Origin of the sequence: cyanobacterium endosymbiont of Rhopalodia gibberula (assembly GCF_003574135.1) — a bacterium.
Lineage (GTDB): Bacteria > Cyanobacteriota > Cyanobacteriia > Cyanobacteriales > Microcystaceae > Rippkaea.
In genome coordinates, this window is sequence record NZ_AP018341.1 from 2,249,189 (window position 1) to 2,306,859 (window position 57,671).

Annotated in this window: 41 protein-coding genes, 2 tRNA genes, 1 other RNA gene and 1 pseudogene (2 of these 45 running past the window's edge); 25 read left to right on the forward strand and 20 right to left on the reverse strand. The window is 33.2% G+C overall.

Features of this window, described 5'->3' with window-relative positions; all coding sequences use genetic code 11:
* The 3 genes from petD to RGRSB_RS07195 form a co-directional block, all read left to right on the forward strand.
* Positions 1-296 carry the 3' portion of a cytochrome b6-f complex subunit IV gene (petD, locus tag RGRSB_RS07185; protein WP_119260458.1) on the forward strand. It extends 187 nt beyond the left edge of the window, so the window shows 296 of its 483 coding nt (coding positions 188-483); the start codon falls outside the window, past its left edge; it ends in the stop codon at positions 294-296.
* Between the two features lie 188 nt (positions 297-484).
* Positions 485-558 (forward strand) — tRNA-Pro (locus tag RGRSB_RS07190).
* 864 nt (positions 559-1,422) lie between these two features.
* Positions 1,423-3,171, forward strand: coding sequence for an Rqc2 family fibronectin-binding protein (locus RGRSB_RS07195; RefSeq protein WP_119260459.1), 1,749 nt, complete (start codon positions 1,423-1,425; stop codon positions 3,169-3,171).
* A 615-nt stretch (positions 3,172-3,786) separates the two neighbouring features.
* Here the strand turns inward: RGRSB_RS07195 and RGRSB_RS07200 are convergent.
* Positions 3,787-4,359 carry a peroxiredoxin gene (locus tag RGRSB_RS07200; RefSeq protein WP_119260460.1) on the reverse strand — a complete coding sequence of 191 codons (573 nt, stop codon included), beginning with the start codon at positions 4,357-4,359 and terminating at the stop codon, positions 3,787-3,789.
* 193 nt (positions 4,360-4,552) lie between these two features.
* Between RGRSB_RS07200 and RGRSB_RS07205 the strand changes: the two genes are divergently transcribed.
* The 5 genes from RGRSB_RS07205 (at position 4,553) to RGRSB_RS07225 (ending at position 11,419) form a co-directional block, all read left to right on the forward strand.
* On the forward strand, positions 4,553-4,969 hold the full coding sequence (locus RGRSB_RS07205) for a Fur family transcriptional regulator (RefSeq protein WP_119260461.1): 417 nt from the start codon (positions 4,553-4,555) through the stop codon (positions 4,967-4,969).
* A gap of 1,285 nt (positions 4,970-6,254) precedes the next feature.
* Entirely contained in the window at positions 6,255-8,087 is a 1,833-nt protein-coding gene (locus RGRSB_RS07210) for an ABC transporter ATP-binding protein (RefSeq protein ID WP_119260462.1), read from the forward strand.
* Between the two features lie 166 nt (positions 8,088-8,253).
* Positions 8,254-8,502, forward strand: coding sequence for a MerR family transcriptional regulator (locus tag RGRSB_RS10305; protein WP_197715882.1), 249 nt, complete (start codon positions 8,254-8,256; stop codon positions 8,500-8,502).
* Between the two features lie 216 nt (positions 8,503-8,718).
* Positions 8,719-10,989, forward strand: coding sequence for a heavy metal translocating P-type ATPase (locus RGRSB_RS07220; RefSeq protein WP_119261003.1), 2,271 nt, complete (start codon positions 8,719-8,721; stop codon positions 10,987-10,989).
* A 184-nt stretch (positions 10,990-11,173) separates the two neighbouring features.
* Complete coding sequence (locus tag RGRSB_RS07225; RefSeq protein WP_119260463.1) at positions 11,174-11,419, forward strand: hypothetical protein; 246 nt, start codon at positions 11,174-11,176, stop codon at positions 11,417-11,419.
* A gap of 381 nt (positions 11,420-11,800) precedes the next feature.
* Here RGRSB_RS07225 and RGRSB_RS07230 read toward each other — a convergent pair whose 3' ends face one another.
* The 9 genes from RGRSB_RS07230 to RGRSB_RS07265 form a co-directional block, all read right to left on the reverse strand.
* Positions 11,801-12,037, reverse strand: coding sequence for an AMP-binding enzyme (locus tag RGRSB_RS07230; RefSeq protein ID WP_119260464.1), 237 nt, complete (start codon positions 12,035-12,037; stop codon positions 11,801-11,803).
* Between the two features lie 118 nt (positions 12,038-12,155).
* Complete coding sequence (locus RGRSB_RS10180; protein ID WP_172582068.1) at positions 12,156-12,308, reverse strand: hypothetical protein; 153 nt, start codon at positions 12,306-12,308, stop codon at positions 12,156-12,158.
* 1,285 nt (positions 12,309-13,593) lie between these two features.
* On the reverse strand, positions 13,594-14,199 hold the full coding sequence (locus RGRSB_RS07235; RefSeq protein ID WP_119260465.1) for a DUF4340 domain-containing protein: 606 nt from the start codon (positions 14,197-14,199) through the stop codon (positions 13,594-13,596).
* A 55-nt stretch (positions 14,200-14,254) separates the two neighbouring features.
* Positions 14,255-16,168: a GldG family protein gene (locus RGRSB_RS07240; protein WP_119260466.1), complete on the reverse strand. Its 1,914-nt coding sequence runs from the start codon at positions 16,166-16,168 to the stop codon at positions 14,255-14,257.
* A gap of 46 nt (positions 16,169-16,214) precedes the next feature.
* A complete protein-coding gene (locus RGRSB_RS07245; RefSeq protein ID WP_119261004.1) occupies positions 16,215-17,000 on the reverse strand; it encodes an ABC transporter permease in 786 nt (261 codons plus the stop codon).
* A 4-nt stretch (positions 17,001-17,004) separates the two neighbouring features.
* A complete protein-coding gene (locus tag RGRSB_RS07250) occupies positions 17,005-17,976 on the reverse strand; it encodes an ABC transporter ATP-binding protein (RefSeq protein ID WP_119260467.1) in 972 nt (323 codons plus the stop codon).
* Between the two features lie 1,380 nt (positions 17,977-19,356).
* Positions 19,357-19,453: signal recognition particle sRNA small type (gene ffs, locus RGRSB_RS07255), an RNA gene on the reverse strand.
* A gap of 47 nt (positions 19,454-19,500) precedes the next feature.
* The gene (gene gatC, locus RGRSB_RS07260; protein ID WP_119260468.1) at positions 19,501-19,797 is read right to left on the reverse strand and encodes an Asp-tRNA(Asn)/Glu-tRNA(Gln) amidotransferase subunit GatC; all 297 of its coding nucleotides are present in this window, start codon (positions 19,795-19,797) and stop codon (positions 19,501-19,503) included.
* A gap of 984 nt (positions 19,798-20,781) precedes the next feature.
* Positions 20,782-21,426: a histidine phosphatase family protein gene (locus RGRSB_RS07265; protein WP_119260469.1), complete on the reverse strand. Its 645-nt coding sequence runs from the start codon at positions 21,424-21,426 to the stop codon at positions 20,782-20,784.
* 974 nt (positions 21,427-22,400) lie between these two features.
* On the opposite strand from RGRSB_RS07265, the gene RGRSB_RS07275 reads away from it, so the two are divergent.
* The 5 genes from RGRSB_RS07275 to cdf31 all read left to right on the forward strand — a co-directional run bounded on the left by RGRSB_RS07275 (position 22,401) and on the right by cdf31 (position 31,354).
* A complete protein-coding gene (locus RGRSB_RS07275) occupies positions 22,401-23,150 on the forward strand; it encodes a TerC family protein (protein ID WP_119260471.1) in 750 nt (249 codons plus the stop codon).
* Between the two features lie 111 nt (positions 23,151-23,261).
* Positions 23,262-25,889 carry a DNA mismatch repair protein MutS gene (gene mutS / locus RGRSB_RS07280; RefSeq protein WP_119260472.1) on the forward strand — a complete coding sequence of 876 codons (2,628 nt, stop codon included), beginning with the start codon at positions 23,262-23,264 and terminating at the stop codon, positions 25,887-25,889.
* A gap of 2,696 nt (positions 25,890-28,585) precedes the next feature.
* Entirely contained in the window at positions 28,586-28,972 is a 387-nt protein-coding gene (locus tag RGRSB_RS07285) for a DUF3110 domain-containing protein (RefSeq protein ID WP_119260473.1), read from the forward strand.
* Between the two features lie 8 nt (positions 28,973-28,980).
* The gene (murQ, locus tag RGRSB_RS07290; RefSeq protein WP_119260474.1) at positions 28,981-29,886 is read left to right on the forward strand and encodes an N-acetylmuramic acid 6-phosphate etherase; all 906 of its coding nucleotides are present in this window, start codon (positions 28,981-28,983) and stop codon (positions 29,884-29,886) included.
* Positions 29,887-30,430: 544 nt separating this feature from the next.
* Positions 30,431-31,354 (forward strand): CDF family zinc efflux transporter Cdf31, encoded by a 924-nt coding sequence (cdf31, locus tag RGRSB_RS07295; RefSeq protein ID WP_119261005.1) that lies wholly within the window; start codon positions 30,431-30,433, stop codon positions 31,352-31,354.
* A gap of 1,272 nt (positions 31,355-32,626) precedes the next feature.
* Here cdf31 and RGRSB_RS07300 read toward each other — a convergent pair.
* Entirely contained in the window at positions 32,627-33,010 is a 384-nt protein-coding gene (locus RGRSB_RS07300) for a hypothetical protein (RefSeq protein WP_145961891.1), read from the reverse strand.
* A 1,143-nt stretch (positions 33,011-34,153) separates the two neighbouring features.
* Between RGRSB_RS07300 and RGRSB_RS07305 the strand changes: the two genes are divergently transcribed.
* Positions 34,154-35,152 (forward strand): phosphoribulokinase, encoded by a 999-nt coding sequence (locus RGRSB_RS07305; protein WP_119261006.1) that lies wholly within the window; start codon positions 34,154-34,156, stop codon positions 35,150-35,152.
* A 198-nt stretch (positions 35,153-35,350) separates the two neighbouring features.
* Here the strand turns inward: RGRSB_RS07305 and RGRSB_RS07310 are convergent, their stop codons facing one another.
* A complete protein-coding gene (locus tag RGRSB_RS07310; protein ID WP_119260476.1) occupies positions 35,351-35,542 on the reverse strand; it encodes a hypothetical protein in 192 nt (63 codons plus the stop codon).
* 492 nt (positions 35,543-36,034) lie between these two features.
* On the opposite strand from RGRSB_RS07310, the gene RGRSB_RS07315 reads away from it, so the two are divergent.
* From RGRSB_RS07315 to RGRSB_RS07335, 6 genes are all read left to right on the forward strand, one after another.
* Positions 36,035-36,106, forward strand: a tRNA-Gly gene (locus RGRSB_RS07315).
* The gene (locus RGRSB_RS10770; RefSeq protein ID WP_269460775.1) at positions 36,077-36,208 is read left to right on the forward strand and encodes a hypothetical protein; all 132 of its coding nucleotides are present in this window, start codon (positions 36,077-36,079) and stop codon (positions 36,206-36,208) included. Before RGRSB_RS07315 ends, RGRSB_RS10770 begins: the two co-directional genes overlap by 30 nt.
* A gap of 5 nt (positions 36,209-36,213) precedes the next feature.
* Positions 36,214-36,603, forward strand: a complete 390-nt coding sequence (locus RGRSB_RS07320) for a hypothetical protein (RefSeq protein WP_232014488.1) — start codon at positions 36,214-36,216, stop codon at positions 36,601-36,603.
* Entirely contained in the window at positions 36,594-37,856 is a 1,263-nt protein-coding gene (locus RGRSB_RS07325; RefSeq protein ID WP_119260477.1) for a glutamate-5-semialdehyde dehydrogenase, read from the forward strand. The genes RGRSB_RS07320 and RGRSB_RS07325 overlap by 10 nt, the downstream gene beginning before the upstream one ends.
* 306 nt (positions 37,857-38,162) lie before the next feature.
* Entirely contained in the window at positions 38,163-39,521 is a 1,359-nt protein-coding gene (gene der, locus RGRSB_RS07330) for a ribosome biogenesis GTPase Der (RefSeq protein ID WP_119260478.1), read from the forward strand.
* A 1,394-nt stretch (positions 39,522-40,915) separates the two neighbouring features.
* On the forward strand, positions 40,916-41,710 hold the full coding sequence (locus RGRSB_RS07335; protein ID WP_119260479.1) for a PD-(D/E)XK nuclease family protein: 795 nt from the start codon (positions 40,916-40,918) through the stop codon (positions 41,708-41,710).
* A 1,139-nt stretch (positions 41,711-42,849) separates the two neighbouring features.
* On the opposite strand, the gene RGRSB_RS11150 is transcribed toward RGRSB_RS07335, so the two are convergent.
* From RGRSB_RS11150 to RGRSB_RS07355, 4 genes are all read right to left on the reverse strand, one after another.
* Positions 42,850-43,005, reverse strand: a complete 156-nt coding sequence (locus RGRSB_RS11150; RefSeq protein ID WP_119261007.1) for a pentapeptide repeat-containing protein — start codon at positions 43,003-43,005, stop codon at positions 42,850-42,852.
* A 79-nt stretch (positions 43,006-43,084) separates the two neighbouring features.
* On the reverse strand, positions 43,085-43,969 hold the full coding sequence (locus RGRSB_RS07345) for a ParA family protein (protein WP_119260480.1): 885 nt from the start codon (positions 43,967-43,969) through the stop codon (positions 43,085-43,087).
* A 1,784-nt stretch (positions 43,970-45,753) separates the two neighbouring features.
* Positions 45,754-46,446 carry a hypothetical protein gene (locus tag RGRSB_RS07350; RefSeq protein WP_119260481.1) on the reverse strand — a complete coding sequence of 231 codons (693 nt, stop codon included), beginning with the start codon at positions 46,444-46,446 and terminating at the stop codon, positions 45,754-45,756.
* 89 nt (positions 46,447-46,535) lie between these two features.
* Positions 46,536-47,717, reverse strand: coding sequence for a histidine kinase (locus RGRSB_RS07355; RefSeq protein WP_119260482.1), 1,182 nt, complete (start codon positions 47,715-47,717; stop codon positions 46,536-46,538).
* 297 nt (positions 47,718-48,014) lie between these two features.
* Between RGRSB_RS07355 and RGRSB_RS07360 the strand changes: the two genes are divergently transcribed.
* A complete protein-coding gene (locus tag RGRSB_RS07360) occupies positions 48,015-49,604 on the forward strand; it encodes a glycoside hydrolase family 57 protein (protein ID WP_119260483.1) in 1,590 nt (529 codons plus the stop codon).
* Positions 49,605-50,105: 501 nt separating this feature from the next.
* Here the strand turns inward: RGRSB_RS07360 and RGRSB_RS11155 are convergent.
* Positions 50,106-50,330, reverse strand: a pseudogene (locus RGRSB_RS11155) (ferrochelatase); the annotation flags it as partial.
* A gap of 457 nt (positions 50,331-50,787) precedes the next feature.
* Between RGRSB_RS11155 and RGRSB_RS07370 the strand changes: the two are divergent.
* Positions 50,788-51,993, forward strand: a complete 1,206-nt coding sequence (locus RGRSB_RS07370; RefSeq protein WP_232014490.1) for a glycosyltransferase — start codon at positions 50,788-50,790, stop codon at positions 51,991-51,993.
* A 1,554-nt stretch (positions 51,994-53,547) separates the two neighbouring features.
* Here the strand turns inward: RGRSB_RS07370 and RGRSB_RS07375 are convergent.
* The gene (locus RGRSB_RS07375; protein ID WP_119261008.1) at positions 53,548-54,312 is read right to left on the reverse strand and encodes a DUF1350 family protein; all 765 of its coding nucleotides are present in this window, start codon (positions 54,310-54,312) and stop codon (positions 53,548-53,550) included.
* 84 nt (positions 54,313-54,396) lie between these two features.
* On the opposite strand from RGRSB_RS07375, the gene RGRSB_RS10185 reads away from it, so the two are divergent.
* The 3 genes from RGRSB_RS10185 (at position 54,397) to RGRSB_RS07385 (ending at position 56,453) form a co-directional block, all read left to right on the forward strand.
* Positions 54,397-54,573: a hypothetical protein gene (locus RGRSB_RS10185; protein ID WP_172582069.1), complete on the forward strand. Its 177-nt coding sequence runs from the start codon at positions 54,397-54,399 to the stop codon at positions 54,571-54,573.
* A gap of 1,318 nt (positions 54,574-55,891) precedes the next feature.
* Complete coding sequence (locus tag RGRSB_RS07380) at positions 55,892-56,095, forward strand: hypothetical protein (RefSeq protein ID WP_119260486.1); 204 nt, start codon at positions 55,892-55,894, stop codon at positions 56,093-56,095.
* A gap of 49 nt (positions 56,096-56,144) precedes the next feature.
* A complete protein-coding gene (locus RGRSB_RS07385; protein ID WP_119260487.1) occupies positions 56,145-56,453 on the forward strand; it encodes a DUF3181 family protein in 309 nt (102 codons plus the stop codon).
* 255 nt (positions 56,454-56,708) lie between these two features.
* Here the strand turns inward: RGRSB_RS07385 and gloA are convergent, their stop codons facing one another.
* Both gloA and pyrE read right to left on the reverse strand, forming a co-directional pair.
* Positions 56,709-57,143, reverse strand: coding sequence for a lactoylglutathione lyase (gloA, locus tag RGRSB_RS07390; protein ID WP_232014493.1), 435 nt, complete (start codon positions 57,141-57,143; stop codon positions 56,709-56,711).
* Positions 57,144-57,227: 84 nt separating this feature from the next.
* Positions 57,228-57,671, reverse strand: the 3' portion of a protein-coding gene (gene pyrE, locus RGRSB_RS07395; protein WP_119260489.1) for an orotate phosphoribosyltransferase. It continues 162 nt past the right edge of the window; 444 of the gene's 606 nt are visible here — the last part of the coding sequence; its start codon lies beyond the right edge, outside the window; the stop codon is at positions 57,228-57,230.

The following is a 57,671-nucleotide window of genomic DNA, read 5'->3' on the forward strand; positions in this document are numbered from 1 at the left end:
GTGAACCGGCTGATCCTTTTGCCACTCCGTTAGAAATTCTACCGGAGTGGTATCTCTATCCCGTTTTCCAAATCTTACGGATTCTTCCTAACAAATTATTAGGAATTGCTTGTCAAGCAGCTATTCCTTTAGGTTTAATGTTGATTCCTTTTATTGAAAGTGTCAACAAATTCCAGAATCCCTTTCGTCGTCCTGTAGCAACTGCTATGTTTCTCTTTGGAACTCTTGTGACTCTGTGGTTGGGTGCAGGTGCAACTTTCCCTATTGATAAATCTTTAACCTTAGGATTATTTTAGAAAGTCTGGTGGGTTTTTGATAGATGCCTGGGGTTGATTCTACGTCTTGTGTTACAAGATGAATTGGAGGTAATCGCAGGCATCTTTATCTAAAGCCTTAGGGAAAGTCACAGAGAACAAAAATTTTTCTTTCAATAAAAGGTTGCATTGTAATTGGAATATGGTCTACAATTGTACTCTGCAGATAGCGGGGCGTAGCGCAGCTTGGTAGCGCACCACTTTGGGGTAGTGGGGGTCGTGGGTTCAAATCCCGCCGCTCCGATTTAATCGGAAATAATCACTCCATATAGTGATCTCAATTTAGTTATTTATTAATTGTCGGCTAATTCCTTGTCAACCCCGAGATACTTCTATCATATTCCAGGCTTAGACAAGACAGCCTCTGGGAATAAAGGGGAGGTTACTGTCAAAATTTTTGCTGATGCTATCAATATCAGGATCATTAGGATAATTAATTATTGGTTTCAAGAAAACTTAAGACTTGGGATTTATTACTATTGATAGTATGACTCTACAAATTATGTTAAGTCCGACAGGATTTTTTTAAAAAAAGTTGTTATTTGTGACATCTAAAACTATGATAGATATTTGAAAATATCAGGACGCAAGACAAATCTACTCTTTACTCCAGAATTTGAGAAAGATTTTTCAGGTAAATTAAGTACAGGCAATTAGTCTAATTAAAAAAAATTAATGATTCATCGAGATTGTGTATAATTGAACACAGTTCAAATCCTTCAATTTAGGAATAGCATAACAATGCTGTTCAGATCTTTGATAGAAGTCATCTACATCACAAAACGCCTCACCAAGATCAGGACGAGATTCTATATTTAGAAAACAATACTTCAAGAAATACTGCTTTCAATATTGAGTCTAGAGTCGTTGCTTCCGTTTCTCTCTATAAATCTTTGTTAAACTCATGTTGCAAATATAGAGGATTCAATAACACTTACTATCAGTTTTATATCCGTTATTTTTAATAATTACTTTATATTTTTATAAGTTGTATATTTAAGTTCATCTTGCCAATATGTAATTTTTAGGTTTGTTGTAGTTGGGGTAAATCTAAAAATTAGAGACAATGAGAACTTAAGCCACTACTTATTTTTGTCGTTGAGACACTATGCAATCTTTTGATGTCACCACTCTAACCGCTATTTGTCGAGAACTCCAAACCCATTGGATCCCCTCTCGTCTTGAACAAGTTTATCAACGTGACCGTCACACTATTTCCCTTGCCCTACGAACCATCGAAAAACGTAGTTGGTTAACTATTTCTTGGCATCCTCAGGCTGCTCGACTTTGTATTGGGGATCCTCCTCCTCATACTCTTGATACCTTTACTTTTAGCGATCAATTACGCCATCAACTCAATGGATACGCCCTAACTTCTCTAGAGATGATTGCTCCCTGGGAAAGAGTTGTTGATTTACAATTTGCCAAACGCCCTGGCGAGCCCCCCGTCTGGCATTTGTTTTTAGAAATTATGGGCAAATACAGTAACATCATTCTGACCGACGCTAAACGACAGATTATCACTGTTGGGCATCAAGTAACTGCTAATCAATCAAGTGTGCGTACTGTTGAAACTGGACAACCCTACGAATTTCCTCCTACTTTGATAGGGACTTTACCTAAATTAGAGGAACCTTACGAATGTTGGCAAGAAAGAATTAGTCTCCTTCCTAAGGCATTAAAGAAGCAAATGTTAGATAATTACTGCGGGCTAAGTCCGGTAGTTGCCCATTCGATGATTCAAACAGCTAATTTGGACCCTAAACAATCAACGGACACTCTAAGATTATCCGACTGGAATCGATTATTTTGTTTGTGGCAAACCTGGCTAATTATTTTAGTTACAGCAGATTTTAAACCTGGATGGACAGAAAAAGGTTATACCGTTTTAGGATGGGGAATGGTTAAACCTGCCTCTGAGATACAAATCTTAATCAATCAATACTATCAAGAGCAAATTAATTATCAAACTTTTCAACAACTACGTCATCAACTGTTACAAAAACTCAGTTCTCTTCTCAAAAAACTGCGAGTTAAAGAATCTAACTTTACTCAAAAACTACAACAATCTATCGAAGCTGGTCAATATCGCCAACAAGGAGATTTATTGATGGCATATTTGCATTTATGGAAACCAGGAATGAAGTCTATTTTTTTGAAAAACTTTGAAACGGAAAAAACAGTTGAAATTCACTTAAACCCTGAAAAAAACGCTGTCCAAAACGCCCAATATCTCTATAAACAACACCAAAAATTAAAACGAGCTAGTAGTATTGTTGAACCCTTATTAACCGAGGTTAAAGAGGAAATTGACTACTTAGAACAGGTCGAAGAAAATTTGAATCAATTAGATATCTATGACTCTCCCCAAGATTTGCAAACTCTCCAGGAAATCCGAGAAGAACTTATTCAACAAAATTACCTGAAGTCTTCTACTCAAAGTAATTCTAGTCGTTTAGACGAATCTCAACCTCATCAATACCTTACCCCATCAGGGCTAGAAGTCTGGGTGGGTCGTAATAACCGACAAAATGATCGCTTAACTTTTTGTACTGCAGGGGATTATGACTTATGGTTTCATACCCAAGGGAGTGTTGGCAGTCACGTTTTATTGCGCTTAGAACCAGGGCAAAAACCTAATGAAGTGGACTTACAATGTGCCGCAGATTGGGCTGCTTATTACAGTCGTGCTAGATTCAGTGAGCATGTCCCTATCGTTTATACCGAACCCAAATATGTTTACAAGCCTAAAAGATCTAAACCAGGAATGGTTATCTATAAGCGGGAAAAACTGCTATGGGGCCAACCGCATAAAACGCAAATTTACTTAAAAAATCAGGGGGAGACAACAAATTAATTTTTTCCATAAATAATGAAATAACAATGTTCAATAAGGATCAACAACAAGACTATTTCGAGCTACCGGTGATTGTGGTCACTGGTTTTTTGTTTAATTAACTTTTTAATCAACATTTTCCTCGACAACATTTATTAAACTGATCAGTTTTGTACTCAAACATCAGAATTCAGTTCCGACAAGGATTAGATTTAAAAGAAAAATTTATTTTGGGCTAGGGAACTAATATTTTTACTGTAGGGGTATAGTATTTATGGAACTACGGATTACCATTGATGTACTCAGGGTTAATAAGGCTCATGTCAAGGTATTCAAGCCATAAAAGCCACTTCTTTTCATTTCTGACGTGAACACTCACTCCATAAAGGTTAACTAAAGCACTCAAAGCCAATAAAGATCAAGGTTTTAAGGATTAGCAAAAGTAAATTAGCATCTACTAAAAAGATGTACCATGAATAAGCAGTTAAACTACCTATAGAACAGAACTGAATTCCGTGACAGCGCTGGAGAGGACTGAGAAGCCTACTCCAGTTTTTTATTTTTTTTTAAAATAGGGGCGAACACTCATTCCCCCCTACTTCTAGATTTTGTACAAATTTTAAGTCCGATTATTGATTAACCAACAAATGCTTTACTCGGTTGAGAAACACCCTTAGATTTTGTTCCTTTAAGATAAGCTAACATGGTATCAGCGTCAGATACTTCAAAGGGATCAGTAGGACAGTTATCGGAGAATTCAGGTTCTATGAAGATTTTTTCAATCTTGCAGTCGTTAACCAGCATGGAATAACGCCAGGAACGCATTCCAAACCCGAGGTTAGACTTATCAACTAACATTCCCATTTTACGGGTGAATTCTCCGTTACCGTCAGGAAGTAAAAATACATTGGTGGCACCCTGTTGCTTGCCCCATTGGAACATAACAAAAGCATCATTAACGGACAGACAAATAACTTGATCTACTCCTTGTGCCTTGAACTCTTTATATAAGTCTTCATAGCGAGGTAAGTGGTTAGATGAACAAGTGGGAGTAAATGCCCCAGGTAAAGAGAAAACAACGACCTTCTTGCCGGCAAAGATCTCCTTGGTGGTTAAATCTTGCCAACGGTAGGGATTGGGTCCAGAAACAGACTCATCACGGACGCGAGTCTTAAAGACAGCATGGGGAACTTTTTCAATGACAGCCATATTTTTTGTTGCCTCACTCTGTTATATAGTGTAATTGTATACAGTTTTTGCTGTAACTTTGTATAAGAATAATTCTTATATAATAATTTGTCAAGAGTTATAACAATATAGATTTTAAGAAAAGTTACTATATAGAGTTGACGCTACAATAGAAATCGTTACAATCTGGGAAAATTAAAGTCTTAAAACAAAAATGAGTGTTCACAAAAGTGAAATTGTGACAATCTTAAAATCAAAAGGGTTGAGGATAACACCTCAACGCTTTGCCGTCTATGCTAATTTGAGATCGCGCGGAGATCATCCTACAGCCGAACAGCTTTTGACAGATCTCAATAGAGAGATCTTCACCTCTTCTCAAGCGACAGTTTATAGTGCTTTACAGACCCTAAGAGAAGTCAATTTGATTCGAGAAGTCTTGTTACAAGAGGGAGTCTCTCGATATGATGCGAATGTTTCTCCTCATCATCATTTCCGTTGTCGGCAATGTGAGAAAATAGAAGATATCGATTGGTATACTTTCCAATCCATCAATCTGAATTCTCTTCGTGCTGGTTTAACCGTAGACAGTTATGAAATTACGGTTCAGGGATTATGTGAAAACTGTAAGTAAATAGAGTTAATTGTTTGTTCGAATAAGTTAACATAACAATACTGGTATTCAAGGGTGTATTGCTCTACGCTAATACACCCTTGAATTATTCTAAGATATGCATAAGTTAAAATTTTAACTAAAACATAAAATCAAACGATTTTATTTTTGAAAGGGTTTTCAATATTTGGGTTTTTCAAGACTCTTTGTCTTTTCAGAGAGACCATGTTGTAAGTTCATTTGTCAACGTGTAACTTCTGAGACCGTTGAATTATGAATGCAGATTTCTTCATTTTTTATTATTTTTAATACAATTGTTTGAGTTAGTAATTAACTTCTGAGTAATTTAACCGTAATGAATTTATCTTTTTTTCCCTTTATGATTTTCCTTCTTTATAATTATCCTTTGAATTGTAATGAAAGTGTGATATGATTGTTGGTTTATATTTTTATAATGGTTGTAATAACCTAATCCAAAAACTAATTTTCCGATGTAGGTAAAATGTCATCCTTTATCTTCCAGGCTTAACCCTAATTCTTGATTTGGACAAATAAAGAAAATTAGTTGGCATATATTTGATTTTTCAGAAAAGTTGAGTATCTCTTTGGCAAGATTGCGAGAAGAAGTAAAAATTATGATTGCTTCTCTCTAGAAAACAGCAAGTACCATAAAAATTAGAGTGTATTATCCTTTAATGCATCAAGTTCTTCTACCAAAGTTTCATAATCCAATATAGTGTTTGCCAGAGTTAGTGAGCTTGTATCATACAAAAAGCTTTAACTTTGTCTTTTCTTCTAGGATTCTATTTTTTGATAGGCTAACTGTAATGTACAGTTAACATAAAAATTGCATTCATGGCAGATGTGGAACAGTTTGCTTCATTACAGTAAGGCAACAAAAGATGGCTAACATGGTGACAAAAGAATCAAACAGTTGCCCCTGATCTTAGAGAAATTAATTTAAAGGGTGAAGACTTGTAACAAGCATATCTTTACAGCTTAATATTTTGTGAAAAACATTGTTACTACATGAATTATTCTAATTGAATTACAATGAATTTATTTGATATAAAATAGTCCGTTATTTCAAGCTGAAAAGAGGTCTATTTAAAAAATAGGTACTTTAATTAAAGTCAATAATCAGTAATCATTAATTATTTAGTAGATTTATTAATCATAAAATGGTATTTTACCAATTGATATATCTGTTTTCCTAAAGATACACCCTATTTGAGAGAAAAGATACTAACTAGAAGCGTGTGTTACTTTAACTTATCTTAATCATAAACTCTTAACTATTAACTCTATGTCCGTTTTCCTACCTATACGTCAACAACAAAACTTGAACCATCTCAATGAGAGTAATAGAAGACTCATCTTTAGACTAGTCCCTTATTTCCGTCGCCATGTTCATTTATTGTTACTAGCGATGGGGTTACTTATACCATTGGCTACTGCCGGGGCGATACAACCTTTAATTATTGGACAAGCCGTTTCTCTTTTACGTCAGGAGTCTACATGGAGGTTTTTAAGAACCATTTCTATAGAAGAAGGCATAACATGGCTGAGTATATTATTATTAATCACAGTTATTATTCGTGTTTGTTGCGCTTCTTTTCAAGGATATCTTGTTCAAAAAATAGGACAAACAATTACCGCAGACATACGTAAAGATTTATTTACTCATGTTACCTCATTAGGAATGGGTTTCTTTAATCGTACCCCAGTAGGACGCTTAGTAACAAGATTAACCAGTGATGTTGAGGCATTAGGAGATGTATTTTCTAGTGGTGCAATTGGCGTTTTAAGTGATGGTATTTATATTGTTGTAATTATTATCACTATGATTACAGTACAAGTAAAATTAGCATTAATGCTGGTCTTAATGATGATTCCTGTTACTGGATTAATCATCTATTTCCAAAATCAATATCGAAAAGCAAATTACAAAGCAAGAGAAGAACTTTCTAAACTCAATTCTATTTTACAGGAAAATATAGCTGGAATTAACGTTGTTCAATTGTTTCGCCGAGAACTTTTTAATTCAGAATTATTTCGTTCTACCAATGAACGATATCGCAAGGAAGTTGATAAAACAATCTTCCATGACTCGGCTGTTTCTGCAACCTTAGAATGGATTAGTTTAGTAGCGATTGCAGGAGTTTTATGGTTAGGAGGAGTTTTTATTGTCGATGAAGTAATTACCTTTGGTACTTTATCTGCATTTATTCTCTACGCACAACGTTTGTTTAATCCTTTGCGTCAACTAGCTGATAAATTAACTATGTTTCAAGCTGGATTTACAGCCATAGAACGTATTAGTGAGTTGATGAATGAACCCATTGAAATTCTTGAACCTGAAGATAAAATAAACTTTTTATCAGGGTTTTCTCAGCGGAATGCAAATGGCGAAGTTTGTTTTCAAAATGTTTGGTTTGGTTATAAAAAAGATGAGTATGTTCTCAAAAATTTAGACTTTACCATTCATGCAGGAGAAAAGGTTGCATTTGTTGGTCCTACTGGAGCTGGAAAAAGTTCTATTATTCGTCTACTATGTCGTTTCTATGATCCCATTCAAGGAAGAATTCTTATTGATGGTGTGGATATTAGAGAGATTTCTAAAATTGAACTACGACGATATATTGGTGTCATCTTACAAGAAAATTTTCTTTTTGCAGGGGACGTTATGCGTAACATTACTTTAGGAGAGGATTATTGTTTTGAACAGGTGCAAAAAGCAGCTAATATAACTAATATTGAGCAATTTATTAACGAGCTTCCTCAAGGCTATAAAACTAAAGTTCGGGAAAGAGGAACAAATTTGTCTGGAGGACAAAAACAATTATTAGCATTTGCTAGAGTGGCTATTCGTAATCCTCGTATTTTGGTTTTGGATGAAGCTACTTCTAGTTTGGACGTGAAAACAGAGGCATTAATTCAAGACGCATTGAATCATTTATTAAATCAGAGAACCGCCGTTATTATCGCTCATCGACTTTCAACGATTCGGGATGTAGATCGCATTCTTGTATTTAAAAAAGGTGAGTTACTTGAAGAGGGAAATCATCAAGAATTATTAAAAAAAGGAGGACTGTATAATGATTTATACAAGCTGCAAATGATGAAGAACAAAGAATAGTTAATAGTCGTTTAAATAAATAAGGCATAATCACTGAATATAATTGGGCTTTTTTTAAAAAAGAAAAATTAAGAAATAATTTTCATAAATTCTTAGATCCTAACTTTATTAATTTACTAAAAAACATATACCAATCAGTAAAAAAATATTCGTTATACCTATAATTATGAATACAATGCCTTATCTCAAAATTAGTAAACTCACCCAACAAACAGGTTTTTCTACAGAAAATTTGCGCTATTACAGCGACTTAAGCCTTCTTGAACCCGTAAAAAAAGGTAAAAATAACTATTGTCATTCTATTTTAGAGATGAGTCAACAGGTAAAATTTATGAAAAAGCCCAATTCCTTAGCTTCACCCTCAAAGAAATCAAGTGAACTCTCAGTATACAAGATATGGGAAAGTACTTTGTGATTTAGCACAAGGTTTACTAGATAGTAAAATAAAGAAGCCAGAGATAAACATCAAGCAAATGATCCTTTTAAAAACTGAATTAGAGCGATATAAAACTGACTGGATAACTAATCTCCATCCTTGGCCCAAGGTGCCAAAATTTGTCCTTTAATTTTGAGTAAATCATCAAATGCTAGACAGAATACTTTTTTAAAGAATCTTAAAGTTATAATTCGAATGAAAACTTGTCATTTAAAACTACAAGGAATGAGTTGTGCCGGTTGTGCTTCTGCGATTGAAAAAGTTATTCAAGAAGTGGAGGGAGTCACTCAAGGCAACGTTAATTTTGCTATCTCTCGAGCAACTGTAACTTATAATCCGACAAAAACTAATTTATCAGTTATTCAACAAGCAGTAAAAGACGCGGGTTATGATGCCCATCCCATTTTCGAAGGAACGAACGAAGAAAATTTGGAGAAAGCAACGAAAGTAGCCAAGCAACAAGAATTAACCCGTAAATTAATTGTCGGTTCTATTATTAGTGTCTTATTAATCATCGGAGGTCTCCCGATGATGACAGGATTGAAAATAACCTGGATTCCTCCCTTTTTACATAATTTCTGGGTGCAATTTTTCTTAACAACTCCAGTTATTTTTTGGGTAGGTCAAGACTTTTTTATAGGGGCTTGGAAGTCCTTTAAATTTCATTCAGCTAATATGGATACCCTAGTTTCTCTAGGTACTGGAGTTGCCTATTTATACTCTTTATTTACAACTGTATTTCCACATGTATTTAAGTCTCATGGCGTTGCTGCAGAAGTTTATTATGAAACCGTTTCTGTAGTTATTACCCTAGTTTTATTAGGAAAAATGTTAGAGCATAAAGCCAGAGGACAAACCTCAGAAGCGATACGGAAATTAATGGGTTTACAAGCCAAAACAGCTAGAGTGATTCGTAATGAGAAAGAAATAGATATTCCCATCAAACAAGTAGTTGTGGATGATGTGATTTTAGTACGTCCTGGAGAAAAAATTCCTGTCGATGGTGAAGTAGTTGAGGGAGAATCTTCCATTGATGAATCAATGATAACAGGAGAACCTATCCCTGTTAAGAAAAAAGCAGGAGATGAAGTAATTGGAGCAACCATTAATAAGACAGGAAGTTTTAAATTAAAAGCGACAAAAGTAGGAAAAGATGCAATGTTGGCACAGATTGTTAAGTTAGTCCAAGATGCCCAAGGGAGTAAAGCTCCAATTCAACAATTAGCTGATCAAGTAACTGGATGGTTTGTCCCAGGAGTGATTGCCGTTGCCATTGCTACATTTGTAATTTGGTTTAATACAATGGGGAATGTTACCCTAGCTATGATTACAACAGTGGGAGTTTTAATTATTGCCTGTCCCTGTGCATTGGGTTTAGCAACACCTACATCTATTATGGTTGGAACAGGAAAAGGAGCGGAAAATGGTATTTTGATTAAGGGGGCTGATAGTTTAGAACTAGCCCATAGGCTAAACACGGTTGTTCTTGATAAAACAGGAACCATCACTCAAGGAAAACCTAGTGTTACTAATTACACTACTGTTAATGGTGTGGCTAACAGTAATGAACTAGAACTCTTAAAACTTGGGGCCGCTCTAGAAAAAAAATCTGAACATCCTTTAGCCGAAGCAGTGATTAATTACGCTCAATCTCAACAAGTCAAGATACCGTTTCCTGAAGTTAGAAATTTTGAAGCTGTTGCCGGAATGGGAGTTCAGGGGAAAGTTTTAGGGAAACTGGTACAAATTGGCACACAAAGATGGATGGATATGTTAGATATTAATACTCAATCTTTAGATGCCACCCGTCAACAATGGGAAAGTGAAGCCAAAACAACCGCTCTAATAGCTGTAGATGGACAAATTGAGGGCTTAATTGGTATTGCGGATGCAACTAAACCTTCGTCATTAGAGGCCGTTAAATCCTTACAAAGAATGGGTTTAGAAGTAGTAATGTTAACAGGAGACAATCAGAAAACTGCGGAAGCTATAGCTTCTGAAGTAGGTATCCAAAGAGTTTTTGCCCAAGTGCGTCCGGATCAAAAAGCTAGTATCATTGAACAAATTCAACAAGAAAGAAATAGCTGTACACGACAAACAAAAATTGTAGCAATGGTTGGAGATGGGATTAATGATGCACCTGCTTTAGCACAAGCTGATGTAGGAATAGCGCTCGGGACGGGGACCGATGTAGCAATGGCGGCAAGTGATTTAACATTAATTTCTGGGGATTTACGAGGCATTGTCACGGCAATTCAACTGAGTCATGCCACTATGAGAAATATTAAAGAAAATCTCTTTTTTGCATATATTTATAATAGTCTTGGTATTCCTATCGCCGCCGGAATTTTATATCCTTTTTGCGGTTGGCTATTGAATCCTATGATTGCAGGAACAGCAATGGCTTTTAGTTCTTTTTCCGTAGTGATAAATGCTTTGAGATTACGAAACTTTAATCCGAAATAACTCATTAATTTGCAATTATTATAGTCTTTCATTATTGTCTTAGCTGTTGCAATTTAGGTAAGGTAATATGAGCACTATTAAAAATAACTATCTTTAACGGAAGTTAGTAAAATAGTTATTTTAACTAAATGTAAAATTACTGTCTCATTTATTTACTTATTCTTTATTAACAAGGAGTTTCTTAATGAACAAGATAAAAGTAGTTTTTTCTGCTCTAATAAGTCTTAGTTTGATATTAGGAAATATTTCTGTTTCTTACGCTAAGATAAAACCTCGAGAAACCAATAGTCAATTCTCTCATCTAGAACAACCATTAACATTAAAAATTTTGGTAACATTGGGGGGAGCAGGATTAATTGGAATAGAAATTTGGTGGTTTTTATTTAGTAGAACAAAATCTCAAAAAAACAATATTGATAAACATATTTAAGAAGTTGTAGCTAAGGTTTATTTCTGAATTTTTGCCAAGCGATTGACTTACTTCTAAATAAAGTAAGTTTGGTAGAGTTGATCCATAATAAACTAGAAAAATATATTTTTTATTATGGGATGAATACATTTCAGGTAATTTATAAATTCGAGACACTAAGTTAAGTGAGCTTAAATCAGTGTAGAGTAAAAAAATAGCTGAGAAAGAGCAATCGCTAGATACCAGCCTACCTAAAAATTCATTTGATAAAATTAGAAGAGCGAAAATTATAAAAGTTAATCTATGCTCCAAACATCTTCTCCAGAACGAGAATAAGAGAAGAAATGTTGTGTTTAAATACAAAAGCATTAAAAAATGTGTTGTTTTAATTCCTTAGCTAACTTAGTCATTTGCACTACAGTTATCTTCAAAGGTGACAAAAGCATGAATATCTTCCCCTTTAGTCTTATGGGGAACCCCAACCACCAACACTTTAGCAAGTGTACTATGAGACACCAACACCGATTCTAACTCCATTGGACCTAAACATGGTACCTGAAATATGCAGAACATCATCAACTTGTTCCATGATCCAAAAATAGCCATTTTTATCTTGACGCGCACTATCTTCAGTAGCATAAATATGCTTCTTGTCAACTAGAGAAACGGGACCCTAATAAGTCATCTCGAAACGTTTAGGTTTGTTATAAATGTTGCGTAGCATACTTGATCAATGGTGTCTAATTACCACTAATTATCATCCAATATTATCAGAAACAGTATTATCTGCTTTATTTAACACATCCGCTACAATGCCAGGAAAATAAGGAGGAGTTGCTGATCCAGGTTCGATGGAAATAGCTCCGAGTAAGACCGCAATCATTATGCCTCCCGTTTCCGTTTGCCACAATGTATTAATGATGGTACCTTGTTCACCCCTAATGACGCGATGAGAGCAGATCTAAGCTTCGGGGTTAATGGTATTGTAAAAGGTTCCTAATAAGCGTAAGGAGGATAGATTATCCTAGTTGGGAAGCGGTTGGGGCAGAATACAACATATTACGGTTGTTTCTACTACATCCTAGAAACAACCAGGGTTAAAATGACAGAGAAATCCTTCATGTATTGAACTGGCAGCGCCACTAGATAGCGGCTATAGATAACATAAATATGTCTAGCGATCCAACTAACAGCCACAGTACACCAATGGACATCCGTATCCTTTAAATAAAAAATTCATTTTTTAGTCATGTTAAGTGTAAAGATTATACTCTCTGGTGATACACACGACTTCCTAGGATTTTCTATTACTACCACTGGTCTAGAGAATAAATTAGAGTGTTTTCACTATTAATCACTTTAGCCGGACAGTCTGTAGAAGTATTTTTTTTCAGACCTATATCATCAGTAATTTTTTTCTTTGTCCATAGTAACGGCTTTTTTGGTGTGTTCAACAACGATTATTTTTTCAACAGCATTTGCCCCTGTTACAAGGCTAAATCAACTTAAGATTGGAGGGAAACTACTTTATATTTGCGCAATCTGTCGTCAGCTGTAACGACTATTTTTACTTAAGCATCTTCCAAGTAATTTTTCAACGTTTCGGCACTAAATCCCTCGAATACAATACTATGTTAGCTTGTCCCCGTATTTGTACAAGCTAACATAGCCATTTTGTTTTACCACAAGATGGTTAAATGGCGATTAAGAAAATTGTAAGGAATGTTGAGTTTACCTCCAATAAACTATCTTTTAAAGAGAGATTACCAGTCAAGAACTTGCTTCTACCTTTTGAACCAATGTAATTTTTGTTCGGTCAATTCTGCTCAACAAATTTCAGAATCATATTTTTATTTTTCATATAGTTGCTTATATTAGTTTAAGTTTTTGACATGAGTATTTTTAGAGAATTCAGAGGACAGATTAAATGATCTTTCTTCGTACAATATAGAATCAATATTTATTTCTGATATAGTGAATAAATTATCCATTTTCATTCTTGAAAAGTTTTATAAAGCTGATTATCTTAAATTAATTTTATAGTCAATGTTAATCTACATCTAATTACTCAATAAAAATGTTAATTTAAGACTAAAAATACATCTAATTCTATAGACAGATTTATGAAAAAATAATTGTTTTAGTCCATACATGAGAGTAAACTTCTAAATTTTTTAGATTTTAAATTTAATTAACTATTTTTTTAATTCTATATCAGTATTTTTCGATCTTTTTGATGATTCATTTATTTCTAACCATTCATCTATTTCTCTATCAATTGCATATCGATAGTTTTTAGGGACTAAGTTGATAATTAGCTCTGTTGTATCTTGATTATTAGGATCTACTTGAGCATATAAAAAACTATCATTAAAATCAGAATTCCCTAAAACTATTTGATGCTTATTCCCATCATTTAGTATGACTTCTATAGTTGCTAATGGTTTGTTAAAACCATAATTTTTTTGTTGACTAGTGGAAATTGTAAAGCGGCGCTCACTTTCTCCAGTAACTAAAAGATTAATTAAAAATGAAATAGTTGCATTATTAGCAGTTTCTTGTTTAGGTTGAGTCATTTTCCAAAACCTTTTATCATCTTCATTTCGTTGAAACTCTAAAGTATCTTGTTGAGTTTTAACAGTGATATTTTTTATGTCTTCTTCGGTAAAATCAAACAATTTATTATTATTTGATTTAATTTGTGATTGTTGTTGTTGAAATTTAATTTCGTAAATATATACAGTAATGCATAAAAAGACAGCAGCTATCAACAAACCCCAAGTTTTTTTCTGTAACTTCATAAATTTTCTAAACTATTTATATTCCTAATTTACGGTTAAATATTTTGTCTATCTTTTACCGTCTACGTAACCAAGTCATGAAACCTGCAATAAACCCTCCTAATGGAAAAAATACTAATGTTAGAAAAGTCAATAATCCTGCCTGTAACGTAGTCAAATTTATCCTACGATTTTTTGCTTCTTTAGGACGGATTGATAGAAGTTTATCATCTTGACTTACTAACCATTGAACTGAATTTAAGAAAACATCACCATTAAGTTGTTGATTAAATAAATTATTAGTAATGAACATTGAATTACCAATTATGACTAAACGAGATTCAATTGTCTCAGGACTTTTTAGTATCGTTTTCTTATGGTTTTCTTCAGAAAGAAAATCATTGTTTTGAGTTTCTATTTTTTCTAAAGGAGAAGAATAATCATTATCTTGAATATCAAGAATATTAGAAACTAATATAACTTTCGTCTTATTGAGATAAGGAGAAAGTATAGAGAATTTTTCCCCTTCTGAAGGAGTTATCATAGAGGAAGAATTAGGTTTGGAAGGAATTTCTATCTCTTTGGGAAAAGAAAAAGTGGTTTTTTTTGTTTCTTTTTTAGGTAGTTTTTTATCAATCTGTTTCTCTGTCTGAGAAGGTATCGGAGAATCCTTATCTAGTTGACTAGAAGAAGGAGATAATTGAGGTTTCTGCTTTTTATTTGGATCAATTTGACGAATTAAAACAACTCCTAAATCAAACGGACCGGCGATGTCTTGAGTTTCATCAAAGGTAAACTCCTCAGACTCTACGTTACTTTCAGCCCACATTTTTTCACTGGCAATTAATAGAGAAGTTGCCTCTACATTTTCTACTTTAATAGTATCAATAGGACGCGCTAATGGATAGAACGAAATTCCATTTTTAAACTCTTTCGTAATGGGGTGATTTCCATAGGTATTAATCAAAGGAGTTACTGGACCTAAACCAACTAAATTTCCTCGCCCTGAACTATCTATTACAACACGATTGTCTAGTTTAACTCCCCATTTCTCTAGGATAGTTTCTAAACCTGTCTCAATATTAGGATTAAGTAATAAGAGAAGATTCCCTCCCTGATCTGAATAAATCTCTAATGCTTTAACTTCTTGTTCAAATAATTTGCGTTGAGAACCTGCAATAATTATTGCATCTGCATCATCAGGAATTTTAGAAGACGTTACTAAATTGAGAGGTTCAATATTATACCCTTTATTTTTTAAACTGTTAACAGCTATAAAAATACTGTTATCGTGAGATTCTTCTAAAGAATATTCTCCATGTCCCTGAAGGAAATAAACTGTAGGAATATAATTACGCTGAATTTTTTCAATAGCATTAGTTAGTTTTATTTCAGACAAAGGTTCTTGAGTATTAAACTGAATCAAGGTTTGTACTAACTGTTTTTTATCCCTATATTCTAGGTATACATCTCCTAATGAATTAACATTAAATCGTTTGGTTAATCCAAGGTTAGTATCAGGATCAATAAATTCAAATTCAAACTTTTCATTATAGCGACGATAATTTTCTAATAGGTCTTTATCTCTAGGATTAGGATCTTTGACAAATAACCATACTTTGATAGGTTCATTAATATTTTTTACAATTTTTTGAGTTTGGGAAGAAACAGTAAAGAGTTGATTTTCTGTTAAATCAATTGGGGTTAAATAACGAACTGCTAAGAAGTTAATTATTCCTAAAATAATCATTAAAGACAGAGTGGATACCAAAGCATTAGTTCCTGCTTGACTTGATCTTCTTTGCCAGAAACTTCGTCTAACAATCAATAGAGATAATAGCCAAATGATAAGGAAAATACTTCCAGTAACGATTAAACTGACATATAGAATTGACCCACTTTTGGTCATATATTCTGCTATTAAACCTGCTACAGTCATAATTAGTCCTGGAATCAATAAGTATTTCAAGACTTTGCGGTAGTTAAACATATTTTTTGTTTCTATTTCATTTAAAATACATAGATTACAGAAAATTCTAACTTCGTTGAAACCTTAAAATCTCTATAGATTGAGCCGTTAGAAAAATACCGATAAAAATATAACTGGCAAATAGAACTAGACTACTAGGTTCTAAAACACCTCTAACGAGATTGTTGTAACTATCAAAAAGAGAAAGATGAGATAAGATACTACTGAAAGGTTCGATTATACTATTGGCCACCAAATCTATAATCCAAAGAAAAAGAATTAAAATGAATGTCAGAATATAGGCTAATACAGAACTATCTGTTAAAGAAGAAACAAACATTCCTAGTGACAAGATAGCTGTAGAAATAAGGAATAAAGACAAGTGAGTTAGTAAAATAATTTGTATACTAACTGGAGGATTGGCGGCACTAAACACAATAGTTTCCCAGATCCAGATAGGAACCATCAATACGATAAGAAGGCTAATAACTCCTAAAAGTTTACCAAAAGCAACCACCCAATTATTTACTGGAGAAGTTGCTAAAAGTTCTAAGGTTCCTCGTTTACGTTCTTCGGAATATAATCCCATAGATAATGCAGGAAGAAGCACTAAGAACAAAGAAATAATTACTCCTGAAAAGGCTTCCAAAAATTGACTAGCAACATCAACAGACTGGGAAATCTGTCCACTTTGCTCGAGAAAGCTAATATCTTGGGTTAATTGATCAAGAATTGCATTAAAAAAAAATCCTGAAATCAGCCAAAAAAATGCTGCAATAATATAAGCAAAAGGAGTATAAAAATAACTTTGAAATTCCTTACGGACAATGGCAGTTAAATTAGCTAAAATCATAAATTTATTGGTCATTGACTACTTCTGATTCTTCGGTAAGTAAATTTAAAAACACATCCTCTAATGTAGGACGAGTACGACGCATTTCGTATAAGGCTAACCCTTGGTTAATAATTAAGGTTGCAATATCTCGTCCTGATTCTGTATTTAAATCGGCTGTTAAATGAACTAGATAGTGATTTGATTGAGCATTCCTCGTGTTTTCTTTATCTCTAATAGTAACGTTAGAAACACCTTGAATCTCTTCTAATAAGGATTTTATGCTATAAATATCTCCTGACACTTCTAGTTCATACCCACCGCCTTTGGTTAATTGAGACATTAAATTATTTGGGGTATCAATGGCAACTATTTTTCCTTTATTAATAATAGCTACGCGATCACAAGTCATACTAACTTCAGGTAGAATATGAGTGGATAAAATAATAGTACGTTCTCCGGCTAGACTCTTGATTAGATGGCGAACTTCAATAATTTGTTTCGGATCAAGTCCTACAGTGGGCTCGTCTAAAATAATAGCTGGGGGATCATGAACGATCGCTTGAGCGATTCCTACCCTTTGTTTATACCCTTTAGAAAGTTTACGAATAAGTACTTTGCGTTTATCTTCGAGTTGACAACGTTCCGTCGACCATTTGACTCTTGAAAGGCAATCCTTAGCTGCTATTCCTTTGATTCTTGCTACAAACATTAAAAATCCTTCTACTGTTATATCAGGATATAAAGGAGGGTTTTCGGGAAGATAGCCAATACGCCGTCTCACTTCCATTGACTGTTCATGGACATCATAGCCGCTAATTTTAGCAGTTCCACTGGTAGCGGGAATATATCCTGATAGAATCCTCATGGTGGTAGTTTTTCCCGCACCATTCGGACCCAGAAAACCGAGTATTTCTCCCGTTTTTACAGCGAAGTTCACATCCTGGATGGCGGCGGTGGAACCATAAATTTTACTCAGGCGTTCAACTTCAATCATAGTGAATAAATAAAAAAGTCACATCAAATATTGATTATGCCGTAGATTCTATCAAAAAGACGATAACTTCTATGAAAAAACTGTCAACTGAAGTAATAACTGCTCAACTAAAGGAAAACTAAGTTTTATTTTCACACTAAGGATATTCCCCCTCTAAGAGTATCATTAATCTGTTTAGTTTTCCGGAAATACTGAAAATCATAGGATATTTTGATTCTTGAAACTATAAATATCTCAAATACAGTTGATTTAAATAATGAATAATGATTTAGTTGCTCAAAATGCTATTATTAATAATAAAGATTTTTTTATTAGGACAAATTTCTATAACTTAAATTACTTATTTAAATTCAGTCTAGAATTAATAAGTAATTAATAAAAAGCAGTTACTAAATAATAAATAACCTAAAAACTTAACTAATCTAACTAATATATCAGGAACTATCTAAAGTTTACTTATAACCTAAAATTTTTATCCATAAAAAGAACAAGAGTAGAATTTTGATCTTCTATCTAATATGAGAGGATTGAACATTAAAGAAATTGTAGGTTAGATAACCTTTTATAAAAAAATAATAAAAACAATTTTTAGACAGTGTCTTTCAGAAAACAAAAAAATTATTGTTTTTTTGATTCTCTGACAGGTGTGAGAAAAAACCTGAAACGAAGAAAATATGAAACATATTGAAAAGGTTTCACATAAATAGATGAAGTTGAAAAATACGGCAAATGGAAAAGCATATATGCAGGGATTTTTCTTAAAAATAATTCAGTACATGTAAATAGTTAAGTTGAAACTAAACTAAAATAATAGGAGAAAAAAGAATTACATCTATGTTTTATATTAACTTATAATCTGAGAATGAAATACAATACAATATAAGAAAAGTTTTTTTCAAAAAAAGCCTATAAAATTGCTATTTTAATGTTTAAAAACGAAGATAACTTAGCTATGACAGTCAAACATAATTTTCCTAAAAATAGTTGTTTTTAGGAAAATTATAGCGATATAAACCCAACTCCAAATATATATAGAAAATTATTTGTGTTTGTAATTTTTATCGATATCTACCTACTTAGGTTATCATTAGTATAGGTTGATTAGTCGTCCTTGGTTAAAAAATATAATCGATAATCTTGTTGTGTTACTTTGTCTAATCTAGAGCTTAATGCTCTTAGCTCTTAAAGTTGTAATTTTAGTTTGATGAAATACAATCTAACTTAGACAAATACTACGAGACATATTAACTTTATGGTAAATAGAGTATTTATGGTTTACCGTAATGCCTTAACCACAGCAGTATTTAACAACTACAATTAAGTTATTTCCATAACACCAATCTGCTACCGATGAAGATAATGTGTTGTCACATGAATGGCAGAGGCCCGGAGTCCACGCCTACTGCAAGCATCCCGTATTGCTGCTACCTTCCGGTCCTGACAAGATTTGGGCGTCGCAATCGCATGGGTCCGAGTTAGTTATTAGCATAACATATAACTTAGAAATTTAAAGTTCTATAAGGATTATTCTTCATCACTTTTCAAAATCTGAGGAACTCGGAAGAATCCTCCTTCTTGTTCGGGAGCTCCATTTAAAAGGGATTCGCGGTCATTGTAAACAGTTGAAATATCGCTACGGGTAATGTTACTCAATTCGATTGCCCTAGTGGTTGGGGGGACATTTTCGGTATCAAGTTTGCTTAATTGATCAAAATATTCTAAAATGCTGTTTAATTGAGGGGCAAATTCTTCTTCTTCTGTGGGAGTTATATCTAATCTCGCTAAATGGGCAATTTTTTGAACTTGTTGACGATTAATCATTTATTTTTTCTAGAAATGGGGAACACTAAATAGGTAAATATTGGAGAACAACGTTCATTTCTGAACGTCCTGATATTCTAAACCAATTTTGAGCTTCAGTGTAATTCTTGGCAGCTAAACAGATCTCTTGTTTACAATATTTAGCCGCTTTATAAAACAAAGCTTCTGCTTCTTCTTTAGCTTTTTCTTCTCAGCAGTAGTAAATAACAGCGATATTATTTAAAGTAGAGGACATACATAGGGTTAGAGCAACGTATTTTTTCTGATATTTCAGAGCTTTGGCTTGCTCTCCATTGCTGACATAAATTTTGCTAATAACAAAATTATCATTACGCTGAGTTCTAGATGTTGTATTTAGTCTCAAAAAATTAACGATTGGGACCTGTAACTTAATCCCACTAAATAATGTTAACTACTGGAATACAAAAACTATTTTAGTATATGAGCAAGTTATTGCCAGCTAAAATGATGCACAATTGATTAAAATTATTATCTAGGTTAAGTTAAAATAACTATGACTTAACACACAAATGTAAAAGACAAGAAAGATTTATCTTAGGTTTTTTTCTTTTTTTACGGAAGAGTGTTTAAGACTATCGAACCCACAAGATTTAGGAAACTGAAGGCTCTACAAAACTAATGACACTAAATCATGTATTTTCTGAGTTTATAAGCTATTTTCTTGTAGGATGTTTATAGAAAAAACATATTAACATTATTCTAATAACGGCTTCATAATTAATGTTTAATTTAGTTGTCATTGTATTAAGTTAATTTAATGTAAATTATTGGGTTGAGCGTTTTACGCAACAAGTATAAACGCTATGTCTGGCACATTCCATTTAAAACTCAGAGTTTACTATAACACTTCCCATGCAATGGTTATTTCTTCTAGGAAGTCTTTCACTTATCACCGAATTTATTCGGTGTATTTTTATCTTTTAGAAAAAAGTACAACAATACCACTTTATCTTTAATTTTTTTTTAAAAAAAGCTGATTTTACTTTCTTTTTTATTCAAATGGGAAGTGTCCCCATTTAATTTCAATTGCCAGCGATCATCTTTATAAACGACTTTAACTAAACAGCATAAAGTAGCTCTAATTTTAGGGGTTCCTGCTACTAATCCCCAAGTCGTTCCTAAAACTGATATCCCATGACCGACTAATAAGATGTCCTCGGAGAATTCAGCAATTAATTGCTTAACGATTTCCCCTGTTCGTTGCATTACTTTAGTTTCAGTTTCGGGATATTGGGGGATAAATTTTGAGGAGTAATGCCAATTGATCCGAGGATATTCTCTATTTAAATAGTCGGGGGGATGTATTGTTGGATGTTCACTCATCCATTCTGGATTGTACCATTCCGCGAGTCCCGCTTCTAGTTTAATCTCAAGATCAAGAATTTCCGCTACCTGATGGGCAGTTTGAATAGTTCTTAAAAAAGGTGAGGCAAAAATATGGACGATATTTTCTGATTGTAGCCGTTTTCCTAATTGTTGAGCTTGTATAATTCCGTCTTCAGAGAGAGGAGGATCGTAAGGATATTCAGCCGTATCAAACCACTCAGGGTTAACAAAATCCAGACGATTTCCATGTCTAGCGATCCAAACAGTCTGATTAGAATTCATCAATTTTAAGTACCTCTTAGTTCTTCTGTCCAATTACTAATTTATTGACCTATAACTTATAAAAAATACTGTAAACTTGTAAATACATCTAATTCGTTAGGTAAAGAGCTTTTATTATCGTTTCTATTTTCAAACACGGCTTTAGAGGAAATTAATTTTAAGGTTTTCCTCATAGTTTTTGGTGGGTTTTCAGCAATTACATTCATAACCAGTTTTTTGTTCGAGATACACATTGCAAAGAGCAGAATAGAAGCAGACGATAGCAGCCCCATTTGATGGTTTGAAATAGTACGCACTAGTTTCTTTAGAAACTGTTTCTGTATCTTATGGGCGACATAGCCAATATTCACAAAGAGAATATCTTCTAATTAGGAAATTAATAACACTACAAAGCAATTAATGAGGGATAAATAATCAAAAAGCTTTGCTCTATGAGTAAAAATCTGAGTTTTTAATGATTTACCTCGGCTTCTAAAATTAAGTTACCAGAAAAGATGGTTTGCCCCAATCTCGACGGAACAAAGTCACAGCTACTGTACCAAGAGAAATTACTTTCAGACCTAACATATTTTCAAATATAGAGTATATATTCTAGGTTTAAAGATTGGAATTGAAAGGTAATTTTAGGCATAGCCAACTCAACTGCAATGCTTCTAATTTAGTTTTTGAGAGTCAATCTCACCGCTCCTTAACCCTGAGTGCTAGCCACTTCTACAGTGGTTGGTACTACAAACTAAGCAAAACTGCTAACACATTAAAACCCTTTAAGTTATTATGACATATTTTCTAAACCTATTCTAGGTTTAAATCCCTGCTGGACTTGTTACACTTTCCCCTTTCAGTTTTCCTCTTTACTTTTCCGAGAGAAGATCCTTTATGATGAAACAAGGATCAAATTAATATCGATTTGGTTCCAGATCGATTTCGTGCTTATACCCTCATTGAATAATCTCAATATTAGTCAATATTTTTTAATGCTAGACCAGGTCGTCGATTCTTCCCTTATATTTAGTTTCAAAACTATTCTAATATTTTTAGTTATCGTTATTTTAGAGGCTGTTTTATCTGCCGATAATGCTATTGCTTTGGCTGCTATTGCCCAAGGATTACCAAATCTAAAATCACGAAAATATGCTCTAAATTTAGGCTTGGTTTTCGCTTATATTCTACGAATGGCCCTAATTTTAACAGCGACTTGGGTAATTAATTTCTGGCAATTTGAGCTATTAGGAGCATTATATTTGCTGTGGTTGACGTTCAATTATTTTACTTTCCAGAAAAAAGAAGAAGATCATCACAGTTCACAATCTCAATCGTTATGGCAAGCGATTCCTTCAATTGCTATCACAGATTTAGCGTTTTCTCTTGATAGTGTCACCACTGCAATCGCTATTGCTGACGATCTTTGGTTAATTCTTTTAGGGGGAACAGTTGGGGTAATTACCCTAAGGTTTTTAGCCGAACTGTTTATCCATTGGTTAGAGGAATATACTCATCTTGAAGATGCAGGTTTTATTACCGTGGGGTTAGTTGGAGTTAGACTCTTAATACGGGTAATTAACACTGATTTTGTCCCTCCTGAATGGTTAATGATTAGTACTATAGCACTGTTATTTTTATGGGGATTTTCTAAACGATCTTCTGAAACAATAGAAGCTCACAAAGTTACAATGGAAGACCTGGAAATTAGGGAACACGAGGAGCGTAAAAAAATTTCCTCATAGTTAAGGGATTTATGACTGATCCTACTTAATAGGAATATCGAGGGAATAACAAAGTTTTACTCCGAAACTTTAAGATACTAACTCTGAACTAGATGACTAACCGTTTCAATTATGACCATTTCTCCTGATCCTAATTCTCAATCAAAACTTGGAACAAGCAAATCTCCTCATACTAGTTATCGTCATCTTGACTTCCAGAAGTTAACCCCCATGTATCAACATTATGTGAAGGTTAAATGTCAATATCCTAATGCTTTATTAGTGTATCGGGTGGGAGATTTTTTTGAATGCTTTTTTCAGGATGCCGTAATAGTCTCCCAGGAATTAGAATTAGCGTTAACTAGTAAAGATGGAGGAAAGGAAATCGGTCGAGTAGCCATGACAGGAGTTCCTCACCATTCCTTAGAAAGATATAGTCGCTTATTGATAGAAAAAGGCTATGCTTTGGCTATTTGTGACCAAGTAGAAGACTCTTCTCAAGCAGTCGCTCAAGGGCGTATGGTGGAAAGAAAAGTTACCAAATTACTTACTCCCGGGACCCTAACAGATGATGGGATGCTACAAGCCAAGCGAAACAATTTTTTGGCTGCCGTTGTAGTAGAGAAAAAACATTGGGGACTTTCCTATGCTGATATCTCAACTGGGGAGTTTTTCACTACTCAAGGACAGGAATTAACTAATCTAAACTTAGAATTATTACGTCTACAACCCTCAGAAATTTTGGTTCCTAGTAATGCTCCTAATATTAATAGTTTACTGCGTCCTGGAGAACAATCAGAACATCTAATTGATGGGTTGCCAAACTGTTTTTGTTATTCCTTGCAATCACAAACCCCCTTCACTTTAGATAAAGCCAAATCCAAGCTTTTAATAACCTTTGGTATCCGTTCTCTCGAAGGAATGGGATGTGAACATTTACCTCTAGCAATTCGAGCTGCTGGGGGGCTATTAGAATATATCGAAGATACCCAAAAAGTACATCAAATTTTACTACAACCACTAAGAACTTACAATCAGGTTGATTTCCTTATTTTAGACTATCAAACCCGTCGTAACCTCGAAATTACCCAAACTGTAAGAGATGGAACCTTTCATGGTTCTTTATTATGGGCTTTGGATCGCACTTGTACTGCCATGGGAGGCCGAGCGTTACGTCGTTGGTTAATCGAACCTTTGCTAAATATCAAAGAAATTAATGCTAGACAAAATACAGTCAAAGAGTTAGTAGAAACTCCTTCATTGCGCCAAGATTTACGTCAGTTATTACGCAGTATTTATGATTTAGAAAGAATTACCGGTAGAGTAGGTTCGGAAACGGCGAATGCTCGGGATTTATTGTCATTAGCCGAGTCTTTAGTCCGGCTAACCAAATTAGTAGAATTAGCTTCTCAAGGAACTTCTCCTTATTTAAAAAATTTACAAAAAATTCCCCCTGAATTAGAAAAATTGGGTAGACATGTTATTAACCATTTAGTCGAATCTCCTCCTCTTCATTTAAAAGATGGAGGCGTAATTCGGGATGGGATTAACAGTGATTTAGATACAGTCCGTCATCGTCTTGAAGATGATCGTCAATGGTTAGCTAATTTAGAAGTTACAGAAAGACAAAAAATCAGAGTATCTAATCTAAAAGTTGGTTACAATAAGACTTTTGGTTACTATATTAGTCTTCCTCGTAGTAAAGCAGAATTAGCTCCAGATAATTACGTTCGTAAACAAACGTTAACTAATGAAGAAAGGTACATTACTCCTGAATTAAAAGAACGAGAGACTCGTATTTTGACAGCACAAGATGAGCTCAATAAATTAGAATACAAAGTTTTTACAGAATTACGTTCAAAAGTAGCTGAAAAAGCTCAAGAAATTCGCAATGTTTCTAAGAAAGTAGCAGCTATTGATGTCTTATCAGGGTTAGCAGAAGTAGCAGTTTCTCAAGGATATTGTTGTCCTGAAGTCAACAAAGGAAGGGTAATAGAAATAATTGATGGAAGACATCCAGTTGTTGAACAATCTTTGGCAGCAGGTGTATTTGTTCCTAATTCAACCTTGATAGGCAAAAATCAAGATAATGATGCTCCTGATTTAATTGTTTTAACTGGTCCTAATGCCAGTGGCAAAAGCTGTTATTTAAGACAAGTAGGACTGATTCAATTAATGGCACAAACTGGAAGTTTTGTTCCAGCTACAACCGCAAAATTAGGAATTAGTGATCGTATTTTTACTCGTGTAGGAGCAGTGGATGATTTGGCTACAGGACAGTCAACCTTTATGGTGGAGATGAATGAAACCGCTAATATCTTAAATCACGGAACTGCTAAATCTTTGATTTTATTAGATGAAATTGGGCGAGGAACAGCTACTTTTGATGGACTATCTATTGCTTGGGCGGTAGCAGAATATTTGGCAACAGAAATTCAAGGAAGAACGATTTTTGCAACTCACTACCATGAATTAAATGAATTAGCATTTATTCTTTCTAATGTTGCTAATTATCAAGTGACAGTACAAGAATTACCCCATGAAATTATTTTTTTACATCAGGTCCGTCCAGGGGGCGCAGATAAATCCTATGGGATAGAAGTAGGAAGATTAGCTGGATTACCTAATTCAGTCATTAAACGGGCCAAACAAATGATGAATCAGATTGAAAAACATAGTAAGATTACTCTAGGAATACGCCAAGGAACCAGTAAATTTGGTTCTTTGAAAGAGATAGAAGAATCGGGCTCAACTAATTAAACAATTATTTTTTTCAAAAGTAAATATTTAGTTTTTAATAGTTATTGCCCTAACTAAAATTTGTAAAATCTATTAGATTAGGACAAGACAGAAAAATACTGATTATACTCAACTGACAATCTAAAATTAATCAATGGAATGCCAATTTAAAAACCTTCGAAGTTAAAATTTGATAAAGTTCCTCTGTCTATAAGTTCTTTTTTAAAAAAAAACTAAATTTACTGTTGACACTTTTCGCCGTTCCTCAATCAAAATATACAATCACTTTTATAAAAGTAAGGACTAATTGTCTATATTTTTTTGGCATGATAAATACTATTTTTATAGTAAATCGACTAATTATAGTAATACTTAATTCTTAATTAGAAGTATCACTATAATTAGTCTAAATTTTAATTTAAATTGTTAATTTTTTATAAATTTTATGTAATTTTAATTTTGTTTTTTTACTTAAAATTAAGAACATTTCAGTAAAAAATATTTATCTTTGCTTTAACTTAATATAGTTTTTACCTAGTTGATCTCTCGTGCAAGGATTATTTTTTGATAAGCTAATTGAATATTAACCAATTTTATTTTTTAAAAAATATCTGCTGATACTTCGCTATGAAGTGTTAATTGACTGATAATTTTTGCGTAAATTTTTATAGTATATAGATTAATCTATTTAGTTTTAGCAAAACCTTTTTTACCAAGCTTCTAGCTATTTTATTATTTTTTCAGATGTTTTTGTTTCTATAATTTATACGCTAACCTCTTTATATGAAACAACTGGCACCACATAATAAATTATTTACCTTTTAATTACGGCGATTTTATCAACTACCAATCTTTTCAAGAGTTAAAATTTTTTATATACAATTTCTTATCTAAATATATTAGATAGTCCACTTAACTCTTATATGAACTTAATTTATATTAATTACGTCTCATTCGAAGAAAAATAATATTGAAATAGACGTGGTTCTCGGCTCAATACAAATTACTAATAGTTAATTTATTATTTTGATGTAGTTTTCTGGTGGTTTAACCACAATAAATACAAGTTGCTGTTCAGTCTATTTTTTGATGTAAATTTACAATTTTAAATATTTGACTCAATTAAATATTTTATGCTACTAACATAAGTTAAGTTAATATTTCTAGTCTAACATATTTTGTTTGTTAAACAAAACTTGCTGTAGTAGTGTTTATTTTTTAACTAAAACTTTTGATAAAGCTAATACTAACAATTAAACTTTATCCTTATATTTTTTATATTTACATAAGAGGTTCAGTAGAACTAAGATATTAAGTTAACTATATCAATAAAAATAAATTCGCAGTAAGCATTGCCCCTGAGTAGTTGACCGTTAATTTAATATTTTGACTTCCAATCATGGCTTAGATAATTTTTAGAGACTACAGACTATAACCTAAGAAGGTACAAGGACAGTTATTTTTGATCCCAAGTATTGGCCTTGTTGTCAGATAATTGTGTAATACAATTAGTTTTTAGTGGAATGATAAGAGGAAATTTCGAGAAATGATGGTAAATGTGAAAACCTATTAAGAAAAAGATATTGAATGTACCATCACATCTCGTCCTTTTAGCAAAAGTCGAGATGTGGAAAGTTGATGGGTCAATGACAGTGACAAAACGATTGTGAATCAGAAGTTCAAAACTATTATCGGGAGCATCCCATAGAAAATAAAGCTTTATCAATTTTTTTAAGTAAATTAAATAAATTTAAAGTTAACAACTAATTCCAAGATCTGGATAAAAAAACTAAATTAATTTTAGAATCTAACAATTCTTTTTCTTTGAATTTAATGATTGCTTAGCAGAAGACTAATAAGTTACGTCCTTGCTTTTGATCAAGTGATATAAAGACAGTATGAGTATCAAAAATATAGCTCTTGATTTTTAATTTTTTGATGATGTTATGTTATTAATCTGGTGGGTAAACTTTAATTTATAGCTAAAAATATCACTATTTATTGAGTGTAAAGTTAAAGCTTTGGATTTAATTAAAATACTTACAATTCTTTTGTTAATGGTGAAGATGACATCATTTTCAGTATTGATGGCTAAAGCACGACGATATTTAGTGAAATAATAATACGTTTTCTATCATTAATTTTTGTGGGGTTTCTTTGGTATGTCATTACAATTCATGGTGTAGTCCATAAGACTTTAATTTTAGCTAAACTTTTAATTTTAAAAGTTTAGCTAAAATTATATAAAGTGATTGAAACTACATAAGATAAGCTAGCCATTATTTCTTCAATCGAGTTTATTTTTTTTGATTATGTTCTCTAAACAAATAACTCTGTAAACGTAGAAAACTTATTTTAGAATAGGTATTCTATGGGTGAAAATAAAAATTTATACTAAAATTTATATACCGATTTTTTAAAACTAAAATCAATAGAAATTAACTTAATAAAGTTTGCAAAAAAATATTAATAATTAGAAAAAATTAAAATTTAGTCCAAGAATAAATAAACTCTTAACTGTCTAACAATTCAGCTTTGTATTCTACTAATATTTGTGCGACTTACCAAACTTTAGCAGTAAGCTTGGAACCAAAGTATTCAACGAGATTAACTCAGTTTAAATCCATAAATTAACATTGAGTCGGCAACAGGAACTAAGTTGTTGTAGAATCAGGCTTGAACCTGTCATTAATGTATTGAAGAAAGGAGGAGTTTGTATGGCTAAAGTTTATGTTCTACTGTACAATGCTCGCACCGAAAACGAAGGAATTCACACTGTTCAAATGGGTGATCGCACCAAAGTTTTGATGTTTGAGTTTGAAGACGATGCTACCCGCTACGCCTTGCTACTCGAAGCTCAAGATTTCCCGTCCCCATCCATTGAATCTTTAGACTCAGAAGAAGTAGAAGAGTTTTGTCGAAAAGCAGATTATGATTATGAATTAATTAAAGAAGGAATGTTAGCCATTCCTCCGGAAACAAATGTAGACACTGATTGGGAAAATGAAAAAATTCCCCAAAAAAACAATCCGCCAGAAACGACTTATGATATGTCTTCTGACGAACTGGACCGCATTCGTCGTCAACTAGAAGGGTTAATATAACAAAATCTATGGATTATTTAGAAAAACGAGACCATCTATTAACTGAACAGATTAACTCTAATAGTAGTAATTTAGACCAGTTAAGTTCCGTAGAGTTGGTCGATCTGTTTAACCGAGAGGATGCTCAAACTCTCAAAGCCATTGCTCAAGCAAGACTGGAATTAGCTCAAGCCATTGAAGTGAGTGCAAAATCTTTAGGTCGAGGAGGACGATTATTCTACGTTGGAGCAGGAACTAGTGGACGGTTAGGGGTCTTGGATGCGGCCGAATGTCCCCCCACATTTTGTACCCATCCTGACTTAGTACAGGGTATTATTGCCGGAGGAGCTGCTGCCTTGGTGAGAAGTTCAGAGAATCTCGAAGATCGTAAAGAAGATGGAGCCTTTGCGATCACCCAACGCCAGATTGTGGATAAAGATGTGGTTGTAGGAATTAGTGCCGGAGGAACCACCCCTTTTGTTCACGGTGCGCTAGAAGCTGCCAAAAAGTGTGGCGCAACCACTATTGTTGTGACTTGCGTTCCTGCCAAACAAGTCCCTATAATAGCCGATGTTGATATTCGCTTGCTTACTGGTCCAGAAGTTTTAGCCGGTTCTACTCGTCTGAAAGCTGGAACAGTCACCAAGATGGCTCTAAATATTCTGTCTACAGGAGTGATGGTGCGCCTAGGAAAGGTTTACGGAAATCGTATGGTGGATGTTTCAGTGACTAATCGAAAACTTCATGATCGTGCTCTCAAAATGTTAGAAGATCTTACAGAGTTAAGTCGTGAAGAAGCAGAAATCTTACTAGAAAGTAGTGGGAAAAAAGTGAAATTAGCATTGTTAATGCACTGGAAAGCACTAGATGCTCAACAAGGACAACAGTTATTAGATAACCATCAAGGAAACCTCAGAAAGGCAATCCAAATGTAAAATCAAAGTTAGTCGAAATTTTAGGATTAATTAGCAAAATACAGAGTTTTATTTTTGAATAGTTATTATGTCTCTTAATTGTTTCAATCGTGGTTTTGTTCCTAGTGACTCTCAGTGGTTGTAGACCACGAAATTTAGTTAAGAACTCAGAGAAATATACTTAAAATAAAAAAAAGCATAATAAAGATTGTTCAGAACGTTTATGTAAAGTTTATCTTTAAAGTGTCAAGACAACGTAAAGGCAAATCCATTAAAAATGCGTTAGCGTTAGTCCAGATATAATTAATCCGATGTGTTATAAAACTTTGAAGGGAAAAAACTTAGTAAAAAGCAGTAAGTTATACGAGTATCTTTCTAAAAGATTACCAATTACAACGGAGTTTAACAGGGAGATGTGTAAATTTTTGCTTGGTTACTGAGCTCGTTGAAGTATTGTCTCCGTTCTCTAGCTAGTTTTCAAGGAAGTGCAAAATCTCAGTATAATAAAACTGAACAAAGGTCAGAAACCTCTGGCTCAAAGACTTGGAGACTTTATTTAACCTCCGTGGTACAAGATAACTATTCTCAAGTTCGTCAGGTCTTGCTCATCACTCTGTTTCTCAATCTTTTTGTGGTGGGGTTAAAGGCTACAGTAGGCATTATGACTGGTTCGTTAAGTTTACAGGCGGATGCCATTCATAGCATTACGGATAGTGCCAATAATATTTTGGGGTTAATTGCCAATAGTTTGTCTTCTCCTAAACCTAATCGCTATCACCCTTACGGACGGCAGAAATATGAAGGAGTAGCTACCTTAGGAATTGTAGCTTTTTTAGGCATTGCCTGTTTTGAAATTCTTCAAGGTACAATCCAAAGAATCTATTACGGTGGTCAAGAAGTTAGAGTCTCTGGAGCACAAATATGGATTTTGTTAATTGTTTTAGGCGTTAACATTTTTGTTGCTTTTTATGAACGTCGTGTGGGAAAACGATTAAACAGTCCTATTTTAGTGGCGGACGCTTATCATACCATGAGCGATATTTGGGTGACAATTATGGTACTAGGAGGACTAATTGGAATTTGGCAAGCAAAACAATTAAATTTACCGCAACTTCAGTGGCTAGACGCTATATTAGCTTTTCCCGTCGCCTTTTTGGTGTTTATCAGTGGTTGGCAAGTGCTGCGAAGCAATGTACCTTGGCTAGTAGATGTCATGGTGATCGCTCCTGAAGCGATCCATGAGATTGTGATGGGAGTTCCTGGGGTACTTAACTGTCATGATATTGCTTCGCGGGGACTTTTAGGAAGACAAGTATTTATTGAAATGCATTTGGTGGTAAATTCTCCAGACGTAGAAAGTTCCCATTACATTACAGAGATAGTAGAAGAGAGATTAGAAGAACGTTTTAGTCCAGTACGAGTGGTGATTCATATAGAACCCCCGGATTATCAGTCTTCCAAAATTAGTTTTGGGACTGAAATTTCTTAGAAAGCGCAAAACAAAACACATTAAACTTCCTATCGGTAGAACGAATTTCTATATAGAAAAATCTATATAGATTACTGAGCTATATCTCAGTTCTTGCAAAAACGCTATCACTAATTTGTTTAGTCACTGTAATTCCTAGAGTAATGTCATTTAAACTTCTATTTATTATTATTTCTAAAGTAGAAAAATTCATGTTTTTAAACTTTATATCGTTATATACTCTATCTAAGTATTTACTTTTTAGTAAAAAGACATTAATATTGCAACTGTGTAATTTATACCGAAGTTTTTTTTTATAGAATAGGTAAGTACAAAAAGATTTATATAAGCGCTAAAGATCATTCAATAATTTAAAGGTAATTAGGAGAATAAATTCTCCATAACTGATTATGTAAAATCAACTAGTGAAATGCAAAATGAAGAAAATTTATGGTTGAAAATCGACAATTTTTTTGAATTTTTAAGCTATTGTGTTAAATCTACTAGGAGTAGATTTAACACTGACAATTAACTCCTCTAGATTAGATTCTCTTCTTACCACTGGCTATTTTCCTGGTTAGTGTAAATATTTACAAATCATCCTATTTTTGTTTTTTTTCTTACTTAAAAATATTGCAATAAAACTCCAGCATATTTTTAGTCTAGTTTTAGAAAGTTCTTTAAAATCAAAAATAATCTATTTTTTTTTAGTTTGATAACTTTTATAAGAAATTAATAAGCATAAACTGTATTAGACTCTTTAGCTATTTTTATGGTTAAAATTACTTATTTTTTAGGTAGTAAACTAACGGATATAAAATTAAAATATAAAATAATAATTTCTATTTTTTGATGCGATTATATTTGTATTTTTGACTCGTAAGTTTTTTGTAAATTACTTAATTAATAGTAGTTAATTTTATATCTTTGATGTTTATTAAATTCATTTATTTTTGATTTCACCGGCAGAATTTTAGAAAAAGTTATTCAGTATATAAGTTTATTAAAAATAAGTAACTTGTTCTTAAGATTAGATTTACATTAAATAATAGTGAATTATATCTAACTTTAATGAAATTTTTTAGATTCTAAATAAATTGATTGCAATCAGTTCTAACTAAAAAAAAATTATTTGATTATGATGAAAGCAACTATAGTTTTTTCACATCTATATTTTTAGTTTAAAAAAAACTAAAAATATAGATATTATATTATCGATCAAACTTTTTGTTATAAAATTAAAATGAATTGGTAATTAGATTTTTTTTAAATATCTAGAATATTTTCAATAATTTATGATCTAAAAAATGTGTAATTATTTTTTTTAAATAAAGCTTGTTTGGAAAACATATTAATACCACTTAGGGCAAATAAAACTTTTCGATTTAATAAAATTAAATAGCCAATTAATTCTAAAATAATTAGCATCACCACTATTGAATAAATTGCTGCTTTTACTAGGAGAATATTTTTGTTTTTTGCTTTTAATCTTTTAAGATGAATTTCGATTATATCTCTGGGATTAGCTTTCATATATACTAATATATTGACTAATACTATAAGATTTTCTAAGGAATAATGATCTGTTTTAAAAATCTGTTCTTCTAAGGCAAGGTAAAGTAAGCAGTTTCCATAGACTTGAGAAAATTCTTGAAAAACATCTGGCAAACTTCCCAAGAAACCATACAAGCCGCACATTTTCGCTATAATTCCTGTCGTTTAACTAAAAAATCCTAGGGACTCTAATTTAGAAAATTATCCAGTTTATTACTGTTGCTGTTATTGCAGGGCTAATTTTGTCTTGTATTGTGTCGAATAGAACAATGAACATATATTAACTAAGTTGATATCAACGATGGTGATTTGCAAATTTATAGATTTTTATAGGTCACCGATTTAAATGATTTCATCATTGATGTCTTATATATTATCTTATAATCTCTGTGATCAGTTTTGATAATTCGACAATAATTTAAATATTTGTAAATTTCTTTTTAATCTTAATTAAGATCATTAGTGTAGTTCAGTGGAGATCTCAATTGTTTAGCAAAAAACAATGTTGAATCTCAGACAACAAGTTACGTAACAAATCAATATTATTTAATTCGTCTTCTATTGAAGAAGTACTACAGATATCTTGTGTGATTTAATACTGTAATAATTATATAACCTTAGAATTAGTGAGTTTTAAACATGCTATTTTAACTTTAACTAAAAAATTAGATTTAACTCTAATTTAGATATTTCTTTCTAAATAAATTAAAAACAGTTTTTGGAAGAATCTGTTTTGTAAAGAGGAATATGATTTTAGTGGGATTTATAGTCTTTACTTAGTTCTCTCCTAAGAAATTAGGAGGTTTTCAAAAGTCAATGTCAACACGAAAGGTAGGGAGTTGCTTATGATACAATTCATACATCCTGATATGGCAAGTAGACAGCTAAAACCAAGCTAAATAGATATCAATTTTTGATCACACCGTGTTTGTGCTATTAGAACAAAGGGGCAGCCTATCGTTCGATCGCAAGACTTGTTATGTCTTCTAACACAGCAAGCAGATGTCTAGGTTAGAGGCCAATGTCAAAATCGCAAAATTTAATGTTCGGTATTTCATTACCATATACTTAACTTACTCGAACCTGTTGGGGTTTTGTGGGATTAATCTTTTCTATTGAACCAATCCCTTGGATATTGGCTGATATTAATCAATAACCAAGGTATCGATCCGAAGTTCACAGGTTGAAACTTCACCGTTTGGAGCATTTAGATGACATGGGAAAAAAGCCAAGTTAACAGTTGGTGTTTTGCATTTAGGGGGAACTATGTCCACTCAGCCAGATCGCGTGGTTCTTATCGGGGTCGCTGGGGATTCCGGTTGCGGTAAATCAACTTTTTTACGTCGTTTAACAGATTTATTTACTACAGAATTTATGACAGTTATCTGTCTAGATGACTACCATAGTCTTGATCGCCAAGGGAGAAAAAAAGCCGGAGTAACAGCCTTGAACCCTAAGGCTAATAACTTTGACCTAATGTATGAGCAAATTAAAACTCTTAAGTCAGGCAAAGGCATCGATAAACCAATTTACAATCATGAGACTGGAATAATTGATCCACCAGAACGGATAGAACCAAATAGAGTGGTTGTCATTGAAGGGTTACATCCTCTCTACGACCAGCGAGTTCGTGAGTTAATTGACTTTAGTGTTTATCTTGATATTGGAAATGAAGTTAAAATTAATTGGAAAATTCAGCGCGATATGGCTGAACGGGGTCACACCTATGAAGATGTACTAGCCTCGATTAACGCTAGAAAACCTGATTTTAACGCTTATATTGATCCGCAGAAACAATACGCGGATATCGTTATTCAGGTCTTACCGACTCAACTACTTGAAGATCATGAAAGTAAGCTTTTACGGGTACGTTTGATCGAAAAAGAAGGGATCGCTTATTTCGAACCTGCTTACTTATTTGATGAAGGATCTACTATTGACTGGCGACCCTGTGGTCGTAAACTTACTTGTGCCTATCCAGGTATTAAGATGTACTATGGTCCCGATAATTTTATGGGAAATGAGGTTTCCATCTTAGAATTAGATGGTCAATTTGATAATCTCGAAGAAATGATTTATATCGAAAGCCATCTTAGTAAAACTGGGACAAATTATTATGGTGAAATGACAGAATTGTTACTTCACCATAAAGATTATCCTGGTTCTAACAACGGAACAGGTTTGTTCCAAGTGTTAGTGGGACTTAAAATAAGGGAAATTTACGAAAAAATAACCGCTGCTGCCGGGTTTTCTATTCAGGTATAGTTTTAGTTGATGTAAAGACAGCCCAGCGCACCACTCGTAAACAATGACGTGCGTCCAGAAGGCAGACAGTGTCCAGCCCGATAGTTTAGTTTTTGTCTTAAGCCCAATTGTTATTCTCTCTTATTAACTTTTAGAGTTGATTTTCTTACCAAGCTCTCCTCCTGATATTTAAGTCGGTGTTAATAATCTGATTTAATATTACTGGGAAGAGTCAGATCTGGTATGAATCTGTTTAAGCAATGCACCCAGTCCCTTTTCGTAGTTGGAAGCGATCGCCAAAAAGGCTCCAGCTAAAATATAAAGAGGAAAAGGAAGCATAAACCCCTGAAACCACTGAAATAATTGAATGAGAGCAAAAAGAATACAAACCGTTATCATCCAGACTCCCATATGGAATACCTCCAGTCAATCACTACGACATCTTGATACTATCATGGGTGAACAGCATAGGATTACCACTTAAATTACACTCAACTAGGTTCGTTAAATTATTAGCTATTGTTGACCGAGAACTCCATCCAAGATCCCCTCCACAAGTGTTTGTTCAAAGTTGGACCACCTGACAGTAGACTGAAGTGTTGTTAGGGTGTTTAGTAGCTTGGAATTAACCCACTATTAAACAGGCTATCGTCTTTTGTTGAGTTCAACTGGGTAAGGTTTCTCCACCGTAGAAAATGTCTCAACAAGAATTTATCAGCTATTCTCAAATACAAAATTATAGAAAGTTCTAAGGTAAGAAACATAAAAACACACTTTGCGCACATTACCATCGAGAATCATGATGCATGCAACATTCTTGCTCCTACTCCTAGTAAAGGCAGTTCAAAAGAGTTGACAATTTGCTAAGGTTTATGAAACAATAAGGTTCTGACGGGGGAAGTTGCGGGTATAGCTCAGCGGTAGAGCGTCACCTTGCCAAGGTGAATGTCGCGCGTTCGAATCGCGTTACCCGCTTTGGGGAGTCTGAAAAAACATTCAAGACAAAGCTCAACGACTGCTAGCCTTCTAAGATTGGTGACGGTCATTAACTATAGCCTTGAGGGAGAGGGGGAGTAAAGGGGTTGATTAAGCGGAGATTTAGTGTTAGTGTCCGAGAATTGGGGGCTGTACTATGTACACATAGCGGAAATTTTGAAGCAACTGAACTGACGCTCGTGCGACCTCAAAAGCTTACGAAACTTGATTTAAGCAATGATTATTCCTGTCTATGTCGGCAGCAATATCCTCTCTTTCCAATTGTTCTTACCAAATCTTTCGTCCGTGATCGATGTCAGCAGATATTCGTTTTTGAAGAAAATAAACAAATTATTGAACGGTTGTCGTTGAGCTGCCTGTACTGGCGATCTTGGAGTTATGGTAATCTGGATTGTTCTTATGGGACTATTAGTAACGTTATCGGCAATAATTTTTTTGTTAGCCTATCGGCGTTGATGCAAACTCTATGGCAATAGAAAGCTCTCCTAACGTACTTCTGACATCTGTTCAACGGGCTTACAATGCTTTTCTCGCCCTGGAAACAAGTGATAGTATTCATCGTAGCCAAGGCATCCGTGCTATGGCTCAGGGAATAAACCAAGCCTTTGATGACATTTTGGAGGCTAATACACTTGATCTCGAAATGAGCAGGGAGATGGCAGTTCCAGATCTTCTAATTGATTGGCTAAAATTGACCCCTGAACGACTTAATCAAGTAGTCTCTATTTTAGAGCGTTTAGCTGAAGTCCCCGACCCAATTCGACGAGTTTTTCACGCACCTTATCCCCTGAGTGCATCCCAGACTTATTGTCAATTGATGCCCTTAGGAGTCATAACTTTAATTTACGAAACCTTTCCTGAATTGGGGGCAATTACGGCTGGATTTTGTCTAAAAACAGGCAACAGTCTTATTTTACGGGGTTGTGGTTCATCTACTCATTCCAATACCGTTATTGCTGAAATTCTCCAAGTTGCCCTTGAGCAGGTCAAATTACCGAGGGGGTGTCTGGAAGTTCTTTCAGGGGATGAGGGGGCTTCCATTCAAGATTTAGTAACCCAGGATCAGTATCTTAGTTTAGTGATGCCCTATGGCCGTCCTAGTCTAGTCGATCAGGTGACGCGCTTAGCGACGGCTCCTGTGCTTAGGTCGGCGATGGGAAATTGTTATCTTTATTGGTCTCCTACGGTAGATTTAGATTTAGTACGATGGGTGATTCTTGATAGCCACGCCAGTGAACCTGACCCTGTTAATGCCATTGAAAAAGTTTTAATTAGCCCCTTACACAATCCGTCTATTCTAGTAAGGTTATTCAACACTCTACGAGGCAAAGGATTTCAATTACGTGGTGATGAAGAGTTATCGGCAGAGTTTTCTGATTATCTCACTCCTGTTAAATCGTCGGAATGGGGAAATCCCTATCTTGATAGGATTATCGCCTTTAAGATAGTTAACGACTTATCTGAAGGAATTGGCTGGATCAATCAATATAGTAGTGGTCATGCCGATTGTCTAGTGACAGATTCGTACCCAGAAAGTCGTCAATTTGCTATGGAAGTTGACAGTGCCCTGGTTTATATTAATGCCTCTCCTCGTTTTTCTCGTTATCCTAAGCAAGGAGAATCTCTATTTCTAGGAGTCTCCAATCAAAAAGGACACCATAGAGGTTTAATTTCTTTGGAAACATTTACAACCCTTAAACATGTGGTTCAAGGAAATGGGAAGTTATAAAAAAAGATTATTGAGGGGTTCTCCCATTATATTAATCTTCGCTAAGAGAACCATAAATGGTAAGCATCATTAAAGTACTAGTCTGTTATTAGGTAGACATAATTCTCATCTTCCATTACTCATTATGGTTTGTTGTTTTATTTCATTAACCCTCCGTGCTGGAGATACCGCATATGTAGCAAACAAATGTTATTGATTTTCAAGTTGCTGGTTTTCACAGAATCACTAAATGAAAGATCAATCAAAGTGTACCTTAGTTAATTAAGAAAACTCATAGTATTTTTGTTGAGAATTGAGATAAAAATTATGCCACTACCTATTGTTGCTATTATCGGACGGCCTAATGTAGGCAAATCAACCTTAGTTAATAGGCTAGCAGGGGATCAGCAGGCTATTGTCTATGATGAGCCAGGAATTACTCGTGATCGTACTTATCGGCTTTGTTTTTGGCAAGATCGAGATTTTCAGGTAGTAGATACGGGAGGATTGGTATTCGAAGATGACACGGAGTTTTTGCCGTTAATTCGAGAACAAGCCATGGCTGCTTTAAAGGAATCAAGTGCGACTATTTTCGTCGTGGATGGACAAACTGGTCCCACGGCTGGCGATCATGAAATTGCAAGTTGGTTACGTCAACAATCCGTTCCTGTGTTGTTAGCTGTCAATAAGTGTGAATCTGTGGAACAGGGAATTATTCAAGCGGCACAATTTTGGGAATTAGGATTAGGAAATCCTTATCCAATCTCAGGAATTCATGGTAGTGGGACAGGAGAACTTTTAGACGATTTAATTCCCTATCTTCCTCATCCCGAAGAATTAACCGATACCAATGAAATTAGTGTAGCAATTATTGGTCGTCCTAATGTAGGAAAATCTAGTCTTTTGAATGCTTTTTTAGGAGAAAACCGGGCAATTGTTAGTCCTATTTCAGGAACTACAAGAGATGCTATCGATACGGTTGTTGAACAAGATGGACAAAGCTATCGGTTAATTGATACGGCAGGAATTCGTCGCAAAAAGAATGTTGAATATGGAGCAGAATTTTTTAGTATTAATCGTTCTTTTAAAGCCATTTGCCGTTCTGATGTTGTGTTATTTGTGATTGATGCAATCGATGGAATAACAGAGCAAGACCTAAAATTAGCAGACAGAATTATCGATGAAGGTCGCGCAGCTGTAATTGTAGTTAATAAATGGGATGCTGTTGATAAAGACTCATATACCATTTATGAATATAAAATAAGGATATTTTCTCGACTTTATTTTATGGAATGGTCTCCTATTATTTTTGTCAGCGCAATGACAGGTCAACGAGTTAAAAAAGTTCTCGATTTAGTTAAAAATTCAGCTGAGGAACACCGTCGTCGTGTGAGTACAGCTGTAATCAATGAGGTTTTACAAGAGGCAGTTAGTTGGCATTCTCCTCCTACAAATCGTCAAGGAAAACAAGGAAAAATTTATTATGGAACTCAGGTATCGAGTCAACCACCAACTATTGCTTTATTTGTAAATGAGCCGAAACGATTTAATGATAATTATCGTCGTTATATTGAAGGTCAATTCCGTCAGCAATTAGGTTTTCCGGGGACTCCTATTCGTTTACTATGGAGGGGAAAGAAAGTTCGAGATCTTGAACAAACTGTTAACCGAGCAACCAAAGTATAAAGATATAAAATATAGATAAAAACTAAAATTTAAAAGAAAATATATTCTTTACTTTATAGATAAAGGTAAACTTGTTCAGATTAAAATAAGTCAGCATGGCTGATTAGAATGGTAGTGGTCAATATTATAAATAACTAAACCTAAATAAAAAATAGAAAAAGTATAAGTGATACATTTAGTAGATCAAGGAAAGATATTTATTGTATTAAAATACAATATTAAAGGTTAAAAACTAACTAATACTTAAAGAAATAAATTGTAGTAGTAAAGTCAATCGGTTTAAGATTAAAAATCTTACCAGTTCCCCCAACCATATAGATAAAAATATACGAAAATATATAATTAATTACCCCATAGGTTGAAGCATAAATTTTATTTAATTTATTATCTGTTAACACTTAAAATCTTACAATTGTTTAAGCTTCAGTATTTTTTAAAAAGTTGCCTTTTGATAAAAAGGTAACTTTTTGTACAAGATAGACTCGTAGATTATTAAAAGTGAAATTTTAATGCGTTTATTTCAGAGTATTTATTATGAGTACTGAGATTATAACTTCAACTTTGAAATCAAAAGTTTTAAGATGTTTATACAATTTATTTTATCTATTAAACTAAAATTCTTTTTAGTAAATTGTTTATTATAACAATTAGAGATAGTATTTATTTTTCAATTGATTTTAACTTTTTTACTTGACCCTTAGTTAAGGTATTCAATACCTTATTATCAGAAATAAATGCTATTAATTTAGTCTGTTTTAGAGTATTATTAAAAACCAGATAATTACTTTAATCAACACTTAGATAAATTAGCTCTAATTAAAGTCTAATTACTAAAATTAGTTTTTTTATAAGTTGATTTTTTTTAGATTACTATCAACTAAGTCTAAATCTTAAATAGCAATTATTGAGGTTAAGTTACTTTAGATCAGTTTTACTCAAAGAAAATTAGCCTTATGAGGGAAAACCCTACTTAAATTAGCTTTGTATATAAAAATTAGTGTCTTAAATGTTCGCACATTTAAAGTCAATATTGGTGAAATCAAACTAACTAAGATTTTTTTTTAAAAAAAGAGAATAATGTCAGTATTATGATCTGATCACGCCATTTATTCCATAATTGTGATATGATCTATAATCATTAAAATATATAATAAATCATTGATGAGGATTGCCGTAAGATACTTATTCATGAATGTCAGAAAATTATATTATTTTTTATATAAAAGTAAAAGAGGAAAATTTATTAGTAAGCTAGCTGTTTTAGTGGTCAAAACCGTATCCATTAAGTTATAAGTAAAAGCTCAGGTACTAGTAAATTAAAGGGATCAGTCTTAAATTTAAGATTTTTATATTTTAGAATTCGCCAACGAGAAAATTATCGATTTTTATATCTAATGAAAGATATTAGTTTAATTCATCTGTCTCAATCTCATTTGAATTTATTAGAAACTTGTCCTCCTCAATTCCAACGTGTTTATCTAGAACAATTGGGTACTCCTTTAAGTCCAGAAAAACAAGAAAAATTATCCTGGGGAAATCAATTTCACCAGCTAATGCAACAGAATGAATTAGGATTACCAATTGAGTTGCTTGTGGCTCAAGACAAACAAATGCAGAATTCTTTAAACGCATTAATTAATGCTGTCCCTAACCTGAGACATCCTTCTAAAAATAGTTGGAAAGAAGCTGAACATTGTCGTAATTTTGAGTTTAAAGGATATTTATTAACTGTTATTTATGATTTATTGATTGCTGAGCCAGAAAAAGCTGAGATTTTAGATTGGAAAACCTATCTTAAACCAGAAAATCCTGAAAAATTAGCTAATCATTGGCAAACTCGACTTTATTTATATGTATTAGTGGAAACGTCTAACTATTCACCTGAAGACATTTCTCTAACTTATTGGTTTGTGAAACTTCCGACTAAACCGCAATCTTTGACATTTTTTTATGATAGAGATAAACATAAAAAAAATTATGAAGATTTAACAATACTTTTAAACCAACTCAATAATTGGTTAAATGAATATACTCAAGAAAACATTAATTTTCCTCATCTTGCCAGTTGTCGAACAAGCTGCCCTCATTTTCAGCTATTGGGTTTTGAGCAATCTCAGGAAAAAAAACTAAATGAAGTAAAAAAAGATTGGCTATCTATAATTGAAGAAATCCAAGAAGTTTCTCTATAGTAAAAACTTCTAATTATTGGTAGTTAGAAAGTTCAGAAATAGCTAGTATAAGGAAATATAAATTTTTGTCAATAAATACTAAAAAATTATGCTTTATATCAGTCTTATTCATGGTATGTATATTCTTGAAAGATAAATAATGTTTCTCCAGATAATCTCTGAGGTTATAATTTCAATTTTGATTTTTATGATTTCAGTTAATTGTTGTTTAAACCGTGTTTAATTAGACTTATCTGTATTGAATATTTCAATACTTATTAATTTGTCTAAATATTTCGTTTATTAGAAGTAATTATTGTTAAGTTAGTTTTTCCTAATCATTTTTTTAAAAAGTTTTAGTTTTTATTTAATTAAACTTAATTTATATTTTTATGTTCAGATAATCAAAGTTAAATTTATATTCCTTGAATTTATATTTCCTAGAGGTTTTCGATAAATACTTTATTTGAATGCGTTAGCCAAATTATATTTATATTCTATTATCCGTTATATTTAGTTCTGAGCTATGAGTTAATAGAGTATATAAATATAATTCTTTGCTTTCCCAATTAATTTTTTTAGCTCTTCTATGTTTATCAACTGAGTCTTCTTATTTACATAAGATTTAACTCTGTCTTAAAGTTTTTTCTATGTTTATAATCTTTCCAAAGATTTTGTAAATTATTTCCTAGATTAATTAAAACTTTTTTTATTTTAGAATTATATATTTTTTATCTATTTTTAATTTTTAAATCTCATTTTAAAAAATCAAAAACACATTCTTTATTTTTTGTTTTTATTTCTGGTATAGAATTATAATTATTCTATTTCTTAAATTATTTATCTAGAAATAATTTTCTTAATAACATTCTGTGAGAGTCATGCCCTATTTTAAATTTCTCTAACTTTAGATCCTCTTAAATCTACACATAAAATTATAATTTTTATTCGTTTTTTTTAAAAGAAGTCGTAAATTAACTTTGATAATACTTATTTTTCTATTTTTATTAGCTTTTCTTTAAGAAAGTTTATATTAAGTGATTATTATTCTTTAATTACTTTTCAACTGTAGACTTATTTAAGCTTGCTTACTTATTAGATAGGGAAAACCTAATGAGATAAGCATTACTCAAAATTCATCTTTTTTGAATCATATCTACTTAAACCAGCTTGATATGAAAAGTATTACTTAAGTTTGTATTCCTTAACATGACATTCAAACAAATAGTAGAGGTAAAGTCTACATTGTGGGAGTTAGTTTTACGATAAAAAGTTATGTTTAAATTGGCTTTGTTTAGATTAGTACTTTCTAAAATTAACTTTGATTATGTCAGTATTTCTATGGAAAAAAGATATTACTACATATTAATTTTCTTAAACTTACACCATTAATAATTAAGGTAGCTTACTTAAAAACTCTTCAGTTAATTTAATAAAAGCTTTGGAACCACTAGAATTCGGCATAGCTGTTACTACGGGACGAAAACTATCAACTGCTTTAGCCACATTAACATCCATAGGAATTAGAGTATCAAACAACTGATAAGGGTTAAAATCCTGTTGAACCCTTTTGATAACACGGTCATAATAACGGCTGAATAGTCTTCCTCCTGATGAAATAAACACAACGCCCAATAAATGTAAATTTAAAGGATCAGTTTTTTGATGACTTTCTTTGAGTTTAGCAATGCGTCGTTCTAAAAGCTGCATTCCCACCACTGATAAAGGTTCAGGACGTGCAGGAAGTAAATAATAATGGCTAGCGGCTAAACCACTTCGAGTTAATAAATTGTAACCAGGAGCACAATCCATTATAATTAGGTCGTAGTGTTCAATAACCGATGTAATAATTTTCTCAATCAAGACTCGTTCAAAGTGGTTCCACACTGTTTCAAAATCAGGTTTGCCAACGGTTGCTGCCTGTTTATGTAAAATTTCTGAGATAACATATTCATCATAAAGTTCTAAGTCTCCCGGCAATAAGTCCAACCCTTCTATATTGCAAATATAAGGTTGAACTATGTCATGAACATCCAATTTACTATAAGGATTTGGTTTAATAATGTTATTGAGTAAATAGCTCAAGGTGCGACGTTTTTTTCTTGTTTTGGCAAACTCATGAGGTGAGATTAGACTGAGGGTTGCACTAATTTGAGAATCTAAGTCTAACACCAGTACTCGCTTTCCATGATATTTAGCCAGACAGGTGGCTAAATTAACTGTCAGGGTCGTTTTACCGACTCCCCCTTTCATGTTGACGGTACTAATCACTAATCCCATTGATAAAATTCCTTGTTAAGACAAAAAATAAATGCTTCAACTAGGATTAGTGTATCAGAATCGCTAGAGATTAACTTCTTTGTTAATTGGAAAAGGTTATGCTCAATCAACTTATTTGTTTTTTTAATTTTTTTTTAAATTATTTAACCATTTTCGTAATTGTCCCGCGGCTACTTTATATCCTCCTAATCTAAAAGCGAGAATAATTGCCGCCACAATGTGATCTTACTGATAAATAAAATACTAGATTTACAATATCAGGAGCCAGTCTTATCTGTTGTAGAGTGCCATAATAACTACAAAAATGATAATAGAAATTCGAGCTGTATTGTTGAGAAAATTAACTTTAGTGGTCCCTGAACTAATAATTAAACTGAAAGCCAAATTGGATAAATATAGCTTCAAGGATAAAATGACAATCTTTATAAATACTTGAAGTTAAATCAGCAATATAAGTACCAAAGACAGTTCCAAGTATTTCTATTCATAGGATATTAACGGCTGTTCAGGTAGCTTCTAACATTACCACTACTAAGATAATGATTTCCAAAAAGTCTGAGAGGGTTGACTGGAAGTTGTTAACCGGGTTTTGCTTGCTTTAGATTCTATGGCTGTTGTTTCAGGTGTAGAAAAGACAACCTCCAACTCAGTTAGTCCCAACCATTGCAAAATCAAAATATTGTTAAGCTCAATATTGATTTAGAAGATTATTCACCATTTACGAAGGAAATTATCTACACTTATAAGCAATTGCTAAAAATACTGTAATTGTAACTAATGTAGGTAATATGATTTAATATTTGATTAAATAGAGCGATTGCTGATTAGGAAATAGTGGCAATCTACAGTATATCAAGAGCGATAATGTCCACTGGAATTAAGATTAAGGTATGAAAAAATAGTTCTCAAAATCCCTAACAACGCACCGCATTATCTGAATAGTGATTCCAACCAACTAACTACCCTAATAAGTTAAGTTATCGCCACTAGAATATTAGGCAGAATCCCTAGAACATAAATCGTCAATGAACTTCTGAACATGGACTAATGTTCCCTATATGAGGAGACTGAAGAGCGATAGTAAAAACAGAAGAGAGATAAACTCATAAAGGACATTGCTAATGGTATTTCATCGATATAATTTGATTGTCTTAGTCTGAGGCTTGTATTGGTGACTGTAATCGTTCATTAATACTTTAAGTAAACTAGAATCAGAAAGTCGCGATTTTTTTATTAAAAGTGGCTAATACTAAGCAACACCTGGTAAAATTTTAGCTTTGAGAAATTTTGGTGGAAAAGTTGCGATTTCTGCGATTAAGACATTGAGTAATTGTGATATCAATTGTATATTGAGAGTGTTTAAATAAGCCACACCACTGCAAATAAGAAAACTAGTCAATACACAAATTTACCAATTCAATGATTTGTTTTTCAATGAGGATTAATTTATCTTCTTGTCGGTTGCCAATCTAGTTAGTAATTCTGTTATCAATGTTAAATTGTTTAAGTAGTTTATCTACTTTCCTGCATAGTAAACAGAACCACAATCGAGCCCAAAAGTAAGATAGCAATGAACTCGATTAAAATAGAAAAGCCCTTCCCAAAAACAGCAATAATTTTGTTTCGCGTTGAGGGAGAAGATTCATAAAATTGAACTAGGATCTGAGGTATAAGTTGATTTATAACTTATACTTATAAAGGATTTTCTAGGATTATTTGTAGCTTTACAATAGCGAAATTATCGACTATATTCCTCTTCTCAAAACTTATAAAAATTTAACTCATTAAGTTGTTACCTGTACGATAGGTTTTTGAGTAAGACAATACCAATGACAAATAAATAGATTGGGTTGTTGATATCTTAGAGAAGCGATAGCTGGAGCTGCTGGAAATGGCCAGAGCCGGTCAAAAATAATCTCATTACTCAATAAGCGAAACTGGACTAGATAGACTGAGGGAGGAGCATCAAGGGAAGTTAATAATTCCTGAGCTAGAGAGTGAAGAGATTTCTCCACTCTACGGTCCAACTCAACCGGTTGCTCATAAGAATTAGGAATTGCTCCTTCACCAATGACTGAACCATACAACATTTGTTTACCTGTCACAACGATAGGTAACCACAAATCTCCTAACCAAGAATCTCGAATACTGGTTTTGTATCCTAAATTTTGTTCAACCCATTGTTGTAATCCTGGGATATCTTGACAAGTCTGATAGAGTTTTTGCACAGGAAATGAAAATTTAGGAGGAATTTCAATGGTTAGGGGACAGTAAATGAGATTAGAATTAGACTTTGAATAAGTCAAGTTATTAGACCACAAGGAAGCCGCTGAGATAACGTCAACCTCGGTCGAGTCAGAATCAGCCAAGATAGCTCTTTGTAGAGCTGTTACCATAGTTCTTGTCGCAGGGGAACCTAGAGAAATAGCTCCTTGTGCGTTTACCTCAGCATTAACAATAACAATAACCTTGTGCATTTCGAGATTTAAAATACAGCGATATGTTGGTAGGCTTAGGGAGCTAAGAGCCCAAAATCTTCATCAATACACCTTAATTTTTAGGGTATTTATTGACGACAAACAGGCAATGTAAATTGAAAACAGCTACCCTGGTTGAAGACACTATCGACCCAAATTTGTCCATAGTGAGCGCGAATAATTTTTCGACATAAAGATAAGCCTAACCCATAACCTTCTTTTTCTTGATCGCGCTTGAGGCGGAAGTAACCTTCAAAAATCTTCTCCCGCTTCCCTTCAGGAATACCTGGCCCTGTATCACAGACACTGACTTGAACTTTTTGAGTGGTGCGGTGGAGAATTGAAACAGTGACCTTTCCTCCTAATGGAGTATATTTAATTGCATTATCTAATAGATTGACGATCACTTGGCGAATCAATTTTTCATCAGCATAAACTAGGGGAATATCTTGAGGAATATCCCTCACTAAAACTAAGGATTTTTCTTCAAATAAGTTAGTATACTGTTCTAGGATTTCTTCACATAACACCTGTAATAAAATATCATGGCAATGAACAGCTAATCCCGTTTTTGTTGTTTGTGATGCTTGTAGTATATCTGTAATTAAACGGTTCATGATACGAAATTGTTTTCTGGCTTGCTGGTAAAGTTCTTCTTTCAATTCCGCGCTGCGTTGAAGATTTTGATGATTTTGAGCGAGTTCGAGAGTTTCGACGGTGATAGACGCGGCTGTCAAAGGACTTCGCAAATCATGGGCAAGCATAGCTAAAACTTGATTTTTGAATTTTAGTTGTCGTATGAGTTCCTCTTTTTCTTGATTGAGGCGAAAAATTTTATCGGATAACCGCATCAGTTCGACCGAATGACTTAGGGAGTTAATGGGATTGGGAGAGATTGGTTTCTGGATTTGTCCATTGTTATTAGCGTCAGAACGACTTTCTTCGAGAGCTAATTGCCATCTCGGCCACCATTTCTTAAGTTGGTTAACAATATTGCTTCCCGCTAAGGTTTGTCTGGGTTCTGGAGACACTTTCACTAAGGCAGGAGTAGCCACAAGACGAAAATGTTCCACTAGGTGGGGCTGTTTAGGGATTTCAATGACTTGCAGTTGATATGAAAAGTCCGCTTTTAGCTGTTTAAAGTAATGTTGGATTTTTTGAATGTGTTCATAGGAGCTTGGACGCTCATCGACAAACAACAAAAGCTGAATCGACGTCGATGAAGATATGTCAGATCCAAATGTTGTTTCGAGGTTGGTAGGTTCTAGCACTGGAAGTCAAGACTATAGGCTTACAAGGTAAACAAGTTGATCGGTAACAGGACTTGAAGACACCGAATTGGATTGATCCTAATGTCTATTGGCATAGTTAGACAATTAAGCCAGAAATCCAAATCTCTCCGACTGACACCCATCAGATAAAGATAATCGAAGAAGGCGCACTGAAATGTATAAATAATTTTTTTCATGCTCCTTCTATTTTAGAATCTAAAGAGACTATAAAATATATGGTACTCGCTCTTAAAGTTCAACCGAAAAAACTTAAATCATAAAATCTTCGAAATTATTATGGCTCTTGGCTATGTTGCCCTTGTCCTCCATGCTCATTTACCTTTTGTTCGTCATCCAGAAAGTGACTATATTTTAGAGGAAGAATGGCTCTACGAAGCTATTACAGAAACATACATTCCTCTCCTTTATGTTTTTGAAGGGTTAAGACGGGACGGAATTGACTTTAAAATGACTATGAGCATAACGCCCCCGTTGGTTTCTATGCTCAGAGATCCCTTACTTCAAAAACGCTACGATGAACATCTAGCTCGGTTACAAGAACTGATCGAAAATGAAATTGTCCGCAACGAACATAACGGACATCTTCGTTATTTGGCTGAATACTATGCTAGAGAATTTGGTCAAATTCGGGAAATTTGGGAATGTTACAACGGCGATTTGGTCCTTGCGTTTAAACAATTTTTTGATAGCCATAACCTGGAGATTATCACTTGTGGTGCGACTCATGGCTATTTTCCTTTGATGAAAATGTATCCAGAAGCAGTTTGGGCACAAATTAAGGTGGCCTGCGAGCATTATGAGGAGAACTTTGGCCGTCCCCCTCAAGGAATTTGGTTACCTGAATGTGCCTATTATGAGGGAGTAGAAAGAATGTTAGCCGATGCTGGCTTACGTTACTTTCTGGTAGATAGCCATGGTATCTTATATGCCCGTCCTCGCCCCCGTTACGGAACCTATGCCCCTATCTTTACGGAAACTGGAGTAGCAGCCTTTGGTCGAGATCATGAATCCTCTCAACAAGTCTGGTCTTCTAAGATAGGTTATCCAGGAGACCCTGAATATCGAGAATTTTATAAGGATTTAGGTTGGGAAGCTGAATACGAGTATATCAAACCTTATATTATGCCTAACGGTCAACGGAAAAATACAGGCATCAAATACCATAAAATTACCGATCGTCAGGCAGAACTTTCAGATAAGACTTTCTATGACCCCTACTGGGCGCGGGAAAAGGCCGCAGAACACGCAGGAAACTTTATACATAATCGAGAACAACAAATAAGTAATTTAGCGGCAATCATGCAACGTACCCCTATTGTTGTTTCTCCCTATGACGCAGAGTTATTTGGTCACTGGTGGTATGAAGGACCTTGGTTTATTGATTATCTTTTCCGTAAGGCTTGGTACGATCAAAATACTTTTAATATGACCCATTTGGCGGAGTATTTACAGGATAATCCTACTCAACAAGTCTGTCGTCTTTCTCAATCGAGTTGGGGTTATAGGGGTTTTCATGAATACTGGTTGAATCATACCAATGCCTGGATTTATCCTCATCTCCACAAAGCAACAGAACGAATGATTGAACTTAGTCACCTAGAACCTTCTGATCAGTTACAATGGAGAGCGTTAAATCAGGCTGCACGAGAACTACTGTTGGCTCAATCTTCCGACTGGGCATTTATTATGCGGACAGGAACCATGGTTCCTTATGCAGTTCATCGTACACGATCACATCTACTTCGGTTTAACAAGATTTATAATGATGTTAAGGAACAAAAAATTGACTCAGGTTGGTTAGAAAAAGTCGAGAATATTGATAATATTTTTCCTGAAATTAACTATCGAGTCTACCGACCTGTATGAGTTTGATTTAGAATGCAATCCGAATAGTCGAATAGTCAGTGAACTTTAAACAAATATTTGGAACAGATACGTGTAGACGGAAATCTCGCGTTTTTTATAAGAAATGACTGAAAACTAGATGAGTTTAATGAAGCAAAAATCATAGGTAGCTCACCTGCATAAGTTTTAAAACATAACTAGCAAGTAGAGGTTAATAACTATTGACTCCTACTTAATACTTTCTGCCTTGTGCGTAGCAATATAACTTATCGATTTTTTCTTGTTTTAAATAACTAGGATCATTTTACAGTGCTCAGTTTTATAATAAAACTGCTAAATTGGTAATAATAATGGTCATCATTGTCGTTGACTTCCAAATTTCCTAAATCTAACGAAGGATTTATCGTTAATGCTTGCTTATTCAACAAGTCAACAATATGAAAACCTGCCTAATTTGCTGCCATTTAACAAGATTCTAGATATTCGTTGATATAAGGCATTTCCACTCAAGTAAGATCAATCAGCCTCTAAATTTATCAAATTTTTAGTAGCTAAATCTGCATTAGGTTGCGTCCATTTAATCATAGGGATTTGATCGTTTAATCGGCCTACAGAAATTAAAAGAAAATTCTTAATTAATCGTTTTCTAACCAAGTCATATAATGCCTGACTTTCATCAATTCCAGAAATGAACCTTTTTACTTTATTAGGAAAATCATGATTTATCAAAATAATCGCAATTATTGAGTGAGAGCCAAAACTCCTATGGTAAGTTAGGTCTAGACTTAAAACTTCTATCAGCTTAATATTCTCTGTTTAGGGATAAACTGAAAATAGTCTAGAAATATGGGAGACATTGGAAAATCTTAACTACAGTAAAGATAATAGAGAAAGAAAAATATATATTTAAAAAATATTGACACCTAAGGCTAGGGCAAATCTCGTAACATTTTTTTACTATGTTTAATACTTCTTTATATTAAGATTAAAGATGAGTGCGATAACCCAACAACAGAAAAATGACAATAGAGAGAAAACCTTAATTGAGCATGTAAATACTTTCTATACTTAGATAAATTTGCTCTGAACTGTACTTGACTAAGGATCAATTGCGCTTGAATTTGTTTACTACAAATTATCTTTTATAGAAAAGCCACAATCAATCAGTTTACTTAATACAAAATAGTTGAAAAATTAAGAAGCCATGATAAAACTCAGTCTTTGTATGATTGTTAAAGACGAAGAAAAAAACTTGACTACATGTCTAGAAAGCGTTCAAGATATTGTAGATGAAATGGTGATACTAGACACTGGATCAACTGATCAAACGATAGAAATTGCTCAAGAATTTGGAGCAAAAGTCTATTTCTTTACATGGTGTAATGATTTTGCCATTGCTCGTAATGCAGCTCTTAGTTATGTTACTGGAGATTGGGTGTTGATTCTAGATGCTGACGAAGTATTTAACCGGAAAATTGCCTCTCAAGTTAGAGAAGCAATTGCTGATGAAAATAATTTAGTGATTAATTTAGTTCGTCATGAAATTGGTGCGTCTCAGTCTCCTTACTCTTTGGTATCCCGGTTATTTCGGAAGCATCCAGCGATTGAATTTTCTCGCCCTTACCATGCCATTATTGATGACAGTGTTACCGAGTTATTAAAACGGGAATCTCGATGGAAAATTATGGAATTTCCGGCAATAGCAGTGTTTCATTATGGTTATCATCCTAAAACTATTGTTTCCTTAGATAAGTATAAAAGGGCGCGACAAGCAATGGAAAATTTTATCAAAGATCACCCTAATGATCCCTATGCTTGTAGCAAACTCGGCGCACTTTATCTACAGATAAACCAAAAAAAAGCAGGAATAAAATTACTAAAACAAGCATTAAAATCCAATAAAGCTAATTCTCATATTTTATTTGAGTTACACTACCATTTAGGTAATGCCTATGCAAGGCAACAAGATAATGGTAAGGCTGTTAAACATTATCAAAAAGCTCTAGCTCAAGAAATAATGCCTCCTTTAAAATTAGGAGCATACAATAATTTAGGCGTTGTTTTACAAGCTATGGGAGACTTAAAAAGTGCGTCTAAAGCTTATGAAACAACTATACAAATAGATCCAAGTTTTATTACAGGATATTATAATTTTGCCATGAGCCTCAATACTATGGGAAAATTAGCTGATGCAGAAGTAATTTACAATAAATTATTATCTTTAAGTCCGAATTACGCAGCTGCTTATCAGAATTTAGGAGTGGTTTTATTTAAGTTAAAAAAAATACTTAAAAGTACAGAAGTATTTAGAAAAGCAGTTAGTCTTTACGAGGAGCAAGATTCTTATAAAGAAGCTGAAGAATTGCGAAGTAAGTTAAAAAAAATAGGGCTTTGGAAAGACTATAATTAGTCTAAAAGATAATAATTTTCTAGACTAATTAAAATTAATTTTTAATAGATAAGAACTAAAAGTATTGCTTTATAATGTTTTTGAAATCACAAAACTTTTACTTCTATAAAAATTAAGTTCTTTGATTTGAAGTTATAAAACACATTTTTTATAATAATAAAAATCTTAGAAGTTATTAGTTACTGATTCACTAGATCTAGGCTAGATAATAAATAATTGTGGTATATTTCAACAGTTCGTTATCTGCAAAATTTAGAAAAATAAATTCGATAATTTTTACAATTATTTATCATTATCTCAAATGAGGCTAACACTATTTATATAGTATTTTCAAACTTTTTGATTCTTTGGGTAATATAAAAATTTTTTGAAGTGATTTTATTTCAAGTCTAAGACTTGAACACATCATTTCCATAGGACAAGTGACATAATCAAGAGAATGGTACAGTAAAAAATGAGACAAGTAAGTTTATCTTCACAAGTATAAGTACAATCATTTTGTGAATATGAATTTTAAGATTGACTTCCGAGAAAGAGTGTTTACTGATTGAGTCTCGTTTTCCATGACTGACTCTAATCCTACTTTAGATTCATAAAAAACATATATATATATTTTATATTGTTAATATTTTTTATTAAAAACGATAGATTATTTATACTTTTATTTCAAACTTTAGCAAAAGTATCTGAGCTTTTTTAAGTAATTTTATCTTCTTTATATCTAAATTTTTTAGTTCTGGTTAACAAAGATACGGAACAGTAAAAATTATATTCATTGTCTTTATCTAAATTATTCACTTCTTATTATAAATGTATTTTGATAACTAAATTTAGTAAGATTTTTTTTGTAAGAAATGTGAATTTTTATTAAATACGTTATCCTAATAACTGTAAATGTAGAGATATAAAATAATTTAGTTTACTGATATTTACTTATAGCTATTTACTTAGTTATATATAATACTTACCATTTTAGTAGCTTTTGACAAAAAAGAGAAATTTAAAATTTAAATGTTACTGTATGGATACACGAGATATTTTTTTATTGATTAAATTTATTTAATCAGATTATCTAGATAAGTCTTTTCTAAAAAAAATCATCTTAAAAGATTGTGGAATGGGGAGTAAAGTCAATATCCTTCAGACATAAAAAACTTTACTAATTAATATAATCGGGGTTTAAATAATTTGTTAACTTACGATCAACAATTTACTTAAGACAGATTATATTTAATAGTAGTGATTATCAATTAAAGTATTAACAGTCTAAGATTAGAAGATAATTTATTTTAAGTATTAGATATTTATCTGGACAAAATAAATTTTGCTTTTTTAAAAGAAGAAAACAGTCTCGTATACGTAAAGTCTTTAAAAGAAAAGAGTTTGTAATTTTGGAAGATATTTTTTTATTTTAGAAGTAAACTCTTACAAAGATTAATTTCTAAACTACTTTTACTAATTTTTTTTAAGAAAAACTAACTAAGATTATTAACCTTACATAACATAAAAAATATAAAGTTTTACAAAAAATTTTATAATCAATTCTTAATAGAATTATTCAAAATTTAACCAGCGTAAAACTTCCTCTTTCAGTTTACATAAATCGTGAGATAAATTACATTGTGTCCATTGTACTATCGCATCTAAGGGAGAAAAAAAATCTCCTGTTTGCCACTTAATTCTTTGTCCTAAAGGGGTTAAATGATTCCCAGAAAGATGTAATAAAGTAACCATATTCGAAAATCTTTCTTGTAACATAGGGTTTAAGATTAAAGTTTCATCAATATCATCTCTTTTAAATTTGATAAGTAAGTTACGACAAATTTTATAATTTTTAGCAATAAGAATCTTAGTTTCCTTTGGGGAAGGGGTAAATTCTAAATTTAACGAATTGTCAATGTCAATCTGTTCAAGAAAGGGAATTGCACGACGTACCGGATAATTATTAAAAGATATTAGAATATTACCTGCTCTTTCAACTTCAAATAAACTCCCAATTAATAAATGGATTTTACACCCCATACTGTGTCCTATGCCATAAATCGGTAAATAACGTTGTTCAAGAACATTTCTGGTATGGAGACGATCTAAAATACTTTCAAAACGGTTAAGAACATTACGAGCGACTGCCAAGTGGTCTAAAGTATTAACAAATGGAGTAGCGATTACAGCGCAACCTGACTTACTTAACTCTTCTAATAGCCAACGATAGGTAAAATCAGGAGCAGTTCCGACAAAAGCTCCTCCTAGAAAATGAACCATCATAATGGGATGAGAGGGAATCAAGACTGAACTCCCAGAGATTTTCCGCCATTCCATCTTAATTTGCGCAGTGAACATCAAATAATCACAAGAGAAATATACGTCCTATAGCTCAATTTACCCGCTATTAATAACTATAATATGTCAACTTCTAATACTCACTTTTTCCGTCTTAATTTTCAAAAAGACGCTCAAATCTCTACCTGTCGTCAAGTGTCTCCGTCGAACGATTACGAATTGTCCCAGAGTACCTTGACTGCTATCGAAGCAGGAAATCTCCTGGAAGGAGAAGTTTTAGCAACTGCTAAACCAGTATGAATTACAGTGGAAGTAAAAACTACCATCATTGTTTTTATAGATACTTTAATTATTTATGACATAACGAAAGCATTAAAAAAATTCATGTAAATCAAAAATCTAATATTTTTGAGTAAAATATGATGTAAATAAGGAGATTGTTTTATATTGAAAATATATATGAATTGGCTACTAGTCAACTTTTAATAATAAAAAATTTCCTATTTTTATAGAAGTAAAACACGAATTTAAAATATAGTTAAGTGACTACTTAACTATATTTTATAGACCATTTTTTAATAAAATTTAAGAGAAAATTTTTATGAATCAACTTTGTTTTAAATGATTTGGGAAATAATGGTTAAATATATCAGATATAATCTAGTATATTGTTTAATGGCTAATTAAGCTTACAATTAGCCATTATATTATACTTTTATAAATTTTTCTAACGGTCTTATTGTTTGTTATTGTATTTCTCTGTATCTATATCTTGCTCTTCTAAAGAAGAGCAAGATATAGATATTAATTACTCTACAAGGAACTACTCTCAAAAAGTAGGATTTTTTAACTTTTCTGTAAAGATTATGTGAAATAACTTTATTAAATTGATCAATACATTCATCAACAGGTAAATAGACCAATATTCTCCGAGTTCTTAGTAACCACTTAATTAGCAACTACCATAATATTTAGTTTATCGACTCTACAGTCTTCAAGACTTAATTATTTAGGAATATCAAGAAAATAACTAAGTTAATAGAAAGTGTGATAACTAGATTACAATTTCTACTTAAAAGTTGATAAAATTAAATGGCTTTAATGAGCTTGAATAAATTTAAAAATAAGTGATATTGGAATGAATAATTTTTATAATCACCAGATACTTTTAGAAACCTGACGGCTTCAGCCACGATGGCTTAGTAAAAGTGAAAAATTATCAGCAATAGGATGAAATACCTGTTTATCAAACATAATGAGAATGGAAAAATTCTTCTGGTTTTGAAAATCAATAGAGAACTTTTTAAAGGGTTCATCTAGAAAGTTCTCTTAACTCTATAAAATTTCAAGAATTATAAAAAGTTTACGAAAAACTGAATGTTCTTCTAAACAAGAAAGAGCTTCACACTCTTTGGCTTCTTGAATTTCCCTCAAACTAGTCTTATTAAGGTTACACGAATAGATATAAAAATTAAGAAATTTATACTAGAAAAATATCAAAAGCTTAAACACTGAATAAAACTCGATGCACTATCCTCACGACAAATTGTAGAGAAGACTATTGGTGAAATTCGATGTATATTATAGTTGCCATATACTAACTATTTGATTATTTTTTATGTTTTCTCTCTGGTCTCGTAAACCTAATCGCACTGCTCCTAAATTCTGTTGTCTTGATGATCGAATGAATTATACGGTTCGTGTCAGAATTTTTCTCGCTGTCCAACTCCAGTATCCAGTTTGTTTACAATTTCAAGCAAGCCGGGTTAACTCAGATTACTTGGTTTACCGAAGTATAAGCGATAATATTATTAGTTGTTAGGTCGTCTCACTTAATACTGAGATGGTTACAGATCATTCAGAAGAATCTTATGGCTAATTTCACTACTACTCAAGCAATTGAAACCCTCGCTGCAAAAATTGGCGGAAGCGTCTATATCGAGATCGCAAAATGGCATCTCTATCTTGCAGAAGCCCATCTCCATACCGAAGTGGCGGAAAAGGTTTATCCTCTCATAGAAAACCATAAATTAAGTGAAAACAAAGTATTATCTATTCTTCGTGATATAAAGGTTCCTTTAGGAGGAGGAACACTCGAAGTTTCTTTAATAGATTTGTTACCAGCCCAATGTAAGGCAACTTTAATAAATCTTCTTCAAGAAGATCAACGTAATCAATAGTCAAGTGTTTAACTGTTTACAATAACTAAAAGTCTTGTTTATTATAGTGGGAACTGTATTAATAACAACATTTAGATTCAATTGTAACAACCCATTCATAAGGTAGGGAGTGAGTCTGCGGAATAAACACAGCTATAACGAAAATATAGAAAAGAGTATTCGGACAACAAGCAATGTAAGAGACTTCATCAACTGACCTGAGGGGTGGGCACTGCCCACTGCCCACTTTACGCAAAAACCTAAGACAATTCCTTGTCATAAAAGGTTAGCATCTCTTAAGGTGGTTTCTCTTTGGGTTGAACTGTGGGAACTTAATTGAATTAACTCGATTTTATAACCAGTGGGATCTTCAACAAAAGCAATGACTGTTGAACCGTGTTTCATCGGTCCTGGTTTACGGGTAATATTCCCTCCAAGTTCTTGGATTTTTTCACAGGTTTTATATATATCATCAACGCCTAAGGCAATATGTCCGTAGGCATTTCCGATCTCGTAGGAATCCAGACCCCAATTATAGGTTAATTCAATGACTGCATTTTCAGACTCATCTCCATATCCTACAAAGGCTAGAGTGAACTTGCCGTCTGGATAATCTTTCTGACGCAGCAATTTCATCCCTAAAATATCGCAATAAAACTTAAGGGATTCGTCCAGGTTATTAACCCGCAGCATAGTGTGCAATATCCGCATGGGCAATTTACGCTCCTTTGGTTTGTATTTCTTCGTCTCCATCTTAACCGCGATATTGCACTGTCAACTATTGACTATTCACTATTAAAGCTTTTCTTGATAAACTTTTTGAAGTTCTGTAATTGAAAAGACAGCTTTAAATTCTAGTCCTTGGGACTCACAACGAAAAGCTCCTCCTTGTTCACGATCTACAAGAGCAATGACTCTATCAACTTTATAACCAACAGCCCGCAACCTTTCCACCGCTAGCATGACAGATTTACCTGTCGTTACCACATCTTCTAAAACCACAACCTTAGCTCCATCTTCGAGTGTTGGACCCTCAATATAAGATTGAGTCCCATGTCCTTTGGACTCTTTACGGACTATTAAAGCAGGAATAGGACGGTTTTCATAGGCAGAAACCGTACTAACACTAGTAACAATTGGATCGGCTCCCAAGGTTAACCCGGCCACCCCCTGAGTATCTTCAGGTAGCATAGATAATAACAATCGACCAATTATCACAGCCCCCTCAGCTCTTAGGGT

Bases quoted from the DNA above. Each gene is read 5' to 3' on its own strand.
- RGRSB_RS07195 (WP_119260459.1), top strand. From the start codon at position 1,423: ATGCAATCTTTTGATGTCACCACTCTAACCGCTATTTGTCGAGAACTC.
- RGRSB_RS07200 (WP_119260460.1), bottom strand. From the start codon at position 4,359: ATGGCTGTCATTGAAAAAGTTCCCCATGCTGTCTTTAAGACTCGCGTC.
- RGRSB_RS07205 (WP_119260461.1), top strand. From the start codon at position 4,553: ATGAGTGTTCACAAAAGTGAAATTGTGACAATCTTAAAATCAAAAGGG.
- RGRSB_RS07210 (WP_119260462.1), top strand. From the start codon at position 6,255: ATGTCCGTTTTCCTACCTATACGTCAACAACAAAACTTGAACCATCTC.
- RGRSB_RS10305 (WP_197715882.1), top strand. From the start codon at position 8,254: ATGAATACAATGCCTTATCTCAAAATTAGTAAACTCACCCAACAAACA.
- RGRSB_RS07220 (WP_119261003.1), top strand. From the start codon at position 8,719: ATGAAAACTTGTCATTTAAAACTACAAGGAATGAGTTGTGCCGGTTGT.
- RGRSB_RS07225 (WP_119260463.1), top strand. From the start codon at position 11,174: ATGAACAAGATAAAAGTAGTTTTTTCTGCTCTAATAAGTCTTAGTTTG.
- RGRSB_RS07230 (WP_119260464.1), bottom strand. From the start codon at position 12,037: ATGCTACTGAAGATAGTGCGCGTCAAGATAAAAATGGCTATTTTTGGA.
- RGRSB_RS07235 (WP_119260465.1), bottom strand. From the start codon at position 14,199: ATGAAGTTACAGAAAAAAACTTGGGGTTTGTTGATAGCTGCTGTCTTT.
- RGRSB_RS07240 (WP_119260466.1), bottom strand. From the start codon at position 16,168: ATGTTTAACTACCGCAAAGTCTTGAAATACTTATTGATTCCAGGACTA.
- RGRSB_RS07245 (WP_119261004.1), bottom strand. From the start codon at position 17,000: ATGATTTTAGCTAATTTAACTGCCATTGTCCGTAAGGAATTTCAAAGT.
- RGRSB_RS07250 (WP_119260467.1), bottom strand. From the start codon at position 17,976: ATGATTGAAGTTGAACGCCTGAGTAAAATTTATGGTTCCACCGCCGCC.
- gatC (WP_119260468.1), bottom strand. From the start codon at position 19,797: ATGATTAATCGTCAACAAGTTCAAAAAATTGCCCATTTAGCGAGATTA.
- RGRSB_RS07265 (WP_119260469.1), bottom strand. From the start codon at position 21,426: ATGAATTCTAATCAGACTGTTTGGATCGCTAGACATGGAAATCGTCTG.
- RGRSB_RS07275 (WP_119260471.1), top strand. From the start codon at position 22,401: ATGCTAGACCAGGTCGTCGATTCTTCCCTTATATTTAGTTTCAAAACT.
- mutS (WP_119260472.1), top strand. From the start codon at position 23,262: ATGACCATTTCTCCTGATCCTAATTCTCAATCAAAACTTGGAACAAGC.
- RGRSB_RS07285 (WP_119260473.1), top strand. From the start codon at position 28,586: ATGGCTAAAGTTTATGTTCTACTGTACAATGCTCGCACCGAAAACGAA.
- murQ (WP_119260474.1), top strand. From the start codon at position 28,981: ATGGATTATTTAGAAAAACGAGACCATCTATTAACTGAACAGATTAAC.
- RGRSB_RS07305 (WP_119261006.1), top strand. From the start codon at position 34,154: ATGTCCACTCAGCCAGATCGCGTGGTTCTTATCGGGGTCGCTGGGGAT.
- RGRSB_RS07310 (WP_119260476.1), bottom strand. From the start codon at position 35,542: ATGGGAGTCTGGATGATAACGGTTTGTATTCTTTTTGCTCTCATTCAA.
- RGRSB_RS10770 (WP_269460775.1), top strand. From the start codon at position 36,077: ATGTCGCGCGTTCGAATCGCGTTACCCGCTTTGGGGAGTCTGAAAAAA.
- RGRSB_RS07325 (WP_119260477.1), top strand. From the start codon at position 36,594: ATGGCAATAGAAAGCTCTCCTAACGTACTTCTGACATCTGTTCAACGG.
- der (WP_119260478.1), top strand. From the start codon at position 38,163: ATGCCACTACCTATTGTTGCTATTATCGGACGGCCTAATGTAGGCAAA.
- RGRSB_RS07335 (WP_119260479.1), top strand. From the start codon at position 40,916: ATGAAAGATATTAGTTTAATTCATCTGTCTCAATCTCATTTGAATTTA.
- RGRSB_RS07345 (WP_119260480.1), bottom strand. From the start codon at position 43,969: ATGGGATTAGTGATTAGTACCGTCAACATGAAAGGGGGAGTCGGTAAA.
- RGRSB_RS07350 (WP_119260481.1), bottom strand. From the start codon at position 46,446: ATGCACAAGGTTATTGTTATTGTTAATGCTGAGGTAAACGCACAAGGA.
- RGRSB_RS07360 (WP_119260483.1), top strand. From the start codon at position 48,015: ATGGCTCTTGGCTATGTTGCCCTTGTCCTCCATGCTCATTTACCTTTT.
- RGRSB_RS07370 (WP_232014490.1), top strand. From the start codon at position 50,788: ATGATAAAACTCAGTCTTTGTATGATTGTTAAAGACGAAGAAAAAAAC.
- RGRSB_RS07375 (WP_119261008.1), bottom strand. From the start codon at position 54,312: ATGGAATGGCGGAAAATCTCTGGGAGTTCAGTCTTGATTCCCTCTCAT.
- RGRSB_RS10185 (WP_172582069.1), top strand. From the start codon at position 54,397: ATGTCAACTTCTAATACTCACTTTTTCCGTCTTAATTTTCAAAAAGAC.
- RGRSB_RS07380 (WP_119260486.1), top strand. From the start codon at position 55,892: ATGTTTTCTCTCTGGTCTCGTAAACCTAATCGCACTGCTCCTAAATTC.
- RGRSB_RS07385 (WP_119260487.1), top strand. From the start codon at position 56,145: ATGGCTAATTTCACTACTACTCAAGCAATTGAAACCCTCGCTGCAAAA.
- gloA (WP_232014493.1), bottom strand. From the start codon at position 57,143: ATGCGGATATTGCACACTATGCTGCGGGTTAATAACCTGGACGAATCC.